Annotated in this window: 44 protein-coding genes, 1 tRNA gene, 1 pseudogene and 1 riboswitch (2 of these 47 cut by a window edge); of the genes and pseudogenes, 26 read left to right on the top strand and 20 right to left on the bottom strand. The window is 54.9% G+C overall.

Annotated features, from left to right (window positions below; all coding sequences use genetic code 11):
* A protein-coding gene (locus IE156_RS05965; RefSeq protein ID WP_189391624.1) for a MarR family winged helix-turn-helix transcriptional regulator crosses the window boundary here: on the bottom strand, positions 1–319 show its 5' portion. 212 nt of this gene lie to the left of the window's left edge; only the first 319 of its 531 coding nucleotides appear in the window; it begins with the start codon at positions 317–319; its stop codon lies off the left edge, out of view.
* Between the two features lie 101 nt (positions 320–420).
* Here IE156_RS05965 and IE156_RS05960 point away from each other — a divergent pair, with 101 nt between their 5' ends.
* Positions 421–1,398 carry a tripartite tricarboxylate transporter substrate-binding protein gene (locus IE156_RS05960; RefSeq protein WP_189391623.1) on the top strand — a complete coding sequence of 326 codons (978 nt, stop codon included), beginning with the start codon at positions 421–423 and terminating at the stop codon, positions 1,396–1,398.
* An 18-nt stretch (positions 1,399–1,416) separates the two neighbouring features.
* Complete coding sequence (locus tag IE156_RS05955; protein WP_189391622.1) at positions 1,417–2,979, top strand: sulfatase-like hydrolase/transferase; 1,563 nt, start codon at positions 1,417–1,419, stop codon at positions 2,977–2,979.
* A gap of 103 nt (positions 2,980–3,082) precedes the next feature.
* On the opposite strand, the gene chrA is transcribed toward IE156_RS05955, so the two are convergent.
* Entirely contained in the window at positions 3,083–4,309 is a 1,227-nt protein-coding gene (chrA, locus tag IE156_RS05950) for a chromate efflux transporter (protein ID WP_189391621.1), read from the bottom strand.
* Between the two features lie 224 nt (positions 4,310–4,533).
* Entirely contained in the window at positions 4,534–5,457 is a 924-nt protein-coding gene (locus IE156_RS05945) for a LysR substrate-binding domain-containing protein (protein WP_189391620.1), read from the bottom strand.
* A gap of 102 nt (positions 5,458–5,559) precedes the next feature.
* Between IE156_RS05945 and IE156_RS05940 the strand changes: the two genes are divergently transcribed.
* The 11 genes from IE156_RS05940 (at position 5,560) to IE156_RS05890 (ending at position 23,421) form a co-directional block, all read left to right on the top strand.
* Positions 5,560–6,765 (top strand): MFS transporter, encoded by a 1,206-nt coding sequence (locus IE156_RS05940; protein ID WP_189391619.1) that lies wholly within the window; start codon positions 5,560–5,562, stop codon positions 6,763–6,765.
* Between the two features lie 197 nt (positions 6,766–6,962).
* Complete coding sequence (gene dkgB / locus IE156_RS05935; RefSeq protein ID WP_189391618.1) at positions 6,963–7,766, top strand: 2,5-didehydrogluconate reductase DkgB; 804 nt, start codon at positions 6,963–6,965, stop codon at positions 7,764–7,766.
* A 703-nt stretch (positions 7,767–8,469) separates the two neighbouring features.
* Entirely contained in the window at positions 8,470–9,015 is a 546-nt protein-coding gene (locus tag IE156_RS05930; RefSeq protein WP_189391617.1) for a hypothetical protein, read from the top strand.
* A gap of 133 nt (positions 9,016–9,148) precedes the next feature.
* On the top strand, positions 9,149–9,862 hold the full coding sequence (locus IE156_RS05925) for an ABC transporter ATP-binding protein (protein WP_189391616.1): 714 nt from the start codon (positions 9,149–9,151) through the stop codon (positions 9,860–9,862).
* Between the two features lie 43 nt (positions 9,863–9,905).
* On the top strand, positions 9,906–11,075 hold the full coding sequence (locus IE156_RS05920) for an ABC transporter permease (RefSeq protein ID WP_229841058.1): 1,170 nt from the start codon (positions 9,906–9,908) through the stop codon (positions 11,073–11,075).
* Complete coding sequence (locus IE156_RS05915) at positions 11,068–12,156, top strand: TolC family protein (RefSeq protein WP_189391614.1); 1,089 nt, start codon at positions 11,068–11,070, stop codon at positions 12,154–12,156. Before IE156_RS05920 ends, IE156_RS05915 begins: the two co-directional genes overlap by 8 nt.
* A gap of 1,325 nt (positions 12,157–13,481) precedes the next feature.
* The gene (locus IE156_RS05910; RefSeq protein ID WP_189391613.1) at positions 13,482–15,389 is read left to right on the top strand and encodes a hypothetical protein; all 1,908 of its coding nucleotides are present in this window, start codon (positions 13,482–13,484) and stop codon (positions 15,387–15,389) included.
* Positions 15,386–16,945 (top strand): hypothetical protein, encoded by a 1,560-nt coding sequence (locus IE156_RS05905; RefSeq protein WP_189391612.1) that lies wholly within the window; start codon positions 15,386–15,388, stop codon positions 16,943–16,945. The genes IE156_RS05910 and IE156_RS05905 overlap by 4 nt, the downstream gene beginning before the upstream one ends.
* Positions 16,939–22,341, top strand: a complete 5,403-nt coding sequence (locus IE156_RS05900; RefSeq protein ID WP_189391611.1) for an FtsK/SpoIIIE domain-containing protein — start codon at positions 16,939–16,941, stop codon at positions 22,339–22,341. Before IE156_RS05905 ends, IE156_RS05900 begins: the two co-directional genes overlap by 7 nt.
* Complete coding sequence (locus IE156_RS05895; RefSeq protein ID WP_189391610.1) at positions 22,338–23,039, top strand: hypothetical protein; 702 nt, start codon at positions 22,338–22,340, stop codon at positions 23,037–23,039. Before IE156_RS05900 ends, IE156_RS05895 begins: the two co-directional genes overlap by 4 nt.
* Positions 23,017–23,421, top strand: coding sequence for a nucleoside 2-deoxyribosyltransferase (locus tag IE156_RS05890; RefSeq protein ID WP_268248092.1), 405 nt, complete (start codon positions 23,017–23,019; stop codon positions 23,419–23,421). The genes IE156_RS05895 and IE156_RS05890 overlap by 23 nt, the downstream gene beginning before the upstream one ends.
* A 9-nt stretch (positions 23,422–23,430) precedes the next feature.
* On the opposite strand, the gene IE156_RS05885 is transcribed toward IE156_RS05890, so the two are convergent.
* The 7 genes and pseudogenes from IE156_RS05885 to IE156_RS05855 form a co-directional block, all read right to left on the bottom strand.
* Positions 23,431–24,273 carry a phosphoadenosine phosphosulfate reductase family protein gene (locus IE156_RS05885; protein ID WP_189391608.1) on the bottom strand — a complete coding sequence of 281 codons (843 nt, stop codon included), beginning with the start codon at positions 24,271–24,273 and terminating at the stop codon, positions 23,431–23,433.
* Positions 24,266–27,601 carry an ATP-binding protein gene (locus IE156_RS05880; protein WP_189391607.1) on the bottom strand — a complete coding sequence of 1,112 codons (3,336 nt, stop codon included), beginning with the start codon at positions 27,599–27,601 and terminating at the stop codon, positions 24,266–24,268. The genes IE156_RS05885 and IE156_RS05880 overlap by 8 nt, the downstream gene beginning before the upstream one ends.
* Positions 27,594–28,517 carry a DUF4007 family protein gene (locus IE156_RS05875; protein ID WP_189391606.1) on the bottom strand — a complete coding sequence of 308 codons (924 nt, stop codon included), beginning with the start codon at positions 28,515–28,517 and terminating at the stop codon, positions 27,594–27,596. The genes IE156_RS05880 and IE156_RS05875 overlap by 8 nt, the downstream gene beginning before the upstream one ends.
* Positions 28,518–28,785: 268 nt before the next feature.
* Entirely contained in the window at positions 28,786–29,094 is a 309-nt protein-coding gene (locus tag IE156_RS18380; RefSeq protein WP_229841053.1) for a hypothetical protein, read from the bottom strand.
* A gap of 295 nt (positions 29,095–29,389) precedes the next feature.
* A pseudogene (locus IE156_RS05865) lies at positions 29,390–29,926 on the bottom strand (site-specific integrase); the annotation flags it as partial.
* Between the two features lie 123 nt (positions 29,927–30,049).
* A tRNA-Leu gene (locus IE156_RS05860) sits at positions 30,050–30,134 on the bottom strand.
* 306 nt (positions 30,135–30,440) lie between these two features.
* Entirely contained in the window at positions 30,441–31,508 is a 1,068-nt protein-coding gene (locus IE156_RS05855; RefSeq protein WP_189391605.1) for an AI-2E family transporter, read from the bottom strand.
* A 523-nt stretch (positions 31,509–32,031) separates the two neighbouring features.
* Between IE156_RS05855 and IE156_RS05850 the strand changes: the two genes are divergently transcribed.
* From IE156_RS05850 to IE156_RS05835, 4 genes are all read left to right on the top strand, one after another.
* Entirely contained in the window at positions 32,032–32,412 is a 381-nt protein-coding gene (locus tag IE156_RS05850) for a cupin domain-containing protein (protein WP_189391604.1), read from the top strand.
* A gap of 61 nt (positions 32,413–32,473) precedes the next feature.
* Positions 32,474–33,472 (top strand): Bug family tripartite tricarboxylate transporter substrate binding protein, encoded by a 999-nt coding sequence (locus IE156_RS05845; protein ID WP_373296494.1) that lies wholly within the window; start codon positions 32,474–32,476, stop codon positions 33,470–33,472.
* 17 nt (positions 33,473–33,489) lie between these two features.
* A complete protein-coding gene (locus IE156_RS05840; RefSeq protein ID WP_189391603.1) occupies positions 33,490–34,719 on the top strand; it encodes a CaiB/BaiF CoA transferase family protein in 1,230 nt (409 codons plus the stop codon).
* The gene (locus tag IE156_RS05835; protein WP_189391602.1) at positions 34,716–35,882 is read left to right on the top strand and encodes an acyl-CoA dehydrogenase family protein; all 1,167 of its coding nucleotides are present in this window, start codon (positions 34,716–34,718) and stop codon (positions 35,880–35,882) included. Before IE156_RS05840 ends, IE156_RS05835 begins: the two co-directional genes overlap by 4 nt.
* 9 nt (positions 35,883–35,891) lie before the next feature.
* Here IE156_RS05835 and IE156_RS05830 read toward each other — a convergent pair whose 3' ends face one another.
* From IE156_RS05830 to ilvD, 3 genes are all read right to left on the bottom strand, one after another.
* A complete protein-coding gene (locus tag IE156_RS05830) occupies positions 35,892–36,647 on the bottom strand; it encodes an IclR family transcriptional regulator (protein WP_189391601.1) in 756 nt (251 codons plus the stop codon).
* Positions 36,648–36,649: 2 nt separating this feature from the next.
* Positions 36,650–37,477, bottom strand: coding sequence for an NAD(+) synthase (gene nadE / locus IE156_RS05825; protein WP_189391600.1), 828 nt, complete (start codon positions 37,475–37,477; stop codon positions 36,650–36,652).
* Between the two features lie 493 nt (positions 37,478–37,970).
* Positions 37,971–39,830, bottom strand: coding sequence for a dihydroxy-acid dehydratase (gene ilvD / locus IE156_RS05820; protein ID WP_189391599.1), 1,860 nt, complete (start codon positions 39,828–39,830; stop codon positions 37,971–37,973).
* A gap of 163 nt (positions 39,831–39,993) precedes the next feature.
* Between ilvD and ppc the strand changes: the two genes are divergently transcribed.
* The gene (ppc, locus tag IE156_RS05815; protein ID WP_189391598.1) at positions 39,994–42,828 is read left to right on the top strand and encodes a phosphoenolpyruvate carboxylase; all 2,835 of its coding nucleotides are present in this window, start codon (positions 39,994–39,996) and stop codon (positions 42,826–42,828) included.
* Positions 42,829–42,966: 138 nt separating this feature from the next.
* Positions 42,967–43,749: a sulfite exporter TauE/SafE family protein gene (locus IE156_RS05810; RefSeq protein ID WP_189391597.1), complete on the top strand. Its 783-nt coding sequence runs from the start codon at positions 42,967–42,969 to the stop codon at positions 43,747–43,749.
* Between the two features lie 96 nt (positions 43,750–43,845).
* Here the strand turns inward: IE156_RS05810 and IE156_RS05805 are convergent, their stop codons facing one another.
* Positions 43,846–44,415: a class I SAM-dependent methyltransferase gene (locus IE156_RS05805; RefSeq protein ID WP_189391596.1), complete on the bottom strand. Its 570-nt coding sequence runs from the start codon at positions 44,413–44,415 to the stop codon at positions 43,846–43,848.
* A 118-nt stretch (positions 44,416–44,533) separates the two neighbouring features.
* Here IE156_RS05805 and IE156_RS05800 point away from each other — a divergent pair, with 118 nt between their 5' ends.
* Positions 44,534–44,755, top strand: coding sequence for a hypothetical protein (locus IE156_RS05800; protein WP_189391595.1), 222 nt, complete (start codon positions 44,534–44,536; stop codon positions 44,753–44,755).
* A 4-nt stretch (positions 44,756–44,759) separates the two neighbouring features.
* Positions 44,760–45,974 carry a class I SAM-dependent methyltransferase gene (locus tag IE156_RS05795; protein WP_189391594.1) on the top strand — a complete coding sequence of 405 codons (1,215 nt, stop codon included), beginning with the start codon at positions 44,760–44,762 and terminating at the stop codon, positions 45,972–45,974.
* Between the two features lie 114 nt (positions 45,975–46,088).
* Here the strand turns inward: IE156_RS05795 and IE156_RS05790 are convergent, their stop codons facing one another.
* Both IE156_RS05790 and IE156_RS05785 read right to left on the bottom strand, forming a co-directional pair.
* A complete protein-coding gene (locus tag IE156_RS05790; protein WP_229841051.1) occupies positions 46,089–47,231 on the bottom strand; it encodes a tRNA nucleotidyltransferase/poly(A) polymerase-related protein in 1,143 nt (380 codons plus the stop codon).
* A gap of 11 nt (positions 47,232–47,242) precedes the next feature.
* Entirely contained in the window at positions 47,243–49,345 is a 2,103-nt protein-coding gene (locus IE156_RS05785; protein WP_229841049.1) for a lytic transglycosylase domain-containing protein, read from the bottom strand.
* Here IE156_RS05785 and IE156_RS05780 point away from each other — a divergent pair.
* Positions 49,344–49,973, top strand: a complete 630-nt coding sequence (locus IE156_RS05780) for a 5-formyltetrahydrofolate cyclo-ligase (protein ID WP_189391593.1) — start codon at positions 49,344–49,346, stop codon at positions 49,971–49,973. The two genes, IE156_RS05785 and IE156_RS05780, sit on opposite strands and share 2 nt — an antisense overlap.
* A gap of 224 nt (positions 49,974–50,197) precedes the next feature.
* On the opposite strand, the gene metF is transcribed toward IE156_RS05780, so the two are convergent.
* The 4 genes from metF to metK all read right to left on the bottom strand — a co-directional run bounded on the left by metF (position 50,198) and on the right by metK (position 54,407).
* A complete protein-coding gene (metF, locus tag IE156_RS05775) occupies positions 50,198–51,037 on the bottom strand; it encodes a methylenetetrahydrofolate reductase [NAD(P)H] (protein ID WP_189391592.1) in 840 nt (279 codons plus the stop codon).
* Positions 51,034–51,372 (bottom strand): phage holin family protein, encoded by a 339-nt coding sequence (locus IE156_RS05770; protein WP_189391591.1) that lies wholly within the window; start codon positions 51,370–51,372, stop codon positions 51,034–51,036. The genes metF and IE156_RS05770 overlap by 4 nt, the downstream gene beginning before the upstream one ends.
* 41 nt (positions 51,373–51,413) lie before the next feature.
* Positions 51,414–52,811 (bottom strand): adenosylhomocysteinase, encoded by a 1,398-nt coding sequence (ahcY, locus tag IE156_RS05765; protein WP_189391590.1) that lies wholly within the window; start codon positions 52,809–52,811, stop codon positions 51,414–51,416.
* Positions 52,812–52,884: 73 nt separating this feature from the next.
* A riboswitch (S-adenosyl-L-homocysteine riboswitch) is annotated at positions 52,885–52,976 on the bottom strand.
* A gap of 267 nt (positions 52,977–53,243) precedes the next feature.
* The gene (metK, locus tag IE156_RS05760; protein ID WP_189391589.1) at positions 53,244–54,407 is read right to left on the bottom strand and encodes a methionine adenosyltransferase; all 1,164 of its coding nucleotides are present in this window, start codon (positions 54,405–54,407) and stop codon (positions 53,244–53,246) included.
* A 237-nt stretch (positions 54,408–54,644) separates the two neighbouring features.
* Between metK and IE156_RS05755 the strand changes: the two genes are divergently transcribed.
* The 4 genes in view from IE156_RS05755 to IE156_RS05740 are tightly spaced (at most 8 nt apart) and all read left to right on the top strand, a layout consistent with a single transcriptional unit that may run on beyond the window.
* A complete protein-coding gene (locus tag IE156_RS05755) occupies positions 54,645–55,499 on the top strand; it encodes a lysophospholipid acyltransferase family protein (protein WP_189391588.1) in 855 nt (284 codons plus the stop codon).
* Positions 55,496–56,386, top strand: a complete 891-nt coding sequence (locus IE156_RS05750) for a lysophospholipid acyltransferase family protein (protein ID WP_189391587.1) — start codon at positions 55,496–55,498, stop codon at positions 56,384–56,386. Before IE156_RS05755 ends, IE156_RS05750 begins: the two co-directional genes overlap by 4 nt.
* An 8-nt stretch (positions 56,387–56,394) precedes the next feature.
* Positions 56,395–57,318 carry a diaminopimelate epimerase gene (gene dapF / locus IE156_RS05745; RefSeq protein ID WP_189391586.1) on the top strand — a complete coding sequence of 308 codons (924 nt, stop codon included), beginning with the start codon at positions 56,395–56,397 and terminating at the stop codon, positions 57,316–57,318.
* A gap of 2 nt (positions 57,319–57,320) precedes the next feature.
* Positions 57,321–57,671, top strand: the 5' portion of a protein-coding gene (locus IE156_RS05740) for a DUF484 family protein (protein ID WP_189391585.1). Its footprint extends 327 nt past the window's final position; 351 of the gene's 678 nt are visible here — the first part of the coding sequence; it begins with the start codon at positions 57,321–57,323; its stop codon lies off the right edge, out of view.

Below are 57,671 nucleotides of genomic sequence, written 5' to 3'. Positions count from 1 at the left end.
TATCACGCGTATCTCGGGTTCGCTTCAACAAGCCTTTCTCACACAGGGAGCTGACCGCTCGCGAACAGCGGGCCCCATCCAGCCCCACCGCTTGCGCCAGCGCCGCCCCTGTCAAAGCCGAATGCATACAGGCGATAGCCAAGATGCGCCACTCACGGCGAGTGATATTAAAACGACCTTCGCACAAGCGGGTAAAGATCGGGTTCCCGGCAGACCAGGCCCGATACAACTGGAACATCATCATGGCCGGAAGCGTGGGTGCCGGGGCGTTACCTGCCGTACTTGCCAAAGCGGAAGAAGGCTTGGGAGTGCGGGCCATAGGATACCTTTAAGCGTAAAGATACTTGATTAGAACAACTATCAGCCCCCTTGTTAAGCTGCGGTAAAAACTGATGGAAATCAAAAAAAAGGAGACAAATCATGGCACAGAACCGCCTTCGCGCCACGGTAACCAGCTGTCTGTTGTCTGGACTGTTGTTCACTGGCGCATCCCACGCTGCAGCTTCCAGCGAAACCCTGACCGTCGTCGTGCCCTATGCACCCGGTGGAGCCTCCGACCGGGCAGCACGCATCGTGTCCGACGGTTTACACAAGAAGCTTGGCATTCCCATCGTGGTCGAAAACAAGACCGGCGCTGGTGGCCGGATTGCCGCTCAGTACGTCAAAAGCACAGCGGCAGACAAGAATGTGCTGATTCTGGCCAATCCCGCCATCATGGTCGTCGCCCCGCTGGTATTCAATGACATCCCCTACAAGCCCGACAGCGACTTTCAAGCCGTTTCCATGGTGACCGAATACGGTTTTGGTGTGGCCGTCTCGGCAGACAGTGACATTAAAACCATGGACCAGTTGATTAGCTGGGCCAAAGAGCACCCCGGTGCCTTCAATATCGGCGTCCCTGCCACCGGCAGCCTGCCCCACTTCTTTGGCATGATGCTGTCCCAGCAAATTGGCTCCAAGGGCGAAATCATTGGCTACCGTGGCTCGGCCCCCGTCATTACCGACCTGATCGGCGGCATTCTGCCCGTGGCCATTGATACGCTGGATGTACTGACCGCCCAACACCAAGGCAAACGCATCCGCATTCTGGCCACCTCTGGCAGCGAACGTGAAGCCGCCTTGCCGGATGTCCCCACCCTGAAACAATCCGGTGTTGAGCTGGAAGCATCAGGCTGGAATGCTTTCTTCGCCCCCGCCTCCATGCCTGCCGACAAAGTGACCCAACTGGGCGAGGCGATCAAGGAAGTCACCAGCGATCCGGCACTGCAGGAGACGCTGCTAAAAAATGAATTGATTCCCGTGTCTGCCGATGCCGAACAAACTCGCACCCGGATTGAAGCATTCCGCCAGCAATGGGCTCCTGTTATTCAAGCCTCCGGCTTCAAAGTCACGCAATAAACCAGCAACACAGACAACATGACACAACGCAAGAACGTCCTGTTCATCATGGCCGATCAGCTACGGGCTGATCACCTGGCCTGCTATGGGCACCCTCATATTCGTACCCCTAACCTGGATGCTCTGGCCGCCAAAGGGGTGCGCTTTGACCGTGCCTTCGTTAACTCCGGAGTCTGCGGCCCATCTCGCATGAGCTACTACACGGGCCGCTATCCCTCTACCCATGGTGCCACCTGGAACCGCGTGCCTTTGTCGGTAGGCGAAGTCACCATGGGCGAATATTTGCGCGCAGGCGGCCACAAGCTGGTGCTGGCGGGCAAAACCCACATCATGGTCGACCACAAAGGGCTGGAACGACTGGCACTGGATGGTGGCAGTGAACTGGCCCGCCTGCTAAAAACAGGCGGCTTTGAAGAGATAGACCGCTACGACGGCCATCACGAACCTGGGGAAGAAAGCGGCTACCCCGCCTATCTGCGCCGTCATGGTTATCAGTCTGACGACCCGTGGACAGACTTTGTTATTTCCGCACGTGGCCCCGATGGAGAGACGGTCAGTGGCTGGCATATGCGCAACGCCCGCTACCCCTCGCTGGTGGAAGAAAAGCACTCGGAAACGGCCTATATGACAGATCAGGCCCTGTCCTTCATGGAGCGCATGGGGGACGAACCCTGGGTCTTGCACCTAAGCTACGTCAAACCACATTGGCCCTACATTGCCCCTGCGCCGTACCACGATATGTACAGCGCCGAGCAATGCCTGCCCGTGGTACGCAATGATGCGGAGTTAAACAATGCACATCCGGTCGTAGAGGCCTACCGCCAGCAAGAAGAATGCGTCAGTTTCGCCAGCGATACCTGCGTTAACACCGTTCGACCGGCTTACCAGGGGCTTATCACCCAATTGGACGACCACCTGGGCCGCTTGTTCGACTTCATGTCCCGCAATGGTCTGATGGACAACACCCTGATCATCTTCACCGCCGATCATGGGGATTTTCTGGGCGATCATTGGCTGGGCGAGAAAGAGCTGTTTTACGACACCGTGCAGCGTGTACCTTTCATTGTCTATGACCCGTCACCAGAAGCGAATGCAACTCGCGGGAAAGTCGATGACAGAATGGTCGAAGCCGTGGATGTGCTGCCCACCATGCTCTCCTGGCTGGGCCTACCACTGGCCTCCCACAGACTTGAAGGGCGTGACCTTCAACCTTTGCTGCACGGCAAGCAGCCCCCCTGGCGGGACTGCGTGTTTTCCGAGCTGGATTACAGCTACCGACTGGCGCGCGTGATACGTGATAAATCCCCGTCCAACGCCAAGGCCTGGTCCCTACGCAGCGACCGCTGGCGCTATGTGTATTGGCTGGACGAACCTGAACAGCTTTACGACCTGCATGCAGACCCAGAACAGTTCAACGACCTGGGCCGCTCTGCTGAACATGAACACATACGGGAGGAATGTAGGGAGCGTTTACTGCAATGGTTCACGAGCCTGAAACGTCGCACCACTGTGACGGAAGAAGAGGTCGAACGCGGTACGAATGCCTATAAAAAAGCAGGCGTGTTTTTTGGTCAGTGGTAAGGCCTAGAGACGGGGCTGGCTTGGCGCTTTCAGTCTGACGTCTGCAATCGCCAAGCAACTCTCTCTACCTGAACCAGCAACAGCCCAAGGTGAGCAGCTCCTATCAAACAACAGAGATCCCCCATGCCCCCAGCGCTGCCAACAGCACCACCAAGGCTGGCGGTACACGCCCTACGGTCAATAGACCAAACAAGAGCAGGGCCAGCCCAAAATCAGCCCGACTGTGAATTGCACTGGTCCATACCGGGTCATACAAGGCTGCTCCCAGAATGCCAACTACACCTGCATTCACACCGGCCATCGCCGTCCGAATCCCTGCCCTGTGCCGCAAGCTCTGCCAAAATGGCAAGACGCCGATCAAAATCAAAAACGCCGGTACAAAAATCACCACCAGTAAGACCAGCCCGCCCAACCATCCGTGCAAAGGCTCTTGAGCAATCGCTCCGATATAAGCCGCAAAGGTAAACAGCGGCCCCGGTACAGCTTGAGCAGCCCCGTAGCCCAGCATCAAATCGGCATTGCTAACCACACCGCTGGGAACCACCGAGGATTGCAACAAAGGCAACACCACATGCCCGCCCCCAAACACCAAAGCCCCAGAGCGATACACCCCTTCCAGCAACTGCACCGAGGACGATCCCGTAAGCGCAGCCCAAACAGGCAAGACAATCAATAAACCAGCGAAGATCAGCAAAGCAGCCATCCCCACCTTTCGCGTCACCGGATACACATGGGCCTGCCCAACCCCCGCCTGAGCCACATCCAGCCTCCACCAGGCCAACAGACCCGTAATAGCAATAGCGGTCACCTGCCCGAACGCAGAGGGCAACAAGAGGCTCAAGAAGGCAGCCAGGATAGCCAATGCCGCCCGGCCCCGATCAGGGCATAAAGAGCGAGCCATGCCCAGCACCGCCTGCGCCACAATCGCTACGGCCACAATCTTAAGACCGTGCACCCAAGGGGACTCCGCGACACCTTGGAGACCTGCTAGACCCAAGGCAAACAGAATGAGCGCAATCGCCGAGGGCAAAGTGAACCCTATCCATGCAGCCAACAAACCCATCCAGCCCGCACGTCCCAAGCCAATCGCCATTCCCACCTGACTGCTGGCGGGTCCTGGCAGGAACTGACACAAGGCAAGCAGATCAGAATAGCTATGCTCATCCAGCCAGCGACGACGCTCCACAAACTCCGAACGGAAATATCCAAGATGCGCGATAGGCCCGCCGAATGAGCTCAGACCCAGTTTCAGGAAGGCCCAAAAGACCTCTGCAAATGTGCCACGCTGGATCACCACTTGCTGCTGTACAGGCTCAATAGAACCATTCATTGCTGTTTGAACTCCCCCGAGAGCCGTCAGACCCCGCTTGCGGTCCGGCTCCTGAAATTACTACCCTTTATTGTTGATGGGGCTCCCGCCCCCCATCTACGATGGCCCGCTCGGGCCTATCCCGCGCAGCTTATCCAAGCTCGCACCACCGCTCCCTGCGTGCCTGCCTCACTCCAGGCCCAACGACTTCTTCTTACTGGCAGGCATAATTTTCAGCGCTGTAATTAAGGCTTGGCCGCCACAGCACTACAACCACCTGCATTGGCATCCCAGCATTCACTCAAATAGCTGACGAACGTAGAGATCCTGGCCGATAACGCGGTGTTGCGATAGTACACAGCATTGATGGGCTGACGCATCTCCAGCGCCTGCTTGGGGAGAACCTCTACTAAACATCCTTCGGCACGATCTCGATGCGTCATGAAGTCCGACAGGCACACCATCCCCTGCCCCTCCAGCGCCAATTGCCGCAAGGTTTCGCCGCTAGAAGCGGCAATAGTCGGTTTGATATGCAAGGGCATCCCGTCTGGCGCAGGCAAAGACCAGTCATTCAGGCTCAAAGGTTGAGTAAAACCCAGCAGCACATGATTAGCCAGATCAGCCACCTCACGTGGGTGACCGTGCTTTGTCAGATAAGCAGGCGAGGCCAAAACGCGTAAACGACAGCTACCGATAGGCCTGGCGTGCAAGGTGGAATCCTTAAGCCTGCCAATACGAATAGCGACATCGGTGCGCTGCTCCAGCAGATCAATCCAGCCTTCGTTACTGCTCAGTTCCAGATTCACTTGCGGATAACGCTCCCTATATCCGCCCACCAAAGGCACGACACAATGCAGGATAAAAGGAGATGCCGCATCGATACGCAAGCGCCCCGCGGGCTGCTCACGGCGTATGGCCAAATCCTCCTCGGCCTCCTTCACACTGGCCACAATCGCCCTGGCCTTCTCCAAAAAAACAGCCCCTTCCTCGGTCAGTTCCAAACGACGCGTAGTGCGTCGTAGCAAGGTGGTGTTCAGTTTTTCTTCAAGACGGCTCAAGGTGCGACTGACGGCAGAAACAGTCAGCCCTAAAGGCTCGGCCGCACGCGATATCGCACCCGTATCGACCACGGCAATCAAGGCCTGCATTTCATCAAAGGTCGTTTTCATTATTGAATTTAAATCAAATGTATTTTCATCAATATGGACTTTTTAGAATAAATCATCAAGCAGACAATGACATTCTTTCAATGCTCGACGCAAGGAAGCATCATGCCTATCGCTCTTTTGGCGCTAACCATCAGCGCCTACGCCATCGGGACGACAGAGTTCGTTATCGTTGGCCTGCTGCCCACTCTTGCGGCAGACCTTGCCGTCAGCCTGCCCTCTGCTGGCCTGCTGGTTAGCCTCTACGCCTTGGGCGTTGCTGTCGGTGCACCCGTTCTAACCGCACTTACCAGCAAGATTCCCCGCAAAATGCTGATGTTGGGCCTGATGGCCTTATTCACCATTGGCAATCTGGTCGCCTGGCAGACCCCCGGCTACGAGTCCCTGGTTGTCGCCCGCCTACTGACTGGGCTGGCGCATGGTGTTTTCTTTTCCATCGCCTCCACCATCGCGGCAAGCCTGGTTCCTAAAGAAAAAGCCGCCAGCGCTATTGCCATCGTGTTCACAGGCCTAACCGTAGCCTTGGTTACCGGTGTGCCACTGGGCACCTTCATCGGGCAACAATTTGGCTGGCGAACCACCTTTCTGGCCGTCTCTGGCCTAGGCGTCATCGCCTTCCTGGGCACCCTGATGTTTGTCCCAAAAAACGTAGCGCACAGCAGACCCGCTACCTTTCGTCAGCAACTGGGTGTGTTCGCACAACCCCGACTGCTGCTGATCTACGCCATGACAGCCGTAGGCTATGGCGGCACCTTCACCGCCTTCACCTTCCTGGCACCTATCCTGCAGCAAGTAACGGGCTTTTCCACCCACGCCGTGGGCGGAGTCCTCTTGGCCTATGGCGTATCTGTGGCAATTGGCAACCTGTGGGGCGGCAGGCTGGCAGATCGCCACGGCCCCATTCCCGCCTTAAAACTGATCTTCCTACTGCTGGCAGTAGTCCTGTTTGTGCTGACCTTCACCGCAGGAAACCGTTGGCTGATGCTGGCCACCGTGCTGGCGTGGGGAGGCGTGGCGTTTGGCAATGTGCCTGGCTTGCAGGTCTATGTAGTCAACCAGGCCCAGCGCTTTGCCCCGGAAGCGGTAGATGTCGCCTCGGGCCTGAACATTGCAGCGTTCAATATCGGCATTGCAATTGGCGCATGGGGCGGAGGTGTGATCGTGGCGGAGATTGGCTTGATTCACACCGCCTGGATCGGCGCCATCGTGGTGCTGGTGGCTCTGGGCCTGACCGTATGGGCTGGGAAACTGGATCAGCGGGATCGGGAAGAAGAAATCGAAATTAACGCTACACCGTTGGCGGTTTGCTAAGGAGCAGATGCTGGTTGTGGCTTGCCCAATATCTATACCGATACTCCAGCCTGCATCTGCGGCGACAACAAAAACAACAACAACAACAACAACAACAACAACAACAACAACAACAACAACAACAACAACATTTTTTCAATATTCATCGACGGGCGCTCTTGTAGCCCATCCAGATTTACAAAAATGGAACGATCACTATGTCTATCCCACAAATCGGCGTCGGCACCTTCCGCCTGAAAGAACAAGCTGCCATTGACTCAGTACGCACCGCCCTTGAAGTCGGCTACCGCGCCATCGATACCGGACAAATCTACGACAACGAAACCGAAGTCGGCCAAGCCATCGCTGAGTCCGGCATCCGCCGCGACCAGTTGTTCATCACCACCAAAATCTGGATCGACAACTTAGCGGGCGACCAGCTCATCCCCAGCCTGAAAGCCAGCTTGAAAAAGCTACGCACTGACTACGTGGATCTGACCTTGATCCACTGGCCCTCGCCAGAGGCAGCGGTGCCATTGAACGAGTCACTGCAAGCTTTGCTGGAAGCACGTGAACAAGGGCTGACACGACAGATCGGAGTATCCAACTTCAACATCGCCCTGCTTGACGAAGCTGTTAACGCTATTGGCGCAGAAAACATTGCCACCAATCAGGTAGAGATCAGCCCTTACCTTCAGAACGCTAAGCTAGCCGCCTTTGCAAGTGATAAGGGAGTGCATCTGACGTCCTATATGACACTGGCCTATGGCAAGGCGGTGCAAGACCCGGTGCTGCAAGAGATTGCAGCTAAGCACGGGGCGACGTCTGCTCAGGTTGCACTGGCGTGGGCGATGCAGGAAGGATTTTCTGTGATCCCGTCGTCAACCAAGCGGGCTAACTTGGAAAGCAATCTGAAGGCTGGGGATTTAGAGCTGGATGAGGAGGATTTGGGGAGGATTGCTGGCCTGGATCGAGGGGAGCGCTTGGTTGATCCTGAAGGATTGGCGCCGGTTTGGGATTAAATCCAATATTCAACTGCACTTAAAAACCCAGTAAAAACCGCCTCTCCATAGAGGCGGTTTTTATTGAAATTAATGTCTAAATAAGCCTTAAAAATAACCAGCCTAACTATTTTAAGAAAATAAATTAAAAAAAACAAACCAAAGAAATAACAACAATTTCCACCACAGTTCGAATAACAAGCCAAAAAACAGAGAGATAGAATCAAATAACATTTAACAAAACCAAGGAAATAAAATGAAAATTAGATTTTCAATAGCGTCAATTACTTTCATAATTATTCAATTTTTCTCACTTACTTCCCCAGCATATGCAGCGGCTTCCTTTTGGACTGGGCTTCAGACAATAAAACTAACAAGTTTGGGAATGCATCAGTTTAGCTACAACCCTATACAATTAGGGCACACTATTCCGGCTGGTGCCAAGATACATCGAATTGAGGCACATATGGAGGGGGATCAAATAGATAGAATAGCCTCTCAAACTTATGTTTGCTGGAACGGAACCACACAATGCGTACAAATGTACGGAAAACACTTAACGACGCGCTTTTTTAATGATTTCGATGCATCTAAACCTATATACGTCGTTGTGCGTGTCGATAACTTTGGTGGCTTGTATCCCCCTGCTTTTTCCCCCACATCGGTTACCGTGTACTACACGTACTAACCACTCCTCTGTTGCCTTATAGAAAGGGTTAAACCGATGCTTATCAGCTCTTCGACATCTCGGATCACCTCAACTGAACTGAGCAATAACAAACATCAACGGACCGATGCAGACAATTCACAAAACTTCAATACTGTCCTTGCTGCTGCATCTACACGAGTCAACATTTCAGATGCAGCTCAACAACAAGCCCAAGAAAACGTGATCAAAAGCGGTGGTTTCGGTATACGAAACACCATCAGTAGTATGAGTGATGAAACTCTAAGCAGCTTCCTAAAAGAAATGGTTTACGAAGACATTTCTGGAAAAGAGGATACAGCTGGAGGACTGTTAGATATAAGCGACTGGATTAATGGTGGACCACTACGCTACTCAAACACAGGTGAGCCTGTAACACCGGAAAGCAAAGCTTATTTCAACACCATAGCGGAGAGATATAAGTCTCAAAAAATATCAATCTTTGAGACAGAAATGAACAAGGAAACCTCCTTGATTGAGATTTATGAAAAGCTAGCTGATCTTACCTCTCAACAAAACACACGATTCTTAGGAATGATGGGCTATCTTATTAAACCCAGCTAACTCCTTCGCATGTCCATACATCTGTTCAATAGCCCACCTTTAAACTGTGGGCTGTTTATTTAGAACGGATGCTTATTACCCAAACTTCAATCATAATAAATACAAGAAATGAATATCCACAGGCACAGAAACCATGAAAACCATAATACTTAAAAAAAACTGTGTCGATTTAGTTAACATACAGAACATCACCCATATATACAGCACAGACACCATTTCAAAGCCTGTATTAAACAATGTTTCTTTATCAATACTAGTCGGAACAAGCTGTGCAATTGTCGGCACCTCAGGTTCAGGAAAAAGTACCTTATTAAATATTATCGGGTTGCTGGATAGGCCTAGCAGTGGCCATGTGTACATCGCAGGTAAGGACATGGGCAATGCAAATGCAGACACACGGGCCATCACACGCAACCTACTGATTGGGTTTGTCTTTCAAAATTTCAATCTACTACCCAGACTCAATGCACTGGATAACGTCGCTCTACCCTTGCTCTATCGCGGCCTTTCACGCGACGACGCAAAAGAGATGGCATACCTAAAGCTGGGTCAAGTCGGCCTAAGCAACCGTACAGACCATCTGCCTACTGAGTTATCGGGCGGTCAGCGCCAACGTGTCGCGATTGCACGCGCCTTAGTCGGCAATCCAACCCTATTATTGGCAGACGAACCCACAGGGAATCTAGACAGCGTAACGGCCAATGAAATCATTGATCTGCTACTAAGTCTTAACCATAAACAAGCCGTAACTTTAATAACGGTGACGCACGACAAAGCAATTGCTGCACGCATGCAACGCTGCATCCATATTCAGGATGGAGATGCCCACGAGGTAAGGGATGCCTAAGCCAGACAGTGCAATCTATGGTGTTCGGCTCAGCCAACGACTCTTGGAACCACTCGAGAACTTACAACTATTAGGTAGCCGTGCTGTTTTAGCGTTGCTAGGAATCGCTGTTGGCTGTGGCGTAGTCATTGCATTGCTGAACATCGGCCACAACGCAAAGTTGCAGTCGCTAGCGATCTTTAAAGGAATGGGAAGTGAGCTGATGGTCGTTCATGTACAGCCTGCTTCTGATAGCCAACCATCAATTAGGCACATCCCAACTGCACGGGACAGCCCAAAAATACTCGAAGCGCTTCCTGATTTTCAGACTCTGGCCTTACTCGCCGTAACTGCCGCCAATGCACACATATCGGGTCGTACACTCCACACACTCATTGTGGGCGCTACTCCTGAGCTAACTAAGGTTCTGAACTTACAGATAAATCAAGGACGCTTATTAAGTAACTATGATGTAAGTAGCACTTACTCAATACTCGGCTGGAACGCTGCTATCAGTCTGTCCACCAACAAAAAACCAGTCGCCCCTGGAGCACAGATCCAACTGGGCGACTACCTCTTTCAAGTAGCAGGGACTTTGCAGGCACAAGAGCCCAACCCGCTTCTACCCTTCACAATCGACGACATGGTTCTGGTTCCCCTTGAGAGTATGCGACGCATTGTTAACTCCTCCCGGATCAATACAATCCTGGCACAAAGCAATAGCGAACAGCCTCAGGCGGCCGCAGCACTATTAGAAAAACATCTTCAGTCACTCTGGCCAGATCATGCCGTGCATATACAAACCCCTCAACAACTCTTATCAGGGATCACACAGCAATCACGCCTATTTTCCGGCTTAATCATTGGGCTGGGAGGTATCTCGTTACTAGTCGGCGGCGTAGGAATCATGAATGTCATGCTTATGAATGTTGCCGAGCGACGGCAAGAAATCGGCATACGGTTAGCAATTGCTGCACGCCGCCGTGATATCGCTTACCTATTCCTACTGGAAGCTATGGCCCTGGCTGTGATGGGTTCCTTATTTGGAATGCTGCTTGGAACCGGGGCCACGTGGGTATTTTCTTTCTTATCCGCCTGGGAGTCCTTTTCACTGTCTCCACTATCCATACTTATAGGAATGCTCAGTTCCATACTGACGGGCCTGTTCTTTGGCCTAAACCCGGCACTATCAGCAGCTCGACTTCGACCTGTTCAAGCATTACGCGATGCATAAGGCCCTCGCACTTGTTCTGCTGCTATTGAGTTCTGCCACTTGTTGGGCTGAGGGGCAAACCACTCCTTCAAAGCCAACCTGGCCAGAAGCGATAGCCAACGATACAGCAGCCATCTCACTTAACGCGGCCACCATCCATCTAAGCCTAAGCGACGCCATCTACTTAGGTTTACGCAACAATCGCGCCATAAGCAGTGCCTATCTAAATCGTATTGCACAAAAATTTGACCTACGCGTTGCTGAAGACTTCTTCACCCCAAAACTAAGGATTAATGGCAATTACACTACGGCCCACAGCAATGCTGATCGATCTAGACAAGGTGAGCTAAGCCCTACCGCTACTTTAGTAACTCCCTACGGAACGCGCGCCAGCCTAGGCTGGACATACCAACACACGACAGCAAATCAGGCAGGCAGCTCTCGCAATGACGGGGCTAATATTTCGATTGTGCAGCCACTTCTGAGAGGGGCTGGGTATGGCATTGCCAATGCGCCTCTTCAACTAGCTAAGCTTAACGAGCAAATAAACCGCTTAAGACTTAAATCCTCCGTTTCGCAAACGATCACGCAGATCATCTACACCTATCGCGAGCTGCTTCGCTCTCAAGAACAGGTTCGGATTGCACAAGACTCCTTGGAACGTGCTCGACAGCTGCTAGGTGTCAACAAAGCGCTCATTGCAGCTGGGCGTATGGCTGAGTTCGAGATCGTACAAACAGAAGCTGAATTAGCCACACAAGAACTTAGCTACGAAGATACCCACAATCAGAAAGACAAAAACCGCCTCGCGTTACCACAACTACTTGCCTTGGATATGCATACCCAAGTTATTGCCAGCGACACCCTGCAAGCCTTCCCTATTCAAGCCAATGCCGCTCAAGCACTACATCAAGCTGAATCAGCTTACAGGTGCTGGAACAAGACTCAAAGCATACAGAAGCGGAATGCACGTTTGATGTTGTCAAAGACAGTGACGGTCATAAGTACCTTCAGCTTGATACCTATGGATCGTTATCTCGACAGATACGCGGGAAAAAGAGCCAAAGCATCAGGCTTACGCCAGAGGCAATTGAACAATTAAAAGCCATATTTTTAGAGTATGGTTTGTGACGATTCCTTCTAGTCTCGCATTGAGCAAGCTTGCCTGCGTCAGGCTGCTTTGGAACTTTAAATCGTCAGGTCCTCACATGAGCAGTTTTTAGATTTACAAGGCTATTGCGGGAATAGCTACCACAGCGATTGCTGGATAACGACACAGGCCCTGACCTGGGATGTCGTCAATAACGGCGCGGCATCGAAAATATGTTCCAGTGCTAGGCGCAGAAGACTGCTGGCTTCCTCAGCGGAGCCAGATAGCCAATAATCCACGTCATCCATTTCTATAGGAATGACCGAGCGCTTGTCTTGGGCATCACCCACATTGACGGATGCGCGTCCGCGCCCGTGTTTTCGTCGTTCCAGGCGCTAGAGTTACTAGTGGCAATGAAATCTGTGCTGGCTGGTTTCCATCTTCGATGGGTCTCCGTTGGATGACATTGCTATTCCTTCGGCCTAGCTGGGACTTTCACCCCCCAAAATTCGCTGCCGCTCATTTGTCGCCTTAAAAGCCCCACACACGACGCACCCCTAACGGGGTAGGAAAAGCGCTTGTTTTTCAGGCGCTTACTGACGGGCGACTCCATACCTTGTTGTGGGACAGTTAGAGCGATGAAAATATGTAAATCATTGAGCCAAAATGGAAAGTGTCGGCTACGGATGGGGCCCAATCATCTATAGACCTTCTAGCTGGAAGCCCGGATTTCATCCTGACAGCAATTTGGCAGCAGCTTGGTGACTAGTTGGCTACGGATGGGCTACATCGCGGTGACGGGTTGGCTAAAAAATGGCTACATGTAAATTGCTTAAAGAAGGGGCTTTGCTAGTGTGGGGCGCAATGTTGTGAATTAGAGCTCGACAGCCGCACCGTCCTCGGAGTTTTTACACGCCCTTAGATGTTTTTCCCACACGTGTGCCGTAGCCCATGCGCGTCTCACATGTGGTTGACGGTCTACCTGCGTGGCAACTGTTTTCGCGTTTGGGGCGGCTTTGGTGGCACGTAGTACCTTTTTCCTGCCCATGATGATGGAAATATCGAAATCGCTAAGAGCCATGTGCTCTGCTGTGAGCAGAGCGCCCGTCGGTCCTCTGCAGTTGCGTTTACTCGTTGCCAATAGGGAGTGACTTGGCCGGATAGGTTATCAACTCCTAAGCTCTGAAAATCCAGTTATAAAGGGTTGGCTATAGAGTACCGTAGCACCCCGCGCGCATTCTTGGCATAATTAGTGACAAACGCAACATTTTTTGCCAGACACTATAGATCTGTCGCGAGCAGTTGATCCGTTTGGTATGTATGGCTAGAGAGGAAGCGTGACCGATACCCCAAAGCAACAACTTAAAGAAACCGATAGGCTGCCTTCCAGCGCTTGGGTTCGTTTCTTGCGTAGTTATGGCCCAACGCCGAACAATCTGACATTGTTTGATGAGTATGTGTTGGGGGCGCTTAGCAGAGCTAAAGTCCAGCCAATTCACTTGTCGACACCGTGGCTAGAAAAAATGGCTCTGCACATTGACTCTAAGGCCCCAGGTTCGTTATTGATAGCCGGGACGGCAGGTGACGGTAAGACCTACCATTGTCGCTCCCTTTGGGCTCACATCGGGGGAGCCCCCAAGGTATGGGCCGAGACGGGGAGCGTGAAGGAGCATCGACTCACAGATGGTCGTTTGGCAGTCTTCATCAAGGATCTCTCGGAGTTCAACGGGGAGGAAAGCGATCTACCACTCCAGCGGCTCGAAAAGTCAGTGCTTGGGAAGGACGACTCTGAAGTCGTAATCTTAGCGGCCAACCACGGGCAGCTTCTTGACCGGTTACGTGATCTTGAAAGGCGGCAAGGTAGAGATCACCCACTTCGCAAGCCTCTTCAAGAATGTTTTCTACAGACTGGCCCACCACCGGATCGACTCGCCGTTTTCGACTTAAGTCGTACGACTAGCCGCGAGACAATTGACGAGATATCCAAAGTCGTGGCGGGCCATGCAGAGTGGGACAACTGTTTGCACTGCTCGTTAAAGACTACAGGGAAGGTCTGTCCGATCGACGAGAATCGACGCCGATTGCTCGGCGAGTCTGATGGTGGCCAGCTTGTGCGTCGCCTCGGTGATTTAATCGAAGTAGCGAGGCTCAATGGCCTTCATCTACCGGTGCGTGATCTTCTGGCACTTTGTTCGAACATGATTCTCGGCTATGCCGATCCCAAGGGAGCTAAAGAGAACTTGATGACGTGCGCGGACGTCCCCAAAATTCAAGAGAATGGGCAAATCAGCAAGGCTAGCATCTACTCAAATGCATTTGGGGCGAATTTGCCCAAACGTCGGATTTCTCAGCGCCCTATTTTCCTAGCTATGGCCAGCTTCGGCGTAGGAGAGGAGACGACTAACGCTGCCGATGGCCTATTAGTCTACGGCAAGGACGATTTGAAGCTCCAAACCGATTTCGAGCGTCTCGTAGCCCTCGATCCGATCTATGGAGCGACTGTGGAGTTCCGCACGGCTCAAGATGGATATTTGGAGGGCCATGAGGGTGCTCGGTTGGAAGGCAACTTCTCAGAGTTCCTGGAAATGCTTGAGGCTCAGCGTCGACGGCTTTATTTCACGTTGCCCGAAGCTGAGCCTGGATATCCTCATTGGTCGATGACGGCTTTTCGCTTTGCGGGCGACTATCTAGCAGCCATAGAATCACTTAAGGGCAAGAAGTCGGTGAGTGAAAATACACGCGGACGCATCGCTAGAGGCCTGAATCGGGTTATGACAGGGCTACTTTTGGAAAATGCTGATCGCATCTTCATCGCTAGCTCTGGTGGATTTACACAAAGTCGCGTAAGCGTGCTCTGCGATCATGAGACGCCTGCGCGCAGACAAGGTGGGGTTGGCATGGCAATCAGACTAGACGAGGAAACTGGTCGACCTCAATTAGATGTGTCGCTATCCCCAGGTCCTGGAAACTCCGTTGCCTTTGATCTTACGCCTATCAGGTATGAATTTCTCTCGCGAGTGGCTGAAGGCTCATTACCTGCGAGTTTCTCGAACGAGTGCCTCGAAGACCTGCTGGCGTTCAAGGCTAAGCTGCTTCGCATGGCGGAGATCGTCCGTAAAGGTGGCTCTGATAGTTACGATGACGACCTCGGAGAGGATACCTCTGCGCTGACACTGAACTTTATCGACATTGAGCCGGGTGGTCGAGGCTTCACCCGTCCGGTGACAGTGAGGTTACCTGCATGAGCAAGATCTTCGAGCGGCCTGAGATTAGGCATGTCGACTTCTGTGTCGACGAGAACATATGGGGCCATCGCCTCTATGATGAGCAGCTCCCACATTTGACAGTACTTGAGTTTCTTGGTGCGTTGGGCTCCAATTTGGACAAACCTTTGCGCTCCCATGATGGGTTGGTAGGGGCGTTCAGGTTTCAGCCACAGCGCCAAATTCGCCTTCGTGGTCTTCTATTCAACAACCCTTACGTTGAAACAATTGCCGAGAGTGTGCTGCCCGACGAAGAGAAGTGGCGGCAGTGGTTTGAGAGGTTCGATCAAAATGCCACCGGCAACGGCGATCGCATTGATGACATGACTTACCTGCGTCATTCGTTCGTAAACTTTGAAGATTTTGCCAAAGCCGTTGAGCTCTTGCGATCGTCCTCATTTGAGGCGCTCAGCAATAAGCGTTGGAGTTCGAAGTTCGTCTTTCCTTTCGGCCCTGACGCTCTTTACGAGGACTTGACGATCGATTCGAAGGGCAAGGTGAACAACGATCGTCGATTCTTTGCTCGCAGCGGCGAGCTCCTCTATATGATGCTTACACGGTCGAAGCGTGGCACGGAACTTGGAGACCTACTGAAGGAGCGCCTGTTTGATCGCGAAGCGCCCATGAATCGGCTCGCTCGTGCGATGCAAGGAAATCCTCAGCGTGCTGATGATTTTCGACAGTCAGGCTATCTTCCTGAGGTCACCAACGCGCGCTTCGATCAGATCTGCGACGATTGGCTGGAGATCCTTGCTAAGGATATGCCAGTCTACGATGCTTTGGAACACATAATTACCATTACGGGTCTCAATATGCTGCTCTACTTTCTTGAGCGAGCGAAGCGAGTAGCGGGCGATGACGAACCGGTGGAGGTAATCTGTGAAATCGTCTCGAAGGAACGGACGAAGGTACGCGCCCTGTCTGGCGACAGTTACCAATTCAACCATGGGTTGTCCTCCAAGGCGGTACGTGCCCATGTCGAGTCGGTCCGCCAGGACGTTGACTGGATCTGCGCAGCTTCTAGTGACTTCCCCGATGCTGAACGCATAAAGATCATGCGCGAATGGTTCCAGTGGCCTTCTCTAGATGGTGAAGACGATGATGACTATTCAGGCGAGAGCCCGGATGCTCTTGTCAGCAGTCTCATCGAGCGTGCTTTGGCGCGTCATAATCAGCACGTCGGCAAGATCCACGCGTCCTGGTCGCGAGCGATTGGACTTGGTTCTCGTCGCCTCTCGCGGCGCAACCGCTATGCTCCAAATGATAGGCTATTGAAGTCGATTGTCGTGACCATCGTTAAAGATCGCATGCAGTTTGACGAGTTCCTGACTGAGGCGAAGCGGAGGTATGGTTTGATCATCGGAGACGCTGAAGGAGCGCGCTTGGTGGATGCAAAATTGATTGACCAAGAGGAGCTCAGCGAGAACCGAGACAAACTTGAGGCAAGGCTTGTTGGTCTGGGATTAGTTCGTAGGCTCTCCGACTCTTGTTCGTTTGTTGAGAATCCGTTTGTTCTTAAGGGAGGAACTGTATGCTGACCGACCGTATTATCGGGAGAGTTGGCGCTGATATCCTCGCCAAGCGTATTTCAGAGCCTGCTCAGCAGGGTGACTCGGCAGCCTTGTTCAGGCTTGACAAGCTATCGCCCAGCCAGGTCGCAGCGGTGGCGCGCGCGATTGTCGCTAATTCGGAGTTGTTCGCTCGTGTAGATCTGATGATTCCAGAGGTGCTAGTCGAAGGACAAGGGCTGCCGGACGAGATCCTGATCTCGCACAACGCTGGGTATGTGCGGAACAACGCTACAACCTTAAAGTCGGCGATCCTCACTGCCAATGGCAACGAGCACAGCCTAGCCGACACACTGGGCCATGTCATGGCCATCGGTGCTAAGGAAATACGCGCAGACCCCGAGCCGTGGGTTGAGGCCACCTTGCACGTGGGCGGGCTCTCACCGGTATCGGATGATCGTCTCGTATTTCATGCGGCTATGGGTGGCTTACTAGCCTCTTCCGAGCTTTCGCTCGTCCAGCTTGGTGAGTTCTGCTTCGAGCTCGTCGAGGCAATGTCTAGCCAAGGACTTGCAATTCGTGATGCGATGGGTTTTGCCATGCCACGTGCTGGTCTTCCGCGTGACAGCGGTTTTTTTTCCAACTCGAAGACTTTTGGTTCCCAGCGCAAGCCCTGGCAGACTGCCTTTGCCAAGCTCTTCATTCAGCGTGCTCCACTGCTCAAGAAACTACGGCATAACGGCCAGCCACTGGATTCCGAGGAGATTAAGGAGCGTCTCGAGGCTAACACGACGGAGATAGCGGACGGCGCACGATTGGCGCTCGAAGCATTTGTTGCTGCTCCTGCGGGTGATCAGGCGGCGGCAGGAGCACTTGCTCAGTTCGAGTGGGAAGCTGATGGTGTCTCATTGGCTTTCGAAAAGCCCAAGGAGAAGCAGCTTGGATTGGCTGAAGCGACTGTTCGCTTCTTCGACCACGATTGTGATCAAGAGGACTCGCTCGATACTGAGGGCCGTAAGCTCTTAGAGGACATGAAGTCGCGACAACGCCGTTCTGACTTTACGGAGGATGATGAGGCCTTTTTTGTTAAGCATCGCCGATTGCTTGAGCAAGATACCAAGCTTTGCGCACGTTGGGAGAAGGCCTTATATGGGAAGCCCATTGAGTGCCACGATTTCTTCGAAGGCTTTGCACGCGTAGTCAATAGCCTCCATGCGGGCCTGCGTGACGTAGATGGTGAGCGAGTCTTACGCTTCACGGTGACCAAGGGTCGTACAGTGTGGCGTGAACGATTCAATTACGATGCTGGTAGCTATTTTTCAGCTATGTATCGTGGGCTGAAGAAGCTCATGGGCTCGAAGGTTGAGTGGAAGGTTGAGCGGCTAGGAAACGCCAACCTACCCGACCCTCTCTTCGAATACGAAGCTTTCTTCGCCAAGGAGAAGGAACTCCGCAATAACCAGAAGAACAAGGTCCGGCCGAACCCATCGCTTTCGCGTTTAGCTTTGCAGATCAAATTTGATGTGGCCTTGATTCAAGTTGTGGGGGACAACGAGACCGTCCTGGCAAAGACTCAGCTTCTGTGGAGTTACAAGCCCACTTCAATCGGTTTGTCGATGGTCGCGGACATGCGGCGCCTCTTGGAGAAGGGGGCAGTCGGCTGCACGGAGGTTCCTCGGCGGCTAGTGAGTAAGAAAGGCGGTGTGCAAAGCGTTTCGTTGCTGGATACCAATACTTTAGAGGCGATTTATTCGGCCGATGCGGGATCTCTAGTACCTGCAGTCAGCCGGCTGCGAAGCCTGCGTCATGACATCAAAACTCGGATAAGAGATCTAACAGAAGAGGGGCGTCTTACTTCTGCTCAAGGTGATGAGATCAGAGCCTCGTGGGACAAATTCGAAGAAGACTACATCGAGGCGATGAATGACTTTGTGTCTACAGGGCTGCATGGCGAGGCGGTTATGCGTCAGGCTGGTTCTTTCGGTTCGTTGATGACGGCGCTTATGACCCACGCTCGTGGGGATGTTTGTCGATCGCGATTAGTCTCTGAAGCTCTCACCGTGGGCACGGTTCGAGTGGCAGGCGATAACCCAGCGCTAATCATTCCGCCTTGGCACCCAGAGCGTATGAAGGCCTTGGCGGTTAAGTCCCGCCGTGTGGCAGCATTCGCGACTCACGTACTATCCAGTGGCAGCATTCTTTACGGGGATCGCGAAATTTTCATGCGTGAGTTCTCAGATGAGATCGCCCATCCGTTTTATCCAGAAATAGCTGTCCTTCACAGAGCTGGCATGCAGATGCTGGTCTCCGAAAGCAGTACAGTCAACGGCTATAGTCTCTTAGAGTCACCCACCCGCGTTGTCGGGGATACTATGACTGATGTTGATCCGGCTGCCGCTGCCAAACAGGCACGTGAGCTATTAGAGCGCTATGTCAGTCTACAGCCTCATGAAGCTGCATGTCTTAGTGTCGTACTCTATAACGCCGATGCGGCCGAGATGCCGTTGGCGACTGTGCGGGAGCTTTCGTCTATCCAGGAGGTTGGCAAGTTGCAATGCAATGTGTCGGTCCGTCATTCGGATCCGGCCAAACTGAGAAGTGTCTATGGCGAGTTGGTAAACAAGGCCGGTGATGACCCCAACCTGCCCATGGTTAGCGAGACAAGCGACAACTTTATTTCGAATCTGCGCATTTCGGTGACACCGATCTCGGCTACTCCTAGTGAGAGTACTCAGGGATTTAAGGCTTTCGATGTGGCCTTTCTACATGACGTAGTTGCGCGGGCGGCCCAGTCGGAGTGGCTTCCCGTCCCCTGGACGAACGATCGGCCTAACCTCGAGCACGCGCCTTCGCGGTGGTCTTATCGCAGCGTCTCGAGCGAGAATGAGCTTAAATCGACCACATTCTTGACCTGTCCATGGCAGACTACATCCGGCTGGGCTTATGTGTCTGCCGTGGCGGCTGTTTGTCGCCAAACTGACGCCTTGCCAGACGAACGCTACCTGCCGGCCCGGCGAATCTCGTTGCAAAGCCCTGCACTGGCAGGGATGATCAAAGACGCGCACGATTTGGCCGAATGGGTCGCTACATATGACGAGCTGCTCGACAAGCGTCAGCTCCACCACAACAATATCACTGTCGTTCGCTATCGCCGCGGCTCCACCAACGGTCGCAACATGATCGTGAGTTCGACTTCCGAGCTGCGGCTGCTAGGCGTTTTGGTACGCCGCCGGCTCGATGAACTGAATTTGCCTTTAAATGCGGCTGAGATTCAGTCCGTAGCTGACAAAGCCAAGCGTGATGCGCTCTCGATTTCGGGCGATATAGTGCTGCGTGCTGCTAAGCGTGGTGTCTCAGCGGGTGAAATGATTGGGCTGGTGCTCAGTCGTCATTTGCTCGCAGAGGAATTCAAGGCTGCTGCGGGCGAGGGCCAGGTCTTGACGGCCTACTTCTTACTTGATGACTATGCTAGTTGGTTATCGCAGCCAGAAAGTCGTATCGCTGACATTCTCGCACTCAATGTCCAGGAGCAGGACGGGGATGTTCGCGTCGTTATCTCGGTCGTTGAGTCGAAATATGTGGCGGCCGATGGCCTAGCTAAGGCACGACGGGATTCCAGAGACCAGCTCCTCGCTACTCTCGGCATTTTTCGTGAAGCGCTCTTTGGAGACCCGGGTCGGCTGGATCGTGATGTATGGCTAGCTCGTCTGGCCGATATGCTTATCGACGCCGATGTCCCACCAGGCATGACGGATCTGCTGGAGCGGGTCCGCTTCAAGTTGCGGGAGGGCGATGTGGAGATTTCGTTGCGCGGATATTCGCACGTTTACATTCACACCTCGGACGCCGGATCGACTTCAGTATCGGACCAGGAAATGCTGGAAGAATTGGGCGGCGTGACGGCCTGGCAAGAGGTCTTCGACCGACACGACTTGCGTAAGCTTATTGAGGTCTATGCCAAAGGCGCTGGAGGGCTGGGCGCTCGTTCTGGGTTGGGGCCTCATCAGCCATGGGCGAATCATGGCTTCAAGAAGCCCGCGCCGCGTGTGCCTTGGCTTGCTGCGTTGGGTCAGCTCGCCAGCGGCGAGGCTGATATTTCGGCTGTCGCTGAATCAATTGCTACAGATCCGGTCAGTGCCCCGACGCAAGGGTCTATGCCTCCTGTGCAAAGCCCTTCGGTTGTCGATATCGCATCGCCAAATCCTGTTTCAGATTCTGCAATGACCACCAACTTCGGCGTCACGCTCGACGAGCTAGTTTCCTCCAAGTTTGCGGGCAGCACTGAGTCCGATGCAGAGCGTGAGGAGTGGGCCCAAGATGTGACCAAGAAGCTGAAAGCCGCGCTCAACAGCTACGGCCTGCAGGCTGCTGTTCTTGGTACGCGTCTAACGCCCAATGGTTGTTTAGTGCGCTTGGCTGGCTCCGATCGACTGCGCGTCGAGGATATTGAGAACAAGCGGACACAGCTTTTGACAACCCACGCGCTCAACCTTGTGACGGTCCAGCCCAAGCCGGGTGAAATCGTAGTGACCGTTGCTGGATTTAAGCGCCAGGCAGTGTCGCTCTGGGAGCTTTGGGCGCGCCGTGCATTCAATCGAAATGTTGCTGGCATCAACACCTCCTTCCTTTTAGGGGTTCAAGAGATTAACGGCGCATTGCTGTATCTGAACCTCGGGGCGGAGTTCGGCGGGCTTTCATCGCATGAGCCGCATTCCCTGGTGGCAGGAGCGACTGGTAGCGGAAAGTCGGTGCTAATTCAGGCGCTACTTTTGGACATTGCGGCAACCAATTCTAAGGATCTGGCGCAGATCATCCTGATCGACCCAAAGATAGGTGTGGACTATGCTCCCTTGGCGGACTTACCGCATATGCGCGAGGAGATTATTACAACCAAGGAGAAAGCTAGTGAAGTTCTCGATGCATTGGTCCAGGAGATGGAGGATCGTTATAGAGCTTTTTCCAAGGCCAGAGCGCGTGATTTGCCGTCCTACAATGCAAAGGTCTTGGCTGATGAGCGTCTGCCCATGGTGTTCTTGGTTCATGATGAATTCGCTGACTGGATGTTCGACGATGCCTACAAGTCGGCAGTGGGCGCGGCGGTACAACGGCTGGGGGTGAAGGCTCGCGCAGCTGGCATTCACCTGATCTTCGCGGCCCAACGCCCAGACAAGGACGTGATGCCAATGCAGCTTCGCGAGAACCTAGGCAATCGCCTAATCTTGAAGGTGTCGAGCGAAGCTACTTCAAAGATCGCACTCGACCGCCCCGGAGCTGAACTGCTGCTGGGCCGAGGGCATCTGGCTGCTAAGCTGAATGGTGAACAAGGGCTAGTCTTTGCGCAAGCACCGTTCCTTTCTGATCAAGACATCGAATCTGCGGTGGTTGCCATTCAGAAAGACAACGAATCCAAAGGACAGGTGGTATGAAGATTGAAGAAGCGATAGCGATTGTCGCAGGATTCTTCAACGATCTTATTGGCGCCTGGGTTCCTGGTGCCGTGTTTGCGGTTGGTTTTGGGCTCATGCATTTGGGGCCTGCTCGGCTTCAGGCTATCCTAAATCTCTTAGACTCAAGTGCGGCAGCACTGACCGCGGCAGGCCTACTTTTTGCGCTCGGACATGTTTTGCTGGCTGTGCACGAGCATGGCGTCAAAAAATTACTCACCTGGATAAGAATCTCTAGTAAGTTCGATGACTCTAAGGCGAAGAAAAGGCTATCCTACGTTAGATTCTCCGATCTGATTAATACCTCGCAGACTGATAGCGGTCCAGCCGACTGGGACTACAAAGATCTTCGCTCCGTTGCTCTTTCTGTATCTTCAGAGGCGGCCTCGATAGGCCGAAGGTTTACGTTCGTCTCTCTGTTGTGCAACGGAATCGGAACGGCTTTGTCGATCATCGCAATCGACTTCGCGGTTTGTCATCTGGTGTCACCAAAGCTTTTGTATTCATATGATCATGCGGCCCCTTGGTTTGTGCAGGTGCTCCTCTTTTTTGGAGTAGCAGTTACGCTGTTCAAACAAGGTGAGGTTTTTTATTCCCGAGCGATGACGACGCCATTTTCGATTGCGGTCGCTGAACTAAAACTCAAGAAGGACGCCAATGTCAATACCCCAACCTCGTAGAAAGATCTACTTGGCTGGCGGATTTCGGTCGCACTGGCAGGCCGAGACCGCTTTGCAACTCGCCACCTCGTACGAGCTGCTCGATCCGAGCACACATGGCATCCAAAATCCTGCCGAATACACAAGGTGGGATTTAGACGCCATCCGGCAGGCCGACATCGTCTTGGCAAATATGGAGGCATCAAATCCAGGAGGCTACGCTCTAGCCTTGGAGGTAGGCTTTGCTAAAGCCCTCGGCAAGAGAATCTTCATGGTCGACCAGATCGAAGACCCTTCAGTAAAGCGCTACTTCGAAATGGTTCGCCAATGCTCCGATCTCGTCTTTCCAACGCTCAGCGAAGCGTTGGGTTACCTTGTGTCACTTGAAAAGGATCTCCCTTAGAAGCGGCTCTTATTTGTGGCAGATGGCGCAAGAGCCGTTGCCTTCATCCACCCCGTAGATATCATCAATGTCTTCAGGGCTCGTCTTCACAGGCCTAAGAGGATTGATGGGGATACTCTTACGTATGCGAGCACGACGAGTCTCATACTCGGCTTTAATCGCGGCGACGCGTGTGGAGTTTTCCATATCGGAGAGCGACTCGCCCTTCGACCACGTGAACGGCGAGCCGTGCTCAAGGGCGTCCTTTTCCAATGCCTTAGCAGCCTCATAAGCCTCGGGGTGTTGCTCGCGCAGCCTTACCCATTCGATCTTCTGCTGGAAGAAGCAGAACGTGCATCCACTACGTGAACGCCACTCGTAATACTTTGGGTAGCCGACACCTGAGTTCTCCAATATGTCGATCACGCCCACTTTGTCGATCCCCGCCTCCCGGAAGGGCAGCTTTACAAATAGGTTTGGGGCCTTCGATGAGTAGCCCTCGCGATAGTCCTCGTCTGCGCGGATGGCCACATAAGAAGTTACTTTGTCGCCAGCGGCCAGCATGGGTCGCACCCAGTCTTCGAAGGGAGCAAGCTTCAGCTGGCGGGTGCACCAGCGCGTGTTGGGACTAGGTAGAAAGTGGTTGTATTGGCGTAGCCAGAAGCGGAAGTCCCGACCGGGATTAAGCCGAAGGATAGGCTTACCGAGCCGGCCCTCAAGCTTGCCGAGAAACTCATAGACTTCTGGCAGTTCCTCTCCAGTGTCGGTGAAGAAATATTCGATATCGAGTTCGGGGTGGTGTTCGCGCATGTAGACAGCTAACGCGGCGCTGTCCTTACCGCCTGAAATTCCCAAAACGTGCCGCTCAGCCATTGATAGTCTCCTCGTCGATGGATGTTAGTTTTATCCCGACTTTTGCCAGAATCGCCAGCAGAATGTCTGTTCCCAAACCTTGACCTTCCAGGATCGAAGCAACTTCGCGGGCCTTGGCCTCTACTGTCTCGCGATGGCTGTCCGAAATTGCAAAAGAGCGCGAGATTGTCTTGGTGTCCGAACCGGTGCCGATGACGACAGCAATGGCTTCGCTATGCGCCTTGCGGCCTTGTACAGTCACGAATGCCTCGGCCTCGCGGAAGCGGCGAGCGAGCTTGGCTAGCTCCAGGATCGCCGTGTCGATATGTCGGTCCACCCAGTCTCTAGGGGGCCTTTCTGCCGCCAGACTTAGGATCCCTTCCAGCGAAGCCCTCGATCCGTCGAAATTGGCTAGACGAGTTGCAAATCCGTCCAATTGAAGATCGCCGGATATGCCCGAGACGGACTTTGCTCGTTCTCGTAGCGCCGCAAGATCGCCCCGAGTCGCGTCGAGGGCGTCAAGCATCCTTTTTTCAACTTCGTCCAGCATCTTGCCATACGCTCCAGTAAGCTCCAGTAGCGGAGCTCGAAGGGCATTCACATAGGATTTACCGTCGGAGGCACTCAGCAATGAAGCAAGGTCGACGAATAAGACCTTGTGGGGGTCGCTGGCCTTCAAGAGCATGTCGCGAATGTCCTTGGCCGTTTGTTCCAGCCGAGACGTCCGTCGGGCCCATTCAGGCATATTGAAGACCATGGCCACCAAGCCGCGAGCAGCTTCTAGCGGTTCAGCTGCGCCGGCGGTCTCGCCGATCTCGGCGAGAATCTCTGCGATACCATCGAGGATTTGGCTTTTGTCCTCGTCGATGGCGACCCAACGCAGCGAAAAGCGGTTAGGATCTTGTAGACACTCGTCGACGTCAAAGTCGGTGAGCCTTGGTACGAACATTCCGTCCTTATAGACGGCGATGTTCGCTTTATGTGTTAGCAGGAAAGCCGTGAAGATCACCGGCTGGATACCCCGCTTCATGCCGAAGGGGGGCATGCTCCACAAGGCATAGATTTCGTGGGCGCCGACGTGAGCGTTGACGTCCGAAAAGAGGGCGCGTGTCGCCTCCCATAGTGGTACGAAGCCTTCGGCGAATCCTTCGCTGGGCGGCATGCAGCGCCAAGAACCTAAACCGTCCTGGCGGTGTAGCCCCGTTTTCTTGAGCAACGTTTCATAAACGCCGCGTTCAGCTGGGAAACCTTCGAAGCCCAAAGCCTCCTGTCCCTCGGCATTGACCATTGCATGCAGCAGATCGCGTCGGGCTTTGACGCTGTTACTAGAAATGCTGTCGCGGTTTACTAGTTCGCTCCATACAGAGGGGGAATCGCTAAATAGGCTATCAGCTAGACTGGAGGCTACGGGAGAAAGTTTCGAGCCTGGCTCGATAACTTCTACTGTTCCGTCGTGCCACTTTGCTAGCGACACTGCGGATTGGAGCTGATTTTCCAGGTCGGCACGGGTGGCGGCCAGACGAGCATAGACTTCACGGCGGGCGACGGCGTCACCAGAGAGCTCATGGCGATCCTTGACTTGCTCCAAGGCCACCAGCTCGGCAGAGAGCTCGGCGATGCGGGCGTGATTGGCGGGGATACCCACCATCACGGGCCATGGGCGAAGCTTCGAGCAGGCCTGTGCGCGCAAACGAGCTTCGCGCAGACTCATGCCTTTGCTCGGTAAAGCCAGAATGAATGTCCCGAACTCACCTTTCTTTGGGTAGTAGTCGGCGGCGAGTTTTTCTGCCTGATCGATGCTACACAGTGACAGTTCCATCCATCGCATGGAACCAGTCTCGTGGTAGTGCCGTTTAGCAACAATCGGATGTAGTCCCATCAGTTGGGCCAAGCGTGCATAGTCGATGCCAGGCGAAGCGGCCAGAGTTTGGGCGACGGCCCCGTCGATGTCGAAGTCGCTACCTTCGAAGACCGACCAAGCACCGGTGTAGTTCTTGTAGAGGACGACTTTGAGGTCAGAGAGCTTTTTGAGTGCCTCGTCGAGACTTTCTCGCTTCTTGTCGTAGAAGAGTGTACCGATGACGGCGGTGTCAGCCGCCAGGCCCGAACCGTTGCGAAAGAGATCGATGATCGCAATGTTTTTGATCATTGACACTAGCAGGGCATCATCCGTCTTTGCTTCTGCTCGTTCCACCGCCTCGACGGCTTGCGACCAACGGTGCCCGTCAGGGGATGCGAGGATCGCAGGCTCGAGGTTCGAGCGCAGGTAGTCCCAGTAGTCGCTTGGGCGATACCAGCTCGCATCAACTCGAAGCGTCGAGTTCAGGTAGGAGCGGAATCCATGGGGCTCGACGGATGACAAGAAGCCGAAGGTACTGCGCTCGTTCTGACCAAACTGTCGCTTGGATATGGGGCCCAGCAGCGCGGCCATGGCCGGATGCAGCGGCCAGCACGCCTCTAGGGCGTTGGTGAAATTTTTCCCTACAGCGGGCCGACGTGAACGGATGGCTTCAGCGATCTTCTCGGAGGCATCGAGCATCCAAGGCGGACGCTCCTTGACCTCAACTGCGCGTCCGATGAGCTCGACGACCTCGTCGCTTGCAGCTACGAAAGGTAGGTCGACGTAGCGGCCTTGGACTTTGACCCAGTCGTCGCGAGTGTCGATGCCCAGGCGGGCCGAGTACTGCGCGAACGATTGGTGTAGCACGCCGACAACGACCAAGCGGCCTTCGGCGCGCGCGGCCGCTTCGGCGAGTTCTTGGAAGAAGTAGACATCATCCCCGGAGCCTAGAGCGGATGCTTCCAAGAACTTTCCCATCTCGTCAATGATGATCAGTACGCCGTCATGTGGGCGGCTCTTCGCCTGTTCGAGAAGGTCAGAGATCAACGTTTGGGCGTTAGGCTTGCTGCGGCCGTCGACCGTCTTGCCTTGAGCGTGATGAAGTGATGCATGCAGCTCTGTCACGATGCTTCCGCGCCTACCTACGGTCGGGACAAGTAGCCATCCACTGCGGACGGGGAAGGCTTTGTCGAAAGTCAGCTTGGAGTCCAGCTGCAGCGCTTCGCGCGCCTTGGTTCGAAGGCTCTTGTCCGGATGCAGGGCGCTCGCCAGCGTGACCGCCAACGAGCTTTTTCCTCCACCGAACGGCCCCGTCCAGGTGAAACAGCGCTGATTGGTATCGGTAAGCTGTCTGCACATGCTATCGACCACAGTAGCTGCAGTTGTATGACAGATATAACCAGAGAGGGCGTCTAGACGGCCAATGTCTGCGTCGACGCGAATCGAGCGCTGATATTGACGTGAAATCTGGACGAAATCAGAGAGAACCTGGTGTTTTTTGTTAGTCATAGGCGTGTCTGATCATGTTCTTGATATCGTCCTTCGATAGTTCCTTGCGGTGGACTTGGCGAAGACCGGCAGAGTCGGTCCATTCGAGTTTGCCCCCAGTAAAGTCAGAGAGGGCTATCAGCCGTTGTGCGATCGACTCCTCGTCGAGTTTAAAGACTCGGCCAGGTGATCCTTCAGCGTAGGCGATCGTTTCGAAGGCCAGCGAGCTTTGTCCCTCAGCTTTGTTATTCCAAAAATCGATGAGTGCGTAGGCAAAGATACCATCGTGCAGTGAGGCTTTGGGGCCACGGCGGAAGGCGTATTGACCCTTGTGGACCTCTTGTAGCAGACCTAACTCGCCTAAGAGCGGTTCGGCGAAATCTTCAGGTGATCCCCCTGCGGCACGCGGCGCGTAACTCCGAAGGCAGGTCTCCAAATCACGGGAGATAGTGGAGGCTGACAGCCGATGTTTCGGGTCGAGCTCGCGCGCGTAGTTGGCCAATGGGTCTTCGAGCTCTTGGCGCGTAAAGGTCGGAGCCGTGACATGATTAAACAGCCAACGCCAAGTCGTCGAGCGAAAGCAGTGGCCGGCAAGTTGCCAATGAGCGAGCCAGGGTGTTGAAGGGTGCTCAGCGTAAGGGTCGAGGCCACCATCACTCAGAATCTCTATGGCTAGATTGCGAATACGGAAATTGTCACCGTCTTCGAACATTACGCCGCAAGCCAAGGCCCAATGTCGGATCGATGCCACCATATTTTTACCTACACCAAATTCTGCGATGGCCTTCGCATCCGACAAATACGACTTGGGGAGCAGCCCGCCATTAGTGCATTGATCGAATAGCTTCTTGAGCCACATTTGACGCAAGGGGAACGTCTCGTGGCCCGAGAAATGAACGGAGGTTTTTCGGCTGCGGTTTGGGATAGCGTTTTTCATGGTTAGTGCGAGTTTAACTCGAACTGGTGAATCTCACCAGTTCGACCGCCCCAGTAATGCTGTGTAAAAAAACAGTATACTAGACTGGCTTATCACGTAAGGGAAGTTCGGCTTGTTAACTTAGGCGCAGGAAAGAATGATTTTGGTTCCGACCTGCTCCCCTCAAGGTGTTGGGCATAATTTTCGTGAAAAAATTGAGCTACAGCTCGGCTTTTGCCAACCCCTGGCCAATGCATCTTCCACGGGAGCTTGCGTCAGATCTTGGAAATTACCCTATTTCCAGTTCAGATTCGGCACGTAGGGAAAGGGGGCCGAGTTCGTTCTGGCCGTGTGTCAGGTCTTTGGTCGCCATTGGCTGCAGGTCATGTGCCAGCCCCTTATACGTCAGCCGATCCACTCGGTTAGGCAGCCTTTTTGCATCGTCTGTGAACACAACGACCTCGTGCCGTTCCCGCGAGATACTGACGTAGTAAGTGTCCTGGGCGGTCGTGCGGCTGAAGCTTTCGGCGTTGTAAAGAACTCGGTCGCAGGTCAGCCCTTGGGCACTATGCGCGGTGGTAGTGTTGGCATAGTCCATGTTAAGCGGTCGATCTGTGGACAGCTGCACCCGGCGACCATTGGTTTCGATGGTGACGCTGGTTGCATCAGTCGCCGTGACCTTCGCCAGTTGACCGTTGACCGTTGACCGTTGACCAGGTCATTCTGGGCATCGTTGCGTGTGATGCGGGCAGGGTCTCCCGCAGACAGCTCTGCCCGGCTCAGGTGGTAGACCGATAGCTTAGACACGGTTTTGGGGATGATTTCCATGGGTTGAGTATGCGAAGGGCCGGCCTGGATCGGTTCGACGGTGATGCGGTCATGGTGTGTGCTGCCGGTGTCAGCCGTCGGTTACGTCCCGCACCAGGGGCAGGTCGGCGAATATTAGACACGAGGTTGAACGGCAGCCCAATGCCCCATTCTTTGCTCGCAATGGTAAACAGGTGGCCAAGTAAGGCTAGTTCTAGGCGTACAGTATTATTGCTACGCGGTACACGCTTGCCGACCTCGTCTTCATCACCGGCCAGGCGCATGTCACGGTATTGGGCAACAATATCAGCGCCCAAGCCAGCGAGGGAATATTTACCCAAATGCTTGGTCAGCGCCTGGGTCTTTTTATGTTCGCCAATCTGGGTCGATGCGCGCTTAGTTGGGGTAACTTCCTGCAAATAACGCTTCAGCGCCGTCTCAAGAGTCATCCGCTCGGCAGGCGCACGCTGAATATACATTCCACGTACCATTTCATCTTTAGTACGGCGCGCCCAGTCTTCGGCGTCTCTTTTAGTACGGAAAGTTTTGGCGGTAGCAGGCCAGCCGGTTTTGCGGATTAGTGCCTTCCAGGTACCAGAAGGCGTCTTGACGATAGTGGCCATACAGGCTCCGAATGATGCTCAACGCTGCACCACTGTACCTGACTCGCAATCTTGGAATCCCCCAGTCTTGGGGTAGAAGCTAAAAACCGCGCTAATGCCTTATAAACACTAGAGATTTTAAGCTGGTGCCCGGGGCCGGAATCGAACCGGCACGCCTTGCGGCGGGGGATTTTGAGTCCCCTGCGTCTACCAATTTCACCACCCGGGCTAGGTATGGCAACCTGGGAATCCAGGCTTGGAAGGAAAGAAAGTTATTATACGCAGATTACTAGGGGTTTTGGCAAGCCTTTGAACAATTTTTTTGTGTGTGAGCTTTCGTCTGAAGAAATCTCTACGACAAACCGCCCTTGGGGCCTGTTTTCCACCTGCTTTGTCACAGCTGGTTAAGTAATAAAAGGCCGCTTTCACTAGAAGCCTGCATCGGTGTGCTTCCGGAGCACCTAAGCCTCATCAACCAAAAATAAAAACAGGCCAGGTACGCTGTCCTGGCCTGCCAATAAGACGCCCTACTTCTCTACTCTTCAACAGCCACGTGCTGTCCATTGCGAATCCACTCTCTCCAGATCGCCACCAACAGAGCCATCAGCACCGGGCCGATGAACAGGCCCACGATACCCATGGTCTGCACACCGCCAACCAAACCAAAGAAGGTTGGCAGGAATGGCAGTTTAACGGGACCGCCAACCAGACGCGGTCTAAGCGTCTTATCTACGATGAACAGTTCAATCGCCCCCCACAGGAACAGGCTAACGCCCGCAACCAAGTGACCAGAACCGATCAGGTACAGGGAAACCATCGTAAAGGACAACGGTGCCCCACCAGGGATCAGCGCCATAAAACCGGTAATGACACCCAGCAGCACTGGAGATGGGACGCCTGCAACCCAATAGGCAATCCCCAGGACCAAGCCCTCACCCAAAGCGATCAAACCCATGCCTGTCACTGTGGAGTTCACAGTAGCCGGCACGACACGGGAAAAACGCTGCCAGCGGCCTGGCAGGACGCGCTCGCCCACGATGTCCAGCTGGAGCAGCAATCTGTCGCCATCTTTAAAGATGAAAAACAGGGTGATCAGCATGAAAAGTACGGTCAGCAGCAAGTGGAAGACGTTCCCAGTCGCTGACAGAACCATACGGTAGATATTGCCCAGATGCTGGCCACTGACCATCTCGACCAGTTCGCCCAAGGCGTGGGGCTCACCTAGATAGACTTGCCAATACTCGGTCAGGCGCTCGCCCATTAAGGGCATGGCTTTGATCCATTCGGGCGTAGGTGTGCCGTATCGGTTGGCGGCCAAGGCCCAGGTGATAAAGCTGCTGGCTTCCTGGATCGCAAAGGACAAGGCCAGTGACAGGGGCACGACCAGCACCAGAGTGACGGCGAGCAGCGCAAGTGTGGCGGCCAGCGCGGTGCGGCCATTGCAGCGCACAACCAGTCGTTTATATAAGGGCCAACCGGCCAGGCCGATGATCAGCGCGGCCAGTACAGGGACCAAAAATCCCTTCAAAAAGTAAACGCCTGCGGCCAGCACAAGCAGCAATAGCCAGCGGGCGATTAGAAATGCGGGTAAGACGGGTTGCATAAACGGTGGAGACCCTCTTGTCTATTGGTCTGGGCATGGGTCGGTGCCCGAAAGTTTTTTTGACGATAGCATGATCGCCGCGCAAGGAATACCCGTTTCTTACACCAAGCTGAGCGGGGTGTTTGATACGGGAATCGGTATCGGACAAAACCGGCGTTTTAACCTTCGCTCCGAGTGGGCCCGAGATAAGGGCTTGCTTCGGGTTTAAAGGCTGAGCAGTTGATACGGTGCCCTCTGCACTGTAATCAGAATCCACTCGCTAAGGCGTTTATGTCTTACGCCTATTGCGTTTGCATGGGTCCTGACCCCAAACCTCGATCGCATGCACTGACTTAGCAAGTATCCTCCCTGCCCGCTGAAAGAACTACAAAAAATAAAACCTTCAGCATGAAAAAGAGAGTTTGTCTGGCATTGGCAACTGATAGCGCCCCCGCGACCCTCCCAAAAACCATCCACAGGTAAACCCCAGTTTTTTTAATTTTTCACATACGTAAAATATTTTTCTCACACAGGAAATACAGAAATGAAAAAACCATCTTGGATTGTTAGTCCCGAAGACGCGCTTGCGTACTCTCCGGCCAACCACACGGGCACAGTGAATCGTCGTCTGATCAGCCAGGCCAATGTCGGTGCTAAGCATGTGGAAGTGCTGCTGGGTGTTATCGAAAAGAATCAAGGTGCCCTGCCCCATGCGCATCCTGGCATTGAGCAGGTCTGCTATCTGCTCAGCGGGACTGCCGATGTGGAAGTTGATGGCGAGCACGGCCAGATGAAGGCAGGCGAGTGCTGCTATTTGCCGCCAGACAAAAAGCACGTTTTCACTGTCACCAGCGATGAGCCTGCTCAGCTATTGGTGATTTACTCCCCGCCTTATGAAGAGCACCCCGATCGGGTTATTCGCTGATCCGCTTGCGCTTGCTGGCTTGGGCTGATGCGCCCTGCCTTTCCACCCTGAGGAGACCGCTATGAATTTCAAGAAAAAAAATCTTTTGCTCTCGCTACGTTCCCGCTGTACGGCCGTACTGGCATGTAGCGCCGCCATGCTTTTGATGGGCGGTAATGCCTGGGCTCAGTATCCGGAGCGAGCCATTACCTTGATCGTGCCCTTTCCTGCGGGTTCGGGCACAGATGCCGTAGGTCGGATCTTTGCAGAAGAGATCGGCAAACGGGTCGGTCAGACCATCATTGTTGAAAACCGCCCCGGCGCAAATGCCTCGATTGCAGCCAACTATGTGAAGCGGGCCGCGCCCGATGGCTACACCCTGTTCATCACCACCAATACATCTCACTCTGCCGCCCCTTGGTTGATGAAGAACGTACCCTACGATCCGATCAAGGATTTCACGCCCATCGCTCGTGGCGGCAACCTGCCTTTTATTCTGGTAACGAATCCCGACCGCCCCTACCAAACCGTGGAACAGCTACTGCAATACGCCAAGGCCAACCCTGGTGTGATTACCTATGCCTCGGGCAATAGCACCGGCATCGTGGCAGGCGGAACCTTGGACCTGCAAGCAGGCATGAAAGCCCTGCATGTCCCGTACAAAGGCACACCGCAGGCGCTGACCGATCTGATCGCCGGGCAAGTGGACTTCATGTTTACCGATGTCACCTCCGGGCTGGCCTTTATCAATAGTGGTCGTCTGAAAGCCTTGGCGGTGTCGACAGCAAAACGCAGTGCTTTGCTGCCCGATCTGCCCGCTATGGAAGAAGCAGGCTTGTCTGACTTTGACATTACCTCTTGGAATGGATTTTTTGGTCCAGCGGGAATGGAGCCAGAGCATGTTCAGCTGCTGAACCGCACGATTAATGAGGTGGTTCAGGACGAGGCCGTGCGCCAGAAGTTGGCTCAATTAGGTTTCGACGCCTTTAGTGGTCCACCCGAGGAGTTCGCTCAGTTTGTTCAGGAACAGTACGTGCTGTGGGGCAAATTGATTGATGACGCCAATCTTGGCCCTCAGTAACTGCGTGGACGCCTGTTATGACTGAACACAAGAAGGACAACGCTGGTCCACTGAGCGGTATCCGTATTCTGGATTTAAGCTCGGTAGTGATGGGGCCCTTCGCCACTCAAATCCTGGCTGATCTGGGGGCCGATGTGATCAAAGTGGAGTCCCCCAGCGGGGATACCATGCGAGCGGTCGGACCTATGCGCAACACGGCTATGGGCGCATTATTTCTGCACCTGAACCGCAATAAGCGATCCGTCGTACTGGATCTGAAAACCCCAGCTGGTCAAGAAGCCTGCCTGCAATTGATCCGGGAATCTGATGTGCTGCTCTACAATCTGCGCCCAGCGGCGATGGCACGTCTGGGTCTGGATTATGAACGCGTTGCCGCCGCCAACCCAGCCATCGTTTATGTAGGTGCTTATGGTTTCGGGGAGGATGGCCCCTACGCAGGCCGTCCCGCCTACGATGATTTAATCCAGGGCATGACAGGGCTGGGACACCTTTATCAACAACAATCCGGTGATGTGCCCCGCTACACCCCGTTGACCTTATGTGATCGCACCGTCGGTCTGCATGTAGCGGTAGCCGTGCTCGCGGGTGTCATTGAGGCCCGCCAAAGCGGCCAAGGTCAGGCGATTGAAATCCCCATGTTCGAGGCCATGGCACATTTTGTGCTGGGCGATCATTTGGGTGGTCACTCCTTTGAACCTGCCCTGGGCCCCACCGGCTATGCCCGTCTGCTGGCCAAAGAACGCAAACCCTACCAAACCAGTGACGGCTTTCTGGTTCTGCTGATTTATAACGACAAGCATTGGGCCAAGTTCTTCTCCTTGATCGGCCAGCCCGAACTTCAGCAAGAGCCACGCTTCAGCTCGCACTCCGCCCGCGCCATTCATATTGGCGAGGTTTATGACTTTGTGGCCTCGCATATAAAGCAAAAGGACACCGCCTATTGGTTGCATGCCTTGCGCCAGGTCGATATCCCAGCCGCCCCCTTGTACTCCATCGAGCAACTGATTGATGACGAGCATCTACAAGCGGTGAAGCATCTGCAACACATGGATCACCCTACCGAGGGCCCCATCTGCACGCCCTCCCCCTTGGGCAACTACTCACGCACCCCGTTAAGCATCCGACGCCATGCCCCTGGCCTGGGCGAACACACTGCCCAAGTGCTGGCGGAGCTGGGTTACAGCGAGCAGGACATCCAAGCCATGCTAACCAGCGTTCACCCCTCACCCCGAGAACAGATCGTATGAATATCGAATTAAGCGAAGATCAACGCGCCTTGGTGCAGGCCATTGAATCGGTTTGCCAGCAGTTTGATGACGAATACTGGCTGGCCCGCGATCAGGATGGCATCTACCCCCATGACTTTCATAAAGCGCTGGCAGACGGCGGCTGGTTAGGTATCGCCATGCCCGAGCAGTACGGCGGTGCGGGCCTGGGCATGATGGAAGCGGCATTGATGATGCACACCATCTCCCGTACCGGTGCCGGATTCTCCGGTGCCTCTGCCGTGCACATGAATATCTTTGGCCTAAATCCGGTGGTGGTGTTTGGCAACGATGAGCAGCGTGCCCGTTTTCTGCCGCCCCTGATTCAAGGTAAAGACAAAGCCTGCTTTGGCGTCACCGAACCGAACTCTGGATTGGATACCAGCAAGCTGGAAACCCGTGCCGTTTTGCACGGCGACCACTATCAGGTACATGGCCGAAAAATCTGGATTTCCACGGCGCAAGTCGCCAACAAGATTCTGCTGCTGGCTCGCACAAGCCCACTGTCCGACGTCAAAAAACCAACCGATGGACTATCGCTTTTCTATACAGACCTGGATCGCAACACGATTGAAGTGCGTCACATCGACAAGATGGGACGGAATGCGGTGGACTCCAATATGCTGTTTATCGACGGGCTGCGCATCCCTGTTGAAGACCGCATCGGCGAAGAAGGCAAAGGCTTCAGCTATTTGCTGCACGGCTTGAATCCAGAACGCATTCTGATTGCCGCCGAGGCCATTGGCTTGGGTAGGGCGGCTTTAGAGAAGGCAACGATCTACGCCAAAGAACGACACGTTTTTGGGCGGCCGATTGGACAGAATCAAGGAATACAGCACCCACTGGCCCAAGCCTGGATGCAATTGGAGGCAGCCGATTTAGTCACTCTTAAGGCTGCGGCTTTATATGATGCTGGCAAACCTTGCGGAGAGTACGCGAACGCCGCCAAATATCTGGCAGCCGAGGCGGGTTTCCAGTCTTGTCAGACTGCCATCCAAACTTTGGGAGGCATGGGATATGCCAAGGAATACCATGTAGAACGCTATCTACGTGAAAGTTTTATTCCACGACTGGCTCCAGTCAGCCCGCAGCTAATCATGTGCTATATCGCAGAGAAAGTGCTGGGACTGCCCAAGTCTTACTAAGACCTCGCCTCAAGGCTCTTCAATAAAGCGACACGCTACTCGCAAGCGCTCCGCGTAACTTTGCAGGTTCTGCTCAATACGATAAACAGGACCTGCAATCGAGATCGCATAGCTGCCGCCTGAAATCCGTATAGGCCAGGCAATACCACCCACGTCCGACATGGATTCGCCCATATTGCCGTACCAGCCGCGTTGCGCGGAGACTTCCAGGTCGGCATTCAAACTGTCCAGACTGACCAGCGTCTTGGGCGTGAAGGCTTCCAAAGGTCCATCGCCCAACAGCTGGGTGCGTTCTTCCAACGTCATTTGAGACAACAGCGCTTTACCAATAGAGTTAGCGTGAACATGGCGCTGAGTTCCCGCCACTGCCACATAACGAATGGGATGCGGGGAGGAAATCACCTCCACATAGACCACTTTTTTATCCAGATCCAGCTTGCCGAACACCACGGTTTCCTGCGTGGTGTTACGCAGTTCTTCCAGGCTGGGGCGAACCTTTTCCAGAATGGGGTCTGCCTGGGAAATACGCTGCGCCATCGCCAGCAAACGACCCGTCGGGTAATAGCCTTGCCGGCGTCCCGTCTCATAGATATACCCCTGCCGAGACAAGGTGCGCAGCAAAGCCAGACAACTGGACACAGGCGCATCCAACAAACGCGCCATTTCAGACAGCGCTAAAGGCCGCGTCTCACGGGCAAACAGCTCGATGATTTCAATAACGCGCAAAGCCGTTTTGACATTGCTCTCGGCAGGTTTGGTGCTCATGGTCAGGGCGCTACCGGCAAAGCTCGTTTATGAGCCGAAGCCTGGAAGGTCTTGATGATGATCTGCGTGGCTTTGTCGTCTGTGACTTTGCCTTCCAAAAAATCATCAATCTGATCGTAGCTGACACCAAAGGAATCTTCGTCAGGCTTCAAGGGCGTCAGACTTTCCAGATCAGCGGTTGGTACTTTGAAGACCAAGGCATCCGATCCACCCATGGCGCTTGCCAAAGCGCGTACCCGTCGCTTGTTCAAGCCCGCCAAAGGTGTGATATCAGCAGCACCATCCCCAAATTTAGTGAAGAAACCCATCAATGCTTCGGCAGCGTGGTCTGTACCGACCACTAAACCACCATTCGCCCCTGCAATCGCATACTGAGCCACCATGCGTTGACGTGCCTTGATATTGCCCATCAGAAAATCCTGCTGTGCGGCATCGCGAAATGTCAGGCCAGAGGCCAGCAACTGCTCCAGCATTGCATCCGATGCAGGTTTCACGTTCACGACTAAGGTCTGATCGGGATTAATGACCTTCAGGCCGCCTTGGGCATCCTTCTCGTCGGCTTGTTCACCGTAAGGCAAACGCACGGCAATGAATTGCGCTGGATGACCTTGCTCCCGCGCCTGCTCTACCGCTCGCTGGGACAAACACCCCGCGGCCAAAGAATCCACACCACCGCTGATCCCCAAGACCAGACTACGGCAGCCGGTACGCAGCAAATAGTCACTTAGAAAGCGGACACGACGCTCAATTTCTTGCTGAACATCGAAATGATCCATCATCCCCAATTCCGCACGAATACTGGCTTGTATAGCGCGTTGATCATCAGTCATGGCGCAGGCTCTCTAAACAAAGTGAACAATAGTTCGATTGTAAAGGACTGGAGAAACTGTGCCAGACGGTATCTACGCCTCCAGTTATTTAATACGTAATCAAGATGGCCAAAGCCTGAAAGCCCAACACAAGAACAAGGTATAGGCTGCTGTTCCTCTAGAGCCGCCCAAGCCCGTTGCCCTGGCTCTAGGCGAGTCAGACAGCTTGCCGCAGGCGGAGTCTCTCTTCGGGGTACAAGCACTCTGCTGTTTGAGCGCGACGCTTATAGCTCGTCCGGGGGACGAGCTATCGCGCGAGTTCAGAGTGCGCCCGAAGGGAGACTTCGACAAAGGCACCGGTGCGCAGCACCGGCAAGCAGTCCGCCTGGAGCCAGGGCAACGGGCTTGGGCGGCGTCTCTACGAAGACCGATGCCTCATACATCGCACGAAACCCATAAAAAAACCCCACCTGCCAAAACAGGTGGGGTTTCATCAACTAAAAGCTAAACCAGCTTAGCGATCCAGTTGCGACACATCACGTACCGCGCCACGGTCAGCCGATGTCGCCAAGGCGGCGTAGGCTTTCAGTGCTTGCGACACAACACGTTCACGGTTCACAGGCTTCCAAGCCTTAGCACCACGCGATTCCATTTCGACGCGACGTGCAGCCAGCTCTTCATCGCTGATCGCCAAATGCATACGGCGGTTAGGGATATCGATCTCGATGGTATCTCCGTCCTGCACCAGGGCGATGTTGCCACCTTCCGCCGCTTCAGGTGAAGCGTGACCGATTACCAGACCCGACGAGCCACCAGAGAAGCGGCCATCCGTGAACAAGGCCGAGCTTTTGCCCAGACCCATAGATTTCAGATAAGACGTGGGGTACAACATTTCTTGCATTCCAGGACCACCTTTAGGCCCTTCGTAGCGAATGATGACCACATCGCCTGCCTTGACCACGCCGTCCAAAATGGCAGCGACGGAATCGTCCTGGCTTTCGTAGACACGCGCGATGCCGGTGAAGGTCAGAATGCTTTCATCCACGCCAGCGGTTTTAACGATACAACCGTTAATCGCCAAGTTGCCGTACAACACCGCCAAACCGCCATCTTGCGAATAGGCATTCGCCTTGTCGCGAATGCAACCCGTGGCCCGATCGGTGTCCAGATCTTGGTAGTAACGATCCTGGCTGAAAGCCACTTGCGTAGGAATACCACCAGGGGCAGCACGGTAGAAGTCGCTAATTGCCTTGACGTTTTCGCCCTTGATGTCCCAACGCTTGATGGCTTCACGCAAGGTGCCGCTGTGTACGTTGCCTACATCCAAGTTCAGCAGGTTGGCGCGACCCAATTCAGCCAGAATCGCCATAATGCCGCCGGCGCGGTGAACGTCTTCCATGTGATATTCAGGTGTGGCGGGGGCTACTTTACACAGACAAGGTACACCGCGCGAAATGCGGTCGATGTCGGCCATCGTAAATTCCACACCGGCTTCTTGGGCTGCAGCCAGCAGGTGCAGCACGGTATTGGTGGAGCCGCCCATGGCCACATCCAGGGTCATGGCGTTCTCAAAGGCCTGATAGGTAGCGATGTTACGTGGCAGAACGGATTCGTCGTCTTGCTCGTAGTAGCGCTTGGCCAGATCAACAATCAGGCTGCCAGCTCGCTCGAACAAGCCTTGACGACGAGCATGCGTGGCAACAATGGTGCCGTTACCTGGCAAGGCCAAGCCCAGAGCTTCAGCCAAACAGTTCATGGAGTTGGCGGTAAACATGCCCGAACAGGAACCACAGGTAGGGCAAGCGCTACGCTCAACCGCTTCAGCCTGTTCGTCCGTCACATTTGGGTCAGCCGCTTGAATCATGGCGTCCACCAGATCCAGCTTTTGCAGCACCGTCTTGCCATCAGGCGAATAGACCTTGCCTGCTTCCATCGGGCCGCCCGACACAAAAACAACAGGAATGTTCAGGCGCATGGCAGCCATCAACATACCGGGGGTGATTTTGTCGCAGTTGGAGATACACACCATGGCATCCGCACAGTGCGCGTTGACCATGTATTCCACCGAGTCGGCAATCAGTTCGCGCGAAGGCAGGGAATACAGCATGCCGCCGTGGCCCATCGCAATACCGTCGTCCACTGCAATGGTGTTGAACTCTTTCGCTACACCGCCGACCGCTTCAATTTGACGGGCAACCAGTTGGCCCATGTCTTTCAGGTGTACGTGACCGGGTACGAATTGCGTAAAGGAGTTCACCACCGCAATGATCGGTTTGGAGAAATCCTCGTCTTTCATACCGGTGGCGCGCCACAGGGCACGCGCGCCGGCCATATTACGACCGTGGGTCGAGGTACGGGAGCGATATTGGGGCATGACTACTCTCTGAACAGGAAAATTATGTAAAGATACCTATCATAAACGTCCCAAGGCGCTTTGTGCGCTTCATGGTCGGGCAGGCGTCTTACAGTTGGGCGGCTACCGATCTGGCACCCAGAATCCTTTGCAGCAAAACCCCTTATTTCACAGGAGATATATTATGCCGCAGGCCGTGCCTGACCTTTCCAACCTGCTCAGACAGGACATCCGCTTTCTGGGCAAAGCCCTGGGAGAAGTGATCCGTGACAGCGAAGGAAAGGCGACCTTCACGCTGATTGAAGCCCTGCGCCGGGCCGCTGTCAGTTTCAGACGTGAGCACGATCCGCAGCAAGCACGGATTCTGGAAAAGGACATTCCAAAGCTGAACGATGCACAGGCCCGTTCTGTGGCCCGTGCCTTTGCTTACTTTCTGCACCTGTCCAATATTGCTGAGGATCGGGACCAGAACCGCCGCCGCATGGAGCAAGACCCCGAGCAATTGCTGGGCAGTTTGCAACACGCGATTCAGACCTTGATGGATCAGGGCCTGAGCGCCAAAAAGATTCGCCGCTATCTGCAAGAGGCTTGTGTGATGCCGGTTCTAACGGCCCACCCCACCGAGGTCCAACGCCAAAGTACCTTGGCCGTGCATATGGCCATTGCCGACGAGCTGAACGGTCTGGACCATAAAGCCACGGCCACCCAATCGGCCCGCACCCAGGAAAAGCTGACTGGCCTGGTGTCCCTGCTGTGGCAAACCCGCATGCTGCGCGATCACAAGCTGACCGTCATGGACGAGATCGACAACGCACTGGCCTATTACGGCTCCACGTTCCTGCCCACCATTCCGCAGCTGTATCACGATCTGGACCGCTTGCTGGAGCCGGGCAAGAAAAGCCTGCTGGATCAGAAAACCCGCGCCCTACCCGCCTTTTTGCGCATGGGCAGCTGGATTGGTGGTGACCGCGACGGCAACCCTAATGTGGGCCCTGAAACCGTAGAGCAAGCCGTGCTGCGCCAGTCCACGCGCGCGCTGCAACACTATCTGGAACAAATTCGCCTGCTGGGTACAGAAATCTCGGTATCAGACGCACTGAACCGCGTCAGCAAAGACTTGGCTGCCTTGTCAGCCAGTAGCCAGGACCCGTCTCCTCACCGTGTGGACGAGCCTTATCGCCGCAGTTTTATTCACCTGTACGCTCGCATGGCGGCCACGGCACAAACCTTGCTGGGTCGAGATCTGGCGGATCGCCCCACTTACGCCGCCCCGCCCTATGCCAATCCCCAGGAGTTCCAGGCCGATCTACAAGTTATTGCCGACTCTTTGGCTGAGAACAAAGGCGGTGCGATCGCTGGTCTGCGCTTGAATGAATTGATTCAAGCCGTAGAAGTGTTTGGCTTTCATCTGGCTACGCTGGACCTGCGCCAAAGCTCCGATGTGCACGAGCGTGTTCTGGACGAACTGTTCCGCGTAGCAGGAACGCAGTACAAGGACGAGCCAGTCAGCTACCGCCAGCTGTCCGAAGAAGACCGCATCACCTTGCTGCGGTCGGAGCTGCGTCACCATCGCCCTCTGGTTTCACCTTGGTATCGCTACTCGGAAGAAACCGAGAAAGAACTCTCTATTCTGCGCAAAGCCGCCGAGTGCCGTCGTCGCTTTGGAGCCCGTGCGCTGGAACAAACCATTGTGTCGCACACGGAGACGCTCAGCGATTTGCTGGAAGTGCTGGTACTGCAACAGGAAACCGGGCTTATCGTGCCTAACTCCAACGAGCCTGAGCACCAAGGCCTGATGGTCGTACCGCTGTTCGAGACGATCCCTGACTTGGAGCGTGGCCCACAGATCATGCAGGAATGGCTGGACATGCCTGAAATCCGCCAGCGTGTACGCCACGCCCAGGACAGCGTGCAGGAAGTGATGCTGGGCTATTCAGACAGTAATAAAGACGGTGGCTACCTGACCTCCAACTGGACGCTGTACCGTGCTGAGCGTGAGTTCGCTCAAGTCTTTTCCCGCCGTAAAGTGCGCCTGCGCCTGTTCCACGGCCGTGGCGGCTCGGTAGGCCGAGGCGGTGGTTCCAGCTTCGACGCCATTCTGGCGCAACCACCCGGCACCGTGAACGGCCAGATTCGTCTGACCGAGCAAGGTGAAATGATTCAAGGCCGCTACAAAGATGCGGACGTGGGTCGCTGGCATCTGGAACTGTTTGTAGCCGCAACGCTGGAAGCCAGCCTGGGCTCGCGCAAAGGTTCGTCCAATGACGACGAGCACCTTGCCGCCTACGGTGAAGCCATGGCCTGGATGTCCGAGCAAGCGCATCAAAGCTATCGCCAACTGGTCTACGGCACACCGAACTTTGATCAGTACTTCTTCCAGTCCACTCCGATCAAGGAAATTGCGGGTCTGAATATCGGCTCGCGCCCATCGTCGCGCAAAGCCACGCAAAGTATTGAAGACTTGCGTGCTATCCCCTGGAGTTTCTCCTGGGCGCAATGCCGTCTGCCTATTCCCGGTTGGTACGGCATGGGCACGGCCTTGAATCGCTATCTGGAGTCAGGTTTACCCAAAGACGGCCTGAATCGCGCCAAACGCCTGGCGCAGTTACAGACCATGGCGCGCGAGTGGGCCTTCTTCCGTACTCTGCTCTCCAATATGGAGCAAGTGTTGGCCAAGACTGACCTGGATATCGGTCTGAAGTACGCCGGTCTGGTGGAAGACGAGGCCTTGCGCGAGGGCATCTTCACCCAGATTCGCGAAGAGTTCGACCTGACACACCAACTATTCCGCGAAATCACAGGACACGAGCTGTTGGCCAACGATCAGGCGCTGCAAGATGCTCTGGTCGAGCGCTTTGCCTATATCGACCCGTTGAATCACTTGCAGGTTGAACTGCTGCGCCGCCATCGCCGTCAGGGCGAAAAGGCCAACAAGCCTACACGCAGCGGCGTCAACAAGCAGCACGTTATTCACCTGACGATTAACGGTATTGCGGCTGGCCTGCGCAACTCGGGTTAAGAGCGAGATTTGGAGATTAGCCCCATTAATTACTTTTATAAATAAGCTAATTTCCAAAAGAAGTTAAGGGCGTACAATAAGTCATTACTACGCTTCTTGAAAAAGCGTGATCCCAAACGGGGTCACGCTCTCTGGCTTATGCTGCTTGCAATCATCCTGGGAGTTCTGACTGGCCTGTCGCTGGGTTTAACTGGCGCGGGCGGCGGTATTCTGGCCGTACCTGCCTTGGTATTAGGCATGGGCTACAGCATGACAGCCGCCACACCCGTAGCTTTGTTAGCCGTGGGAGCCGCTGCTTTACTCGGCGCCTTGGATGGTTTGTACAAACATATCGTGCGTTATCGCGCCGCCATGTTCATGGCAGTGACGGGTGCCTTGGTGACGTCATTGGGTGTGCGCATCAGCCATGCTTTACCCGAGAAAGTTCTGGTGACTTTGTTTGTCGCCATCATGCTGTGGATTGCGACCAAGATGCTGCGTCGTCCTGCGGCAGTTCCACATTCACACACCCCTTGCTGCCTGAATCCCGAAACGGGACGCCTGCGCTGGACACCAGTGGGCACCGTCACGCTGGCCGCTATCGGCGCTGTAGCAGGTTTATTTTCTGGAATGTTGGGAGTAGGCGGTGGTTTTCTGATCGTGCCAGCCTTGAAGCGTTTCAGCGACCTGTCCATGCACAGCATCGTGGCAACTTCCCTAATGCTGATCGCCCTGATTTCCTTGAGCGCATCGGCTATGAGTCTGGCTCATGGTGCCGTGATTCCAGTGAGCGGCTGGGTATTTGTAGCCGCGGCAATGGGTGGCATGGTGATAGGCCGGCAACTCGCCCCTCATATTCCTTCAACGCGCTTGCAGCAGGGTTTCAGCATTCTGACTGCGGTGGTCGCCCTGTCCATGCTGGCGCGCACTTATCTGTTTTAAGTCGGGATTCGATAAACAAAATCCCGCTCAACAAGCACCGAATATGGAGTCTTGAGCCAAGCACGGTACTTGGCTCAAGGCGAAAAACAGCCTGCTTTATTCGCAGATACTGCCACCACCGTTCTGCGGATTCAGGCGGTAATCGCTGAAAGAACCACCCTCACGCGGGCGCACCGCCACAACACGCTGAACGATATGGTCCGGGTCGGCCCGGAAACCATGCTCGTAGGCCACGACATCCAGATCCGCACACCAGCGCAGCAGCTCACCCGGCTGCAACAAAAAGTCCGGATTACGTGGCGTGTTGTACTGCTCGTTACCCACCCCAAAGGTTTCGTAAACCAGTACCCCGCCCGGCTCCAGACTCTCCAGTAAGGTGGGCATCAAAGGACGCCACAGATACTTGGTCACTACCAGCGCATTGAACTTGCGTCCGGCAAAGGGCCAGGGGCCGTTCTCAATATCTGCCTGAATAATCTCGCCGTAAGCCGCACTGGCCGCCACCGCTTCCGGGTCCCGGTCTACACCGATCACGGTATTACCGCGCTCGGCCAACCAGCGGGCATTGCGCCCACGACCACAGGCCACATCCAGGACGGTGCCTGGATTGGGAATCAAGTGGGCCCATGCCTGTAACCAGGCGCTGGCCTGTCCCCTGTCGTTCATCCCTACCCCTTTGCTATGCAGACAAAACGCTCATGGTAACGCAGCCGCCGCCAAGCTCAAGATGCTGGCTGGCCTGGGCTACAATTGGCCCCGGTTCCACGCTATTTTTTGAGGGTGTATGAAAGTCTTGCTGCAAAAACCCATCTTGCTCATGGCCGTTCTGTGCCTGCCTTTGTGGGTTATCTTCGGCAACTTCATCCTGGCTGCCAGCGCCTCCATCCTGATCGGGATGTTGGTCGGCATGATTCGCACCCTGCACCAAGTGACTGAGGCCAAAAAAGCCCGCGCCAAGAGCGCCGCCCCGGCTTCTTCCGAGACCCCTAACGACAAGCCCAACTGACGCCATGAACGTATTGTCCGCCCCCGCCCTGCCACACGGTTTACCGCCCCTGTCAGACGAGCTGAAAAAACACGTCGCGCAGGTTAACCGTTATCTTTTAGACCGCATTGAAGATGAAGGTGGCTTTCTGGCCTTCGACCAATGGATGCACCATGCGCTGTACGCACCGCATCTGGGCTACTACACCGGCGGCAGCACCAAGTTTGGCAGCAACCAGCCTACGGGCGACTTTACGACGGCACCCGAACTCTCGCCCCTGTTTGCGCAAACCTTGAGCCGCCAGGTGATGGAAGTGCTGGAAGGCAGCCAGTCCCTGTCCGTTCTGGAATTTGGCGCAGGCAGCGGTGCGCTGGCCGAAGCGCTGATTATCGAACTGCGAAAGCAAGGGATCGAGCCGAAATATTTCATCTTGGAAGTCTCCCCCGATTTGCGCGCACGTCAGCAAGAGCGTCTAGCCCCCTTGCAAGCCCAGGTGCAATGGCTGGACAGCACCCCTCATACCTTTAGCGGCTGCATTATTGCCAATGAAGTGCTGGACGCCATGCCTGCCAGCCTGTTCACATTTGATGTGGACGGCAAGGTGCTGGAAGTGGGTGTGATCGCTGCAGACGACAGCACCGCCCAGGGCCTGCCCGCACCTTTCTATCTGGCTACCCGCCCGGCTCCCGAACATCTGGCCTCTTTAGTAGCTGAGCGCTTGGAGGCCCAGCCTTTTTACCTGTCAGAGATCAATCTGCAAGCCGAGGCTTGGGTGCGCAGCATGGGCACTTGGTTGAAGCACGGTGCCGCCATTCTGATCGACTATGGTTTCCCACAGCGCGAGTACTACCACCCACAGCGCGACAAAGGCACCTTAATGTGCCACTTCCGTCACTTTGCCCATGCCGAACCCCTGGTTCTGGCGGGCTTACAGGACATCACGGCCCATGTGGACTTTACCGCCATGGCCGATGCAGCCCTGGAAGCCGGACTGGATGTGCTGGGCTATACCAGTCAAGCTCGTTTCTTGATGAACTGCGGCATCACCAACTTCCTGGCTTCACCACCTGAAGACCCGGCACCAGCAGTCCAGCAGCAATGGGCGCAGACCATGAGCGCGGCTAACAAGCTGTTGTCTGAAGCGGAAATGGGCGAACTGTTCAAGGTGTTGATCATCGGCCGCGATATTTCCGCGCCCATGCTGGGCACGATGAACGGGGACAGACGCGAACGCCTGTAAGCGTTTGGACTATTTTGGCCCCTTGGCAGCATCTTAGCCACGGGCCGACTGCAAATAGATAAGCGGCCTATTGGCCGCTTATCTATTTGAGCATCACAAGCAGCCCACACCAAACTACACAAACTGCTCTAAAGCGGCCAGTCTGGCCGCACGTACAGCCGCCCGGATCTTCCCCGGTTCAGCCTTGAACTGTGCAGCCACCGCCCCAGCATCCACACTCGCCATTACCTTGCGCAGAACATCCCACTCCAGTTCAGGAACCGGCTCCAGGCAAGCCGCGGCACTAATCAATTGAATAAAACGCTCCGGCTTGCGCAAAGCATCCAGCGACTCCATGACTTGCAAAGCCGACTCCACATGGGAGCGCGGCTGCAATAAAACCGGGCAGGCCAACAACTCTGGCAAAAGTCGGGCCTGATCGCGCCATTCAGAAGGTGCTCGAATCTGCTCTGCAACCTGTGCAGGCACGTCAGAAATATGGCACAGCACTGCAAAACAACCTGCCAATTCCAACTGTCTGTCTTTCGCCACCTGAACTTGTTCGCCAATCCGGTCGTTATAAGTCAAACCGGGCATAACGCGTTCCAGCGCACCGACTTCCCGCAATACCTCGAACATGCGGGCGGGCTGCTTGGACGATAAGCCTTTGGCAATTTCCAGGTAGATGCGCTCGGCCACCAGCTCGTCGACCTCGCCTTGCTCGACCAGATCGCGCGCCAAGGCCCAGGTATCGTCGGCGACCTTAAACTCGGTGAAGCGTGCTGCAAAGCGTGCCAGGCGCAACAAACGTACCGGGTCTTCACTGAAGGCAGAACCGACATGCCGAAACAGGCGGGCCTGCAAGTCGGCCAAACCATTCAAAGGGTCGTGCAGATTGCCTGCGGCATCCACGGCCATGGCATTAATGGTCAGATCACGGCGGCGCAGATCATCCGCCAAGGTAACGTCTGTACCGGTATAAAACGTGAAGCCTTTATAACCACGGCCCGACTTGCGCTCTGTTCGGGCTAGCGCAAATTCTTCTTTGCTATGGGGATTCAGAAAGACAGGAAAGTCGCCACCAACGGGAATGAAGCCCCTGGCGGCCATATCTTCAGGTCGGGCTCCCACCACCACCCAGTCCTTATCGCCCGCCGGCAGGTCTAGCAAGGCATCGCGCACTGCGCCACCCACCACATACACCTGCAAGCCTTCCAGCACAGGGTCTGGCGCCCCCATCAGGGCCGCCAAAGCCGTTTTCTGCCTATCATCAAGCATGGGCTGGCTCATCAAGGCGAAATCGTACCCAAACGCCCCTTCAGGGACTGCGGCTGGCCACTGAACATCATGGAGTAGTAGGTCGCATTGGAAAGCACGTTTTTCACGTACAAACGTGTTTCAGTAAAGGGAATGGTTTCCGCAAAAATGGCTCCTTCCACCGAGCTGTTCAAACGCGAGCGCCACTGAATCGGGCGTCCAGGGCCCGCGTTGTAGCCTGCCGAGGCCAAAACCTGAGAACCACCCAACTGAGCCAAGACGATATTCAGGTAGTTAGTTCCTAATACCGTGTTCACCTCGAATTCGTTCACGCGTGTAGGCGAGAAGTCGTGCATATCAATTTTCTTGGCGACCCACTTGGCCGTCGCTGGCATCAACTGCATCAAGCCCGATGCCCCCACCCCCGAACGCGCATCGGTAATAAAGCGCGATTCCTGGCGAATCAAGCCATACACCCAGGCTGGGTCCAGATTGATGGACTTGGCCTGCTCCGTCACACGGCCCTCAAAGGGCGCGATAAAGCGCTGGCTGAAGTCGATCTCGTTCTTGGTCAACAAGGAGGTATTCACCACCCGGTCGTAAATGCGCTGTTCACGAGCGAACTCGGCAGCAGCGCGCAGCTGTCTGTCGTTCATGCCGCGCAGGGCAAAGTTCCACTCAGGTACGGCTTCAGGACGCCAGCCCAGTTTGAACAACTCCACCGCCCGCAATAGACCAGCATTGGTGCGCGCATCTTGCATGTCCAAAGGCGTCAAAGGCTGTGGCTGAGGCGGCAAGGAAGGCGTCAGACCCAACTCTTCCGTGGCCAGCTGACCGTAGAAGTTCAAATCGCCCACAATGGACTGGAATTTGGCGCGGGCCTGGTCTTTATGACCCAAGGCCTCATGAGCACGGCCCGACCAGTACACCCAAACCGGCTCGGCTTTCTGTGCATCATTCATCTTGTCGATAGCGGCAGAGACGTGCTTCCACTCAATGGTGGGCTGGCGCAGTTCAGCACGCACTTGCCAGGCATTGTTGTAGTCAGTCATCGCAGTACGGCCAGAACGGCGATACCACGTGGCTGCGTCATTTTCTACTCGCAAAGCGCTGACCAGACCAAACTGGCCCCACACCCAATTCAGGTTTTCCTGAGGGATTTTGCCTGCCCAGCTGCGGTCGATATAAGCCGCGGCAGTATCCCGCTGCCCACGTCCCAAACGGGACAGGGCTAAGGCCACTAGTTCTGGATTGACCGCGCTATTGTTCACATTCCGGTCCAGCCACTTTTGCGGCGATGCCATCAAGGCGGTGTAATCCTTCATTTGCGGCGCAGTAAAAATAATCGCCGCCAGACGACGGGCCTGGGCCGCACGGTTATTTTCCAGAGCATCACGCATCAGGTCACGGACCTGATTCTTGCTGACTATTTTACGGGCGTACAACTGATCCAAAGCCGACCAGCAAGCCTGACTCGGGGAAAAAGACGCCAGCAAATCGTCCACATCAACAGGCTGGCCCGCCACATTCTGGGCTAAAGCAACAGCACATTTCACGGCTGAAGTCGGGGCATGCACGGGGGATAAATCACGCACCAGGGCATAGTTGCCGGTACGTGCCGCGGCCACAATCCAGTCCGACTTCAGGCGGTTTTCCAGGTATTCGTCTTGATTGCTGGCCAGGAACAAACGGACTTGCTCATCAGGCACTGGCGTCGCGGCGTCTTGCAGGATGCGGCGCAGGCGCCAGTACTGGGCATAAGAACCCAGCACAGGATCATCGGCGGCCACTGGCGCCAGGGCATCCAGCGCCGTCCAGCGCTTGGCCTGCACAGCATCGCGGGCATCGACCAAAGCCTGACGCGCGACCGGAGGAACAGCCGGGACACGGTCCCAACGACGCACCGCTTCTTTAGCGGGCTGCAACACCACCGCTTGCTTAACAGCGGCAGGATCAGAAGAATGGGTCTGGGCTTGTGGCGATTGCGAACCCGCACAGCCAACCAAACCCAATGCAAACACCACCAGGGCGCTCAAGGACGGGCGAGGAAGCGCGGACGCCATGCCCCAAGCCGAGGATTTCTGGTACTTTAGCTGGTTGATACCCATAGTGACGGCCTTTAGAAAATCACCCATGATTCAGAACGTAGAGCATAACGCAGCCGCGCTGCGCACGCGACTAAAAGACCTGCGTGCAGGACAAGCCGCTATTGATACCAACCGGGGCGCTTTGCTGATCCGGGGCCGTCTGTTCACCTGGCTGGCCACCAACCGCAGCCGCCTGCGTGAACAAGGTCGCGCCGAACCCACCACCATTGCCGCTTTCTGGCCCATGGACAAAGAGCCTGACCTGCGCCCCTTGCTGGTTCAATGGGTGGAAGAGGAAGGCTTGAACGTCTGTCTGCCCGTGGTCAGCGAAACTGATGCGCCGCTGCGCTTTGTAGAGTGGACGCCCGATACCGAAATGGAAAAAGGGCGTTACGGGATTGAAATCCCCACTTCCACCAAAACCATGCAGCCGGATATCGTCCTGGTTCCCACCTTGGGCTATACCCGTCAGGGTGATCGGCTGGGCTATGGAAAAGGGTATTACGACCGGACTTTAGCGGCACTGAAAGAACAAAATCATGCCTTTACCAGCATTGGCATTGCCTGGGCCGTGGGCGACTTGTCGGGCCAATCCTACCAGCCCGCCGAGCACGACCAACGCCTGGACAGTGTTTTGACGGATAAGGGCTGGGCTGTACCTGCGCCGGAGCTGTAAATCGCTCCTTAGCTGAAAACGGTGCAAACGCTTGGATATTGTTGAGCTAAGTACGGGTCAAACCGGCACCGTACAAGCTGAATGATCCTGCAGAATTAATACTGCTCACGCGATCCCATAAAGAAAACCCGCCACGTACTGAGCTATCCCAAAAGCTGGACATACCCAACTTTTGGTGTGTAGATCACGATCTGTGGCGGGTTCTTTGTTCAGCGTCTAAGTACTTAGCGCCAGGTCAGATTCGGCAGGATGGCCATGCTCGCTTCTGCCCCGTTCAAGGTGTACATGTGTATGCCTGGAGCACCGCCGTCCAGCAGGTCCTGGCACAAACGTGCCACCACATCGATACCAAATGCACGAATCGATGCGCGGTCATCACCAAAATCAGCCAGACGCAAACGAACCCAACGCGGTACTTCCGCACCGCACATCGTCGAGAAACGCAGCAACTGGGACGAGTTGGTAATGGGCATGATGCCCGGCGTGATCGGAATCGTGACGCCTTGCGCCTGGGCTCGTTCAACAAAGCTGAAGTAGGAGTCCGGGTTAAAGAAGTACTGTGTGATCGCGCCGTGCGCTCCCGCATTGACCTTGTTCACAAAGTGACCCAGGTCGTCCCCGAAACCCGTGGCTTGCGGATGCATTTCGGGATAGGCAGCTACTTCGATGTGGAAGTGCTCCCCATAGTTCTGGCGAATAAAAGCCACCAGATCGCTGGCATAACGCAATTCACCCGCGTCGCCACCCATACCCGAAGGCAAGTCACCGCGCAGGGCAACAATACGTCGTATGCCCTGGTCGCGGTAATTATCGAGCATCTCGCTTAGCTGTTCCGGTGCCGTACCAATGCACGACAAGTGTGGCGCTACATCAAAGCCCAGCTTTTGCAGCAGCGCTACCGCATCGACCGTGCCAGCACGCGTGGAGCCACCGGCTCCAAACGTCATGCTGACATAGGCCGGATTCAAGCCCATCAGGGACTTGGCGGTTCGCACCAGTTTTTCCTGCGCCGCGATGTCTCGCGGCGGGAAAAACTCCAGGCTCAAGGTTTGCTTATTGCTCATTTCATTAACAATCCCGACAGCAGCCCAGAAACCAGACTGTAGACGATGGCCCCAATCACGGCCCACCAAAAGCCATTGACCTGAAAGCCTTTGAGAATGGAGCCCGCAAACCAGAACACCAATGCATTAAGCACCAGTAGAAACAAACCCAGGGTCACGATGGTGATCGGCAAGGTCAATATGACCAGCAAAGGCTTGACTAAGGTATTGAGCAAACCCAGTACCAACGCAGCGATCAGGGCTGAGCCGAAAGAGGCCACGGCAATACCGGGCAAAATATAGGCAACAACCAACAAAGCGACAGCATTCAGGATCCAGACAAGTAGCAAAGTCATGATAGGGCTCCAAGAATAGGCGTCCATAGACGCCGGTACGTTTAATAGCGGTAGTGCTCAGCCTTAAATGGCCCTTGCACAGGCACATTGATGTAGTCCGCCTGCGCCTGAGACAAGGTGGACAGATTGACACCCAATTTCTTCAGGTGCAAACGTGCCACTTTTTCGTCCAGGTGTTTAGGCAGTACATATACTTTACCTGTTTCGTAGTGATCGCCACGAGTGAACAATTCAATTTGTGCGATGGTCTGGTTCGTGAACGAAGCCGACATCACAAACGAAGGGTGGCCAGTGGCGCAACCCAAGTTCACCAGACGGCCTTGAGCCAGCAAGATGATGCGCTTGCCGTCAGGGAAAATGATGTGATCAACCTGGGGTTTGATCTCTTCCCACTCCAGATCTTCAATCGAAGCCACGTCGATTTCATTATCGAAGTGACCGATATTGCACACGATGGCCTGGTCTTTCATGCGCTCCATGTGCGAGCGATCAATGACGTGGTAGTTACCGGTAGCGGTCACGAAGATGTCAGCCTTGTCGGCGGCCTCTTCCATGGTCACAACACGGTAGCCTTCCATCGAGGCTTGCAGGGCGCAGATAGGGTCGATTTCGGTAACCCAAACCTGGGCGCGCAGAGCGGCCAGAGCCTGGGCACAACCTTTACCCACATCGCCGAAACCGCAAACCACAGCAATCTTGCCGGCAACCATCACGTCAGTAGCGCGCTTGATACCGTCCACCAGAGACTCGCGGCAGCCGTACAGGTTGTCGAACTTGGACTTGGTGACCGAGTCATTCACGTTGATGGCGGGGAAAGCCAGTTCGCCTTTCTTGGCCATCTGGTACAGACGGTGTACACCGGTGGTGGTCTCTTCGGTCACGCCCTGGATTTGGCTCAGACGGGTGGAGTACCAAGTTTTGTCAGTTTCCAAACGAGCACGGATAGAGGCGTACATGACGCGCTCTTCTTCGCTGCCGGGTTTATCCAGAACAGACAAGTCTTTTTCAGCACGGGCACCCAGGTGCAGCAGCAAGGTAGCGTCGCCGCCGTCGTCCAGAATCATATTGGCCTGCTCACCGGGCCAATCAAAAATGTCGTGGGCATATTGCCAGTACTCGGCCAGGGTTTCGCCCTTGACGGCGAACACAGGCACACCGGAGGCGGCAATAGCAGCCGCAGCGTGGTCTTGAGTGGAGAAGATATTGCACGATGCCCAGCGCACTTCAGCGCCCAGGGCCGTCAGGGTTTCAATCAGAACCCCGGTTTGAATCGTCATGTGCAAACTGCCGGCGATGCGCGCGCCCTTCAGGGGCTGGGAGGCAGCAAATTCCTCGCGGGTGGCCATCAGGCCAGGCATTTCGGTCTCGGCAATGGTCAGCTCGCGGCGGCCCCATTCAGCCAAGGAAATATCGGCAATTTTGTAATCGGTAAAAGTCACAGTCGGGCTCCGTTATACGGCACGCAGACTGCACGGAGAGCAAATGAATCTCACCAGCAGCCCGCCATGCAGGTCGTGGTGAGCGTCGTTCTCCAAGGTGGCAACCACCTATCCATGCCCCGAGCCTGGCAAGACCGCAGTCTTGTCGCAACGCCCCTCGGGGATGGCAAATTAATGTGGGTGATTGTACCCGTTTGGCTCGTCTTGGGAAGACGCCCAGCGGGGGAAAGGCTGATATTTTTATCGTGAAAACCAGCTTGCTTTAGGATTTTTTCCTTCTGTACGTCAGTGACCGGCATACCCTCTCTACCCGTTGTGCTTATTGTTCCTCATGGGTTTTCGGCACAGAATGAACTCGCAAAAAAAAGCCAGTCAGATGCAACTGACTGGCTTTTCCCTATCAAGGCTCTGGTAGCCCGATAAAACGGTGGCTTAGATCGCCTGACGCAAAGTCTGCGCTTTATCGGTGGCTTCCCAGCTGAACTCGGGCTCGCTGCGACCGAAGTGACCGTAGGCTGCCGTCTTGGTGTAGATGGGGCGCTGCAGGTCCAGCATGTCGATAATGCCACGTGGGCGCAGATCGAAATGCTGACGCACCAGTTTGGCGATTTCGGTATCCGAGATCACGCCGGTGCCTTCGGTGTAAATGGTGATATTGATAGGCTCGGCCACGCCGATGGCGTAGCTCAGTTGCACCTGACACTGACGCGCCAGACCCGCAGCCACAATATTCTTGGCCACGTAACGCGCCGCATAGGCGGCGGAGCGGTCGACTTTGGAAGGGTCTTTACCGGAGAAAGCACCACCACCGTGCGGGCATGCGCCACCGTAGGTGTCCACGATGATCTTGCGACCGGTCAGGCCGCAATCGCCTTGTGGACCGCCAATAACGAATTTGCCGGTGGGGTTCACCAGGAAACGGGTCTTGTCGGTCAACAGATCCGACGGGAAGCACGGACGAATGATGTGTTCGATCACGGCTTCGTGAATGTCTTTCTGGGACATTTCAGGAGCGTGCTGAGTGGACAACACCACGGTGTCGACTTCGGTAGGACGGCCATCCACGTAGCGGAAGGTCACCTGAGATTTGGCGTCGGGACGCAACCAGGCCAGGCGACCATCTTTGCGCAGCTCGCTCTGACGCTGCACCAGACGGTGGGCGTACCAGATGGGAGCAGGCATCAGATCAGGGGTTTCGTCGCACGCGTAGCCAAACATCAGGCCCTGGTCGCCAGCGCCTTGGTTCAGCAGCTCTTCAGGGCTGCGATCCACGCCTTGGGCGATATCGGGCGATTGCTTGTCGTAGGCCACCAAAACGGCGCACGACTTGTAATCAATGCCGTAGTCGCCATTGTCATAGCCAATACGTTTGATGGTGTCGCGCGCCACCTGGATATAGTCCACGTTGGCATGCGTGGTGATTTCACCCGCCAGCACAACCAGACCGGTATTGCACAAGGTCTCAGCGGCAACACGCGCCTGAGGGTCTTGCTCGAAAATAGCGTCCAGGATAGCGTCAGAAATCTGATCGGCGACCTTATCAGGATGGCCTTCAGAGACGGATTCGGAAGTAAAGAGAAAGTCGTTGTTTACCACAGCGTAGCTTCCTTGGGTAAGGGCTGATAGTCAGCACGAGGTTGAACAAACTGCGTTGCACCTCGAAGCCAGCGATGTGGATACGATAGACGGGGCGCGACGCTTTAGCGGTTTATGGTGGGCAGTTTGCTGCCCGATCGCTCCGCAAGTTGTCGTTTAACTCAGCGATAGAATGCATTTTAAGCGAAAATACATAATCATTTCAGCAAAACTTCACATTAAAGGATTGTCTGGCCCATGCTAGTGGCTCTCTTGCGTCTGATGGCTCGCCTGCCTTTACCTGTCCTGCATGCGCTCGGTAATGTCATAGGCCGACTGGTTTACGCCTTTCCCGGGCGCTATCGCCGCCGTCTGCAAAGTAACTGTCGGCAGGCGGGCTACGATTCACCTGCGTTCTTCCGACAAGCTGCCGGACAAGCTGGCGCCATGATTCTGGAAACCCCCCGTGTCTGGCTGTATCCACAAGCCTGTCGAGACCGCTGCACGATCGACAATCTGCCCTTGATACAGGCAACCCATGCCGAAGGCCGAGGCGTTCTGTACCTGACCCCGCACCTAGGCTGCTTTGAGATGATTGCTCGCTATTATGTGGGCCTGGGCCCGATGACCGCTATGTTCCGCCCGCCCCGTCAGGCTTTTCTGGAGCCCTTGATGGTGGAGTCGCGCGAGTTACCGGGTATGCATGCCGTACCGGCCAATATCAAAGGCGTACGCGAACTTGTCCGTACGTTTCGCCGAGGCGAATCAGTGGGCATGCTGCCCGATCAGGTCCCCAGCGGAGGGGATGGTGTCTGGGCCCCATTCTTCGGGCGCCCTGCCCTGACCATGACCCTGGCTGGCAAACTGGCCCGCCAGTCCAATGTGCCCGTCATCGTGACGGCAACAGAGCGTCTGTCCAAAGGCCGTGGCTTTCACATTCACACATTCCGTTTGCCTGAGCCCTTGCCTGAAGATCCTACTGAACTGGCCACCTTGATCAATGCCTCCATGGAGACCTTGATCCGGCGCTTTCCAACCCAATACCTCTGGGCCTACAACCGCTACAAGGTTCCGCATGATGCGCCCCCTTTGCCTGGCGATGCCACACCATGAGTTTTAATTCCTACCCGCTGCTCAAATCTATTTTTTCCTACTTTGGCCGCGCCTCGGTACGTACGCGTCAGCGTTGGGGGACCGTATTAGGTGGATTGGTACATCGTCTGGCCTCGCGCCGCCGTCACATCGTGCGTACCAATCTGGACCTCTGCTTTCCCGACACCCCGGAAAGCACCCGGCGGGAATGGGAGAAGCAGCACTTTCGGCTACTGGCGCAGTCCTATCTGGATCGCGGCCTGCTCTGGTTTGGCTTGCCCAGCACCATTTTGAACACGCTGCACCTGACAGGCGAAGAACACATTACCCAAGCGCTGGAGCAAGGGCGCAAAGTCATGCTGCTGGTACCCCATTTTCTGGGTATGGATGCTGCAGGCACCAGGCTGTCCATGTCGATCTCACCTTTGGTGGCCTTTTACACCCCACAGCGCGATCCTCACGTGGATCGTTTGATGTATGAAGGCCGCAGCCGTTTTTCCTCGGTTCCGCTGATTTCCCGCAAGGACGGTATTCGTGGCTTGATGCGCGCGCTGCAAAAAGGCCAGCCTATCTATTACCTGCCCGATATGGATTTCGGCAGTAAAGGCTCAGCCTTTGTGCCTTTTTTCAAGGTGCCTGCCGCCACCCTGTTATCCACCGCCCAGATTGCCCGTAATCAAGATGCCCTGGTGATTCCGGTGATTTCCCGCTTGGATGCGCAGACCGGCCACTACCATATTCAGGTGCTGGAACCCATGTCCGACTTCCCCGGAGAAGGCTCTCTGGAAGAAGCCACAGGACGGATGAATGCCCTGATTGAAAAATATGTGCGTGAGGACCCACCGCAGTATTATTGGGTACATCGACGCTTCAAAACACGGCCTGACGGCCAACCCGGCATCTACTAGACACAATCATGAACAGCCCTACCGCCCCCCAGTCCGCTTCCCCGCTTTGGCGTTTCAGCAAAATGCACGGGGCGGGCAATGATTTTGTCATGCTGGATGGCGTAACGCAGCGCATAGAAATGACGCCCGAACGGGCCCGGGCCCTGGCAGATCGCCACTTTGGCATTGGGGCTGATCAGATCTTGCTGGTTGAAACGGCCACCGTACCGAAAGCCGATTTCCGCTATCGCATTTTTAATGCAGACGGCGGTGAAGTCGAACACTGCGGCAACGGTGCACGCTGCTTTGTCCGCTTTGTGCATGAACAAGGCCTATCGTCGGCCAACCCTCTTCAAGCCCAGATCCGCACGGGCATCATTACCCTGAACGACGACCCGCAACGCGGTGTAGAGGTCATGATGGGAACAACCCGCTTTGCTCCTGCCGATCTGGGTTTCGATAGCTCTAATCTAAAACAAGGCAGCCAAGGCCAAGATACGCTGTGGCTGCTGCCTGTACCAGATCAAACTGAGCCAGTAGCCCTATCACTGGTGTCCATTTCCAACCCCCATGCGGTGCAAGTCGTAGACGATGTGAAGCAGGCACCGGTTGCGACTGTAGGCCCTTTCATCGAGTCACACCCCCGCTTTGCCAACAAAGTGAATGCGGGTTTCATGCAGATTGTAGACCCTCATCACATCAAGCTGCGTGTCTATGAACGGGGTGCAGGCGAGACCCTGGCCTGCGGCACCGGCGCTTGCGCGGCTGTGGTAGCCGGCATACGCCGGGGATTGCTCCAAAGCCCGGTTGTCGTAGATACTCGTGGAGGCAGTTTGCGCATTGAATGGGACGGGCAGACACTACGCATGAGCGGCCCGGTCCAAACTGTCTTTACCGGACAAGTCGATATAGACGCGCTGTGTGCGTCCCTAGCCAGAAAGGAAACCTTCTAGACATGGATACCCCCAACAGCCTTAGCGCCGTGGAAGTGGCCCAGTTTTTGAAAGCCAACCCTGATTTCTTCGATGCGCACGCCGATATTTTTGCCAAACTGATGGTGCCCCACCCGCACCAAAGCCGCGCCATTTCCTTGGGCGAGCGTCAGATCATGCTGCTGCGTGAGCGCGGCAAGAAAACGGAACGCCAACTGGCAACCCTGGTAGCGAACGCACGCGGAAACGAGAAAATCTCGCGCCAGCTACACCAGTGGAACTGCCAGATGCTGGCTGAGTCCGATCCCGGCGCCCTGCCTGAACTGATTTGCAGCAGCCTGGAACGCATTTTTGAAATGCCCGTGGTGCGCTTG

Source organism: Alcaligenes pakistanensis (assembly GCF_014652815.1).
GTDB lineage: Bacteria > Pseudomonadota > Gammaproteobacteria > Burkholderiales > Burkholderiaceae_B > Alcaligenes > Alcaligenes pakistanensis.
Note: the sequence above shows the minus strand (reverse complement) of the source record. Positions and strands in the feature narration are given on the sequence as shown.

What these genes read in the sequence shown, in the direction of transcription:
- IE156_RS05955 (WP_189391622.1), top strand. Translation starts at nt 1,417, where the DNA reads ATGACACAACGCAAGAACGTCCTGTTCATCATGGCCGATCAGCTACGG.
- IE156_RS05885 (WP_189391608.1), bottom strand. Translation starts at nt 24,273, where the DNA reads ATGGCTGAGCGGCACGTTTTGGGAATTTCAGGCGGTAAGGACAGCGCC.
- IE156_RS05830 (WP_189391601.1), bottom strand. Translation starts at nt 36,647, where the DNA reads ATGAGCACCAAACCTGCCGAGAGCAATGTCAAAACGGCTTTGCGCGTT.
- IE156_RS05835 (WP_189391602.1), top strand. Translation starts at nt 34,716, where the DNA reads ATGAATATCGAATTAAGCGAAGATCAACGCGCCTTGGTGCAGGCCATT.
- dkgB (WP_189391618.1), top strand. Translation starts at nt 6,963, where the DNA reads ATGTCTATCCCACAAATCGGCGTCGGCACCTTCCGCCTGAAAGAACAA.
- IE156_RS05945 (WP_189391620.1), bottom strand. Translation starts at nt 5,457, where the DNA reads ATGAAAACGACCTTTGATGAAATGCAGGCCTTGATTGCCGTGGTCGAT.
- IE156_RS05960 (WP_189391623.1), top strand. Translation starts at nt 421, where the DNA reads ATGGCACAGAACCGCCTTCGCGCCACGGTAACCAGCTGTCTGTTGTCT.
- IE156_RS05890 (WP_268248092.1), top strand. Translation starts at nt 23,017, where the DNA reads ATGTCAATACCCCAACCTCGTAGAAAGATCTACTTGGCTGGCGGATTT.
- nadE (WP_189391600.1), bottom strand. Translation starts at nt 37,477, where the DNA reads ATGACTGATGATCAACGCGCTATACAAGCCAGTATTCGTGCGGAATTG.
- IE156_RS05905 (WP_189391612.1), top strand. Translation starts at nt 15,386, where the DNA reads ATGAGCAAGATCTTCGAGCGGCCTGAGATTAGGCATGTCGACTTCTGT.
- IE156_RS05770 (WP_189391591.1), bottom strand. Translation starts at nt 51,372, where the DNA reads ATGACTTTGCTACTTGTCTGGATCCTGAATGCTGTCGCTTTGTTGGTT.
- ppc (WP_189391598.1), top strand. Translation starts at nt 39,994, where the DNA reads ATGCCGCAGGCCGTGCCTGACCTTTCCAACCTGCTCAGACAGGACATC.
- chrA (WP_189391621.1), bottom strand. Translation starts at nt 4,309, where the DNA reads ATGAATGGTTCTATTGAGCCTGTACAGCAGCAAGTGGTGATCCAGCGT.
- IE156_RS05750 (WP_189391587.1), top strand. Translation starts at nt 55,496, where the DNA reads ATGAGTTTTAATTCCTACCCGCTGCTCAAATCTATTTTTTCCTACTTT.
- IE156_RS05785 (WP_229841049.1), bottom strand. Translation starts at nt 49,345, where the DNA reads ATGGGTGATTTTCTAAAGGCCGTCACTATGGGTATCAACCAGCTAAAG.
- dapF (WP_189391586.1), top strand. Translation starts at nt 56,395, where the DNA reads ATGAACAGCCCTACCGCCCCCCAGTCCGCTTCCCCGCTTTGGCGTTTC.
- IE156_RS05840 (WP_189391603.1), top strand. Translation starts at nt 33,490, where the DNA reads ATGACTGAACACAAGAAGGACAACGCTGGTCCACTGAGCGGTATCCGT.
- IE156_RS05895 (WP_189391610.1), top strand. Translation starts at nt 22,338, where the DNA reads ATGAAGATTGAAGAAGCGATAGCGATTGTCGCAGGATTCTTCAACGAT.
- IE156_RS05800 (WP_189391595.1), top strand. Translation starts at nt 44,534, where the DNA reads ATGAAAGTCTTGCTGCAAAAACCCATCTTGCTCATGGCCGTTCTGTGC.
- IE156_RS05875 (WP_189391606.1), bottom strand. Translation starts at nt 28,517, where the DNA reads ATGAAAAACGCTATCCCAAACCGCAGCCGAAAAACCTCCGTTCATTTC.
- IE156_RS05810 (WP_189391597.1), top strand. Translation starts at nt 42,967, where the DNA reads ATGCTGCTTGCAATCATCCTGGGAGTTCTGACTGGCCTGTCGCTGGGT.
- IE156_RS05790 (WP_229841051.1), bottom strand. Translation starts at nt 47,231, where the DNA reads ATGCTTGATGATAGGCAGAAAACGGCTTTGGCGGCCCTGATGGGGGCG.
- IE156_RS05805 (WP_189391596.1), bottom strand. Translation starts at nt 44,415, where the DNA reads ATGAACGACAGGGGACAGGCCAGCGCCTGGTTACAGGCATGGGCCCAC.
- IE156_RS05900 (WP_189391611.1), top strand. Translation starts at nt 16,939, where the DNA reads ATGCTGACCGACCGTATTATCGGGAGAGTTGGCGCTGATATCCTCGCC.
- IE156_RS05930 (WP_189391617.1), top strand. Translation starts at nt 8,470, where the DNA reads ATGCTTATCAGCTCTTCGACATCTCGGATCACCTCAACTGAACTGAGC.
- metF (WP_189391592.1), bottom strand. Translation starts at nt 51,037, where the DNA reads ATGAGCAATAAGCAAACCTTGAGCCTGGAGTTTTTCCCGCCGCGAGAC.
- IE156_RS05795 (WP_189391594.1), top strand. Translation starts at nt 44,760, where the DNA reads ATGAACGTATTGTCCGCCCCCGCCCTGCCACACGGTTTACCGCCCCTG.
- IE156_RS05940 (WP_189391619.1), top strand. Translation starts at nt 5,560, where the DNA reads ATGCCTATCGCTCTTTTGGCGCTAACCATCAGCGCCTACGCCATCGGG.
- IE156_RS05915 (WP_189391614.1), top strand. Translation starts at nt 11,068, where the DNA reads ATGCATAAGGCCCTCGCACTTGTTCTGCTGCTATTGAGTTCTGCCACT.
- IE156_RS05755 (WP_189391588.1), top strand. Translation starts at nt 54,645, where the DNA reads ATGCTAGTGGCTCTCTTGCGTCTGATGGCTCGCCTGCCTTTACCTGTC.
- IE156_RS05850 (WP_189391604.1), top strand. Translation starts at nt 32,032, where the DNA reads ATGAAAAAACCATCTTGGATTGTTAGTCCCGAAGACGCGCTTGCGTAC.
- IE156_RS18380 (WP_229841053.1), bottom strand. Translation starts at nt 29,094, where the DNA reads ATGGACTATGCCAACACTACCACCGCGCATAGTGCCCAAGGGCTGACC.
- ilvD (WP_189391599.1), bottom strand. Translation starts at nt 39,830, where the DNA reads ATGCCCCAATATCGCTCCCGTACCTCGACCCACGGTCGTAATATGGCC.
- IE156_RS05880 (WP_189391607.1), bottom strand. Translation starts at nt 27,601, where the DNA reads ATGACTAACAAAAAACACCAGGTTCTCTCTGATTTCGTCCAGATTTCA.
- IE156_RS05855 (WP_189391605.1), bottom strand. Translation starts at nt 31,508, where the DNA reads ATGCAACCCGTCTTACCCGCATTTCTAATCGCCCGCTGGCTATTGCTG.
- IE156_RS05780 (WP_189391593.1), top strand. Translation starts at nt 49,344, where the DNA reads ATGATTCAGAACGTAGAGCATAACGCAGCCGCGCTGCGCACGCGACTA.
- IE156_RS05845 (WP_373296494.1), top strand. Translation starts at nt 32,474, where the DNA reads ATGAATTTCAAGAAAAAAAATCTTTTGCTCTCGCTACGTTCCCGCTGT.
- IE156_RS05925 (WP_189391616.1), top strand. Translation starts at nt 9,149, where the DNA reads ATGAAAACCATAATACTTAAAAAAAACTGTGTCGATTTAGTTAACATA.